Here is a 52,602-nt window from a genome sequence, read left to right on the forward strand (position 1 = left end):
TTTTCAACAACTTCTTCTTTTCCTTGAAGAGTTTTTCCTATTTTAACAAGTTCATCCATAAGTTCATCTTCTGATTTATCTTTATAGCCATCTGCTATTTCTTCGATTTTGCCTTTATCAATATTTTTTTCCTTTGCGAATTTTTCCATTGCTTCTTTATCTATTTTTTTCATAAAAGCACCTCTTTCAATAATATATATTTGATTAAGTTCATATTATTTATATATAGAAGTATCTAATGAATTATGATTAATAATATGAAAAAATAAAAAATACCTATAAATAATATATATGCGAATTTATAAAAAAAGTAACAATAATAGTAAATAAAACATAGTTTATATATTAGGAGTAGTATATAGTAAGGGGTGACAAAGGTGAACAGTTTACTATTTATATTAGGGATGATAGCTTTAAGTAATGGAAATATATCATTGTCAGACAATAAAACTGGTAGTTTAGATATAAATCAAGAAATGGGAAGTATGAGGTCAAAATTAAATAAGAAAAATAATAAAATTAAGTTAAAAAACAAATTTAGACCAAAAAATATTGAAGACGAAGAAATAGATTTAGAAGAAGATGAAGACGAGTTTGTTGAGGAATCTGATTATATCGATCCAGTATCTAGTTTTAACATAAATGATCTTGATAAAGGAATGAAAATGTTAGAATTAAGTGATGATGATTTAGATAGAGGTTTAGAAATAATAACCAGAACTAAAAAGTATATGGATAAAGATGAACGAAAAGTATTAATAAAAATAGAGAGCGTTTTAGATTTAGTAAGAGGTATAAAAAAACTTAGTAGTGTTGATTTGGTCGATAACGAAGATGAATCAGATTTCTTTAGAAGTATGGAAGAAGAAGATAAAAAAAATATGATGATTAAAGAGATAATAGAGGTTTTTCCAGAAAGCAAAAAAGAATCTGTTGAGAGAGCGATAGACATGAAAAAGAAAATTGAACTATTTGCAGAATTGTTCTTGCCTGATGATATAGGAGAAGAAAATAGTTCTGGATTTAGTTTAAGTTCATTGGCTAGTATAAATAACATAGGAAGTTTAAATAATTTGAAACTTTTAGGGAATCTTTTAAGAAGTGATAATAAACAGAGCAATTATACAAAAAATAATAAATATGATTATGTAAATAAAGAAGAAAATGAGGAAGAAGAGGAAGAAAATGAGTTTGAAGATATGTTAGATGAAGATGAAAACTATGAAACAGATGACTATATAGACTATGATTATGTAAGGATAGATAAATAAAAGTAGAAAAAGAACGAAAAATTTATAAATTTGCTAATTAAAAATGCTTTCAAAAATTTGAATTTTATTATATAATAAAAATATGAAATCCTGGAGCATGCGACAGTGCCTATTTAAATTCAACCGACAAAGTTTGAACGGGAGTATGAGTTTAGTGGTGGATAAAATGCCCCTTCATAATTATGGGGGACTTTAAAAACTGCTAGTAGTACACCCACCTGGGAGATTCTCGGGTATGAATTTAAAGGGCCATCGGTGTTTTGGGGTAAAAAAAGTATTGTGATTTTCACAATACTTTTTTTATTATTATCAATTGTAGAAGTTACCTAATATTCCAAAAGGGTCTTTGCTTACAAAAACATTGGTAGATACATAATCTTTATCAGATAAATAATTAGATTTGAAACAAGCCCTTATAAACTTATCATTTATGCTAAACTCATCCGCATATGACTCACTCCAACTACAACCTAAATCATCAGAATAACAAGTATATAAAATGTTTTTATACACATAAGATATGAATATTGAAGAATTATATTTTAATATAGATGGATATAAATATAAGGACCCATCTGTTATAAATTTATTGACGCTTTCATCAAATGAATTATTATTTAGATATCCATTTAAATATTTAATACTGTACTTAAAGTCATTGCTTTCACAATATGCTATGTGATAAAAGTTAAGTTTATCTTTTAGAACAGATAGATATATTTTATTTTCTAAAGAATTAGTTATACATATCGGATCATTCCAACTTAGGTTACTTAAATTAAAATTGGTGCAATAAACTTGTGGAAACTCGTTATTTTCTTTAAAGTAAAAAATTGTTGGAACTTTTTCATTAAAATAAATTATAAAGTTATCCAAAACAGGTAAATTTATAAAATCAACTTTATTTTCAAACCATTGGTTACCATTATTATAATGATGGAATAAGATAGTAGTGGCACAATCTTTATTAGTTAGATAATAAAATATATGTATTGTATTATTTATAAATTTTATGTATGGAAATGTTATAGTGTAGTTTTCAGAGTCATAATCTATTGTATGGAGAGTTAAAAATTTATTGCTATCATTATTTAGTTTTAAAATGTTTATTTTAGAATCTGAAAAAATTCCATATACATTGTCATTTGAATCTATATCAAAATAATAACTAGAAAAATCAATAGGAACAAGTGTTATACTTTCAGAATGAACCATTGAATTGCTATTTTTAAAATATTTATAGCTCAGTCCATTTTCACTTTTTATAAGTATCATATCTTTATTAGATTTTCTTATAACATATGAACATTCATTAAAAAATCCCATAACTACCTCCTAAAATATATATTCTATAAATATATATTAACTCAGCAGTAAATTATTCTAATAAGAATTAATTAATAAAAGACTAATTAAGTAACAATTAGCAAAATACATGCATATTATTAATTAGGCATAAACAAGAGCCTACATTTTAATAAGACAATAAAAGGGGAGGCCAAAACTGAATGAAGGATTTAATGAGAGCCAAAAAAGTAGTTAACAAAAGAGTAATACAGCCTAATCAAAATATAGATTCAGGAAGAAGCTATATAGAAACGAATGAAATAGAAGAGGAACTAAGAGGATGTAAACCACAATGCCATCCATATATACAATGTGATTGTAATAATGATTGCAATAATGATTGCAACCATCATAATCATAATTGTGGATGTAATCCAGGATGCTGTGATTGCAAAGACGAAGATTGTACAGACAATTGCTTCCCAAACCCTTGTCCAGAAGAGTGTAGTAATCCTTTAGTACCACCTAAATTTTCAACATCACAAGCAGTATTGTATCCAATAGAAACTAATAGAATATACGATACTATAATGTTTAGAGTATTTACAGATGGTAAAATGACGAATGGAGAAGATTTAAACTTTGACTATGAATTAGGTAGTTTACGTGGACCATTACCAAACTCTACTCAAACTAATGCTACAATAGAAAAAGTTTGTATAAATTATACAAGTATAAAAATTAATCCAGGAACAACATCTTTAGAAAATTTAAGCATTGATGAAGTTGATAAACATGGCAAAAAATGCAAATCAGTTTTTGAATACAATGTTTGTGGTCAATTAAATAGATGCTGCAACGATAAGTGTTTGGGACAAAATGTAATGTATAAACAAAAAGGGTTAAATGTACTAGTTAAAGATTTAGAAATAGAATTAATAGGTAGATTTGGATGTTCTGAGTTTACTGCTATAGCTACACCAGTTGGTAAATGCCATAAAGGCGATGAATCAAATGATGTAGTATTCTATTTTAATACTTTATCAAGTGACTTAGTAGTTCCAGCAGATGGAAGAGGATTTACGCTAAGACAAGATTTCCAAACTCAATTAACAGTTGACTGTATAGGAAAAGCAACAATAACTCAACACATAGTAAACAACAAACCTTGTTATGAGTTACAAATTCCTAATGGCATAGACTTAGTATTATGCTTACAAAATATAGTTAGTGTATTAATAGAAGAACAAATAGTAGTTTTAGGTGGACCTACAAGAATAAAACCTAGATTAGTAGACACATTTGGTAATGTTTGTGATTTCTCTCAATTCAATGGAAATTGTGAAGAAAAACATGACCACTGCCATAATGATAATAAGTGCTAATTAAAAAATATATACACTAATATTGAAAATAAAAAGAGCATTGATAAAATCAATGCTCTTTTTATTTTCAATATTTTATAGTATCACAGTACTTAAATAAAATATTACTAGTTTTTATATTTGAAAAGTGTGACCAGTTTTTTTCATTATCATTATAAACCATGGATTCTAAATCTATTTTATTTTTTGACTTAACATAGTAGGAGCATATAATATGGTTATTTGATACGTTAATAGTATAAAGGGGTAGCTTGCTTTTAAAAGCGTTTTTAATATCGAACTCTACAAGTTCATTATTATAAAAATTATAGTTTAAATGATATATATTGTGATAATGTTTGTTTAGAGACTTAGAAAAAAATATATTTATAGAATCATTCAATGAGTACATAGAAAGCTTATAAATTTTTTTTGAACTAACATTCAACTTAAATGATGATATCAAATTCAAAGAGCTGTTATTATAAGTGTAGTAATAAAAGTAATTTTTAAAGTCGATAAAACAAATGTGAATGTTGTCATATTTATCGATTATTGCTGAGTATAAATAAACACTATTTGAAATATTTTCAAGCTTATTTGTATAATTTTTTATGTATAAACAATTATTTTTATTAAAAATAGATAAAGACAAATTCGCATCTTTATTTAGAATAATCATAAAAGTAACCACCTTAGTATAATGATTTTAAAGATTTAAATAAAACATGAGAATTAAATGCAAAAGTTATGATAGGAACTATCGTAAGAATCAATATATAGCCCCATAAGCCTACATCTGGCATTGGAAGTATAAAGTATAGGCAAAGCGTTTGTATAATCATAGAGGAGATTCCTATGACGCTAGAGATAAACTCCTTTCCAATAGAATGAAGAATACCAGAAATTACATGATTTAAACTTAAGAATAAAGGAACTAAGCACATGTATTTTAAATAAAATCCTGCAACCTTGTTTTTAAATGTATATAAGCAAATCTTTTCTCCAAATAAATAAAATATTAAAGAACATAAAAATCCCATAACAAGAGTTAGAACCAAAGCAAATAATATCTTGCTTTTTATAGATTTAATATTTTTTCTGCTTACATCCAATGATATGCTAGGTATTATATTTACAACTAACGCAGAAACTAGCATAAATGGGAGGTAGACAAAAGGAAATACCATACCTGCAATAGTTCCATAAATTCCTAAAGCGGTTGTATATGTAATTCCGGAAAGGGCTAGCCTAGATGGAATAATCATAGAACTAATAGAATTTAGAACTATATTAGACATACGGTTACAGGTAATAGGTATTGACATTTTAACTGTATCATATGAGGATTTCATAAACTCTTTTATATCTATAGTGTACCTATTGTCTATATATGGCTTTCGAGCTAAGCCTAGTGTCATAAATGATAAACTTATACATTCTCCTATTGATATACCTATTATTGCAGATAGACAGATTAAAGTTGGATCATTAAAGTTTTTTACTATCAAATAAACAAAAATAATTTTTGAAATTTGTTCTAAAACCTGAGAGATAGCAGGTATATCAACTTGCTTTATTCCATAATAGTATCCTCTGACAATATTTGAAAGTGTTATAGCTATTATTGATGGACAAAGAGCAAGTATAAAGATAGAACTATTATTGCTATGTAATAATTTAAGCGACAAAGATTCAGAACTAATTGACACAAAAAAAGCAATAAGTGATGCTATAAAAAATGATATATATATTGCCGATATAAAAAGAGCATTTGTACTATGCTTATCATTAAATGCTTTTTTTCTTGCAACTAAGCAACTAAGAGCAGTTGGTATTCCTGTTGTGGTAAGCGCTATACAAATCATTAAAAAGTTAAACACCATGTGATATATTCCTAAGTGAACCTCTGATAAATTATTTGATAAAAATATCTTATATATAAAACCTATTATTCTGACTATAAAATTAGATAAAAAAAGCACTAAAGTTGAATATACAAGATTAGGAATCTTCAAATATATCACCTCCTATCTTAAGTTATATTCAATAATTAATATAAAAATGAAAAAAATAACTCGTATCTAAAAAGATAGAGTTATTTTTTATGTTTGATAGTTAAAGTAAATTTTTTATTTGTTTAAAATGCTTTTTATGCTTGTAAATTGAGGTTTCATTTTATCAAAAGTTGTTACGTATTTAAATCCAAGTTCATCAAGTCTATTATATATATAGTCAAACTTATAAGCTACTTGAGATGGTATATGAGAATCGGAACCAGTAGTTATTATCTCACCACCGAGTTCTTTATACATTTTTAGTATATAGTTTGAAGGTGTTAAGTCTTTTAGACCGTATCTAAAACATGACGTATTTATTTCTATACCTTTTCCACTATGAACAACTTCTTTTAAAATTGATTCTAATATATCAGAAAAAAGTTTATCATCAAGTTCTTCATTGTAATCTCCATATCTCTTAATTAAATCAAGATGTCCTAAAACAGAATAATCTTTATAATTTTTGACTATATAATATAAAATTTCATAGTATTTTTCATAAGCTTCGTGTTGAGACTTATCATTAAAGAAAGTTCCGTTGTATAAATCAATTTTATCTATTGCGTGCATTGAACAAATAACAAAATCGAATGGATAGCTTTTTATATCATTTGAACACTTTTCTATTATATGAGGTTGGACTCCCATCTCAATTCCTTTTTTTATAGTAATTTGATTTTTAAATTTATCTTTAAGATTATCAATACTTTTTAAGTAAGATATGTAGTCTGTTTCAAATGGAACATCACTTATTATGTCGTAGTCAACATGATCAGTAAAACAGATTTCCTTTAAGCCTAAATCAATAGATTTTTTGACCATATCTTCCATAGGTGTTTGACTATCTCCAGAAAAGTTTGAATGCATATGATAATCGTAGTACATAATTAGTATCCCCTTTTTTTATAAATTTTGGTATTATATATACATAATAATATCAAATATAGTTATAGGCATCAATAAACACATGTACAACAATATCATTTGAAGTGGTGATTAAATGGATAAATACAAGTTAGTAATAGAAGACAATGGTCCAAAGTATTTACAAATTTATAATCATATAAAAACAATGATTATAAATAATGAAATAGAATCAAATAAAAAGCTTCCACCTATAAGATCTATAGCAAAGTTATTAAATGTTAATAACACTACAATAGTAAAGGCATATGAATTATTAGAAAAAGAAGGATATGTATATAAAATTATTGGTAGTGGGACATTTGTGTCAGATACTAGAGTAAAAGCTAATAGTGATGAAAATACACCTATGGAAGGAATAATTAGATTTGACAATGGGAATCCTTCAATAGATATGTTTCCAGTAGAAGAGTTTAAAAAATCCATAAATATAGCTCTTGAAAAAGAAGGAAATTCAATGTTTGAATATGATGATGGATTAGGGTTTATAAAGTTAAGATCTAAACTAGTAGAATACTTAAAAACTCTAAATATAAATACTAATAAAGATAATATACAAATTATATCAGGCGCTCAACAAGGTATAGATATAGTTTGTAAAGGTTTAATAAATTATTCGGATTTAGTATTTGTTGAAGAACCAACTTACAGAGGAGCTCTTGAAGTATTTAAAAATAGAGGGTCAAAAATTATAAGTATACCGATGTTAGAAGATGGAATAGATATAGGTATACTTAAGTTAAAACTTGAAAAAATAAGACCGAAGATACTGTATACAATGCCTAATTACCAAAATCCAACTGGAATATCTTACTCAGAATATAAAAAGAAAAAGTTAATTGAACTAGCTGAAAAATATGATTTTTATATATTAGAGGACGATTTTATGAGTGATTTGAAATTTGAATCAACAGAACATTACCCTCTTAGAAGTTATGATGATAAGGGGAGGGTAATTTATATAAAAAGTTTCTCTAAATTACTTATGCCAGGGATTAGAATAGGATTAGTTGAAATGCCTAATGAAATTTTAAATAAAATACTATGGGCAAAATACTCTTCAGATATATCAACATCAGGTATAATTCAAAGGTCTATGTATTATTATATGGAAAACTTCAACTGGAACAACTACATAAAAAATGTAGAAGATGCTTATTATGAAAAATTTAAATTAGCACTAGAACTTATACAAAGTAAATTAGCTAATAAGCTTAAAATAAAAGTACCTACAGGAGGGATAAATTTCTTTCTAGAATTACCAAGAGGATACTCATCAAAAGAATTCAGTAAGTACTTAAGAAAAAAAGGAGTAGCTATTTTATCAGGTGGGCACTTTTTTGACACATCTATAGACGATAGATTTTTTAGAATAAATATTGCACAAACAAGCTTAGATGAAATACAAAAGGGAATAGATATAATATCGGATAATATAGATGAATTTTTAAAATGCTACAAAAACATAGAAGAATTTAAAGAAAATAAATTATTTTTTTAGGAGTGAATGATATGAATAATGAATTTGATAAAAAGAAATTAAACAGAATAAATGAATTAGCAAAAAAGCATAAAGGTGAAGGTTTAACTGAAGATGAACATAAAGAAAGAGAAGGATTAAGAAAAGAATATTTAGAACATTTTAGAGGTCACTTTAGATCAAGATTAGAAAATATAAAAGTAGTTTCACCAGAGGAATATGAAGAGGCAATGAAAAACAAGAAGAACTAGAAAAATTTAACATTTGACAAATGTAAGTGTGCTATAATTATCCCGAGGGTATTTTAATAAAGAAAGGGAGTATTAAGTATGAATTTAAGACATGAATTTAAGAATGCATGGGAACAAATTAAAGAAAACAAAGAACTTGATGCTGTGATGAATTACTCAAATGAATACATGAAGTTCCTAGATGCTGGTAAAACAGAAAGAACTTCAGCAAGAGAGATAATAAGACAAGCTAAAGAACATGGTTTTATATCAATAAACGATGCGATGTCATCAGGTTGTTTAACTGCAGGGACTAAAGTATATGCAGAAAACAAAGATAAAGGCGTTGCTTTATTTGTAATTGGACAAGAAGAATTACAAAAAGGAATGAGAATTGTTGGGGGACATATAGATTCTCCGAGATTAGATTTAAAACCAAATCCATTATATGAAGATGGAAATTTAGCTCTTTTCAAAACTCACTATTATGGTGGAATAAAAAAATATCAATGGACAGCATTACCACTTGCAATACATGGTGTAGTTATACTACAAGATGGAACTAAAGTTGATATATGTATAGGTGAAGATGATAATGATCCAGTATTTTGCATAACAGATTTATTAATACATTTAGCAGGAGATCAAATGCAAAAAAAATTAGCTGATGGAGTAACTGGTGAAGGATTAAACCTTTTAGTAGGGCATATGCCATTAGAAGATGAAGAGAAAGATGCAGTTGAAGCTAATGTACTAAAACTATTAAATGAAAAATATAACATGACTCAAACAGATTTCTTAACAGCTGAGATAGAAATTGTTCCAGCTGGTAAAGCTAGACACTTAGGATTTGATAAAGGAATGGTTATAGCTTATGGTCATGATGATAGAGTTTGTTCATATGCAGCTGTAAAATCTATATTTGATATTGAAAATCCAAAATATACTGCAGTAGCATTATGTGTAGATAAAGAAGAAGTTGGGTCTCAAGGAAATACAGGAATGCAATCTAAATTCTTTGAAAATGCAGTAGCTGAACTTATAAACTTACAAGGAGATTATTGTGATCTTAAAGTAAGAAGAGCTATGGCAAATTCAAAAGTTTTATCAGCTGATGTTTCAGCTGGATTTGATCCAACATATCCAGATGTTTTAGATAAGAGAAATGCATGTTTTATGGGACATGGTTTAGCTTTAACTAAATACACAGGAGCAAGAGGTAAAGGTGGATGCAATGATGCTAACGCTGAATTTGCTTCAGAAGTAAGAAGAATATTTGATAAAGCTAATGTTGTTTGGCAAATATCAGAACTTGGTAAAGTTGACCAAGGTGGCGGTGGAACGATCGCTTACATATTAGCTGAATATGGTGCAGAGGTAATAGACTGTGGAGTTGGTGTATTAAATATGCATGCTCCATATGAAATAGTATCTAAAGCAGATATATATGAAATGTATAAAGGATATAAAGCTTTCTATGAAATAGAAGCTTAATATAAAATAAAAAAGATAAGTGATTAATCACTTATCTTTTTTTATATGTTCCAAATTAAAATAGTCACATACTCCATCTAAGAACTTATACTCAAGAGGAGTGAAAGCTTTTTTCTTAGAGTATATGAAATAAAATTTTCTATCAAAACTCATATTTTTAATTTTATAGAAGTTTAACTTATTTGAGTTTATATCTTCAATAATTGAAGTATAAGATACAAACGAAACTCCAAGTCCTAACTTAACCATTTCTTTTATAGATTCATTGGATTCAACGTAAGCAATTGTGTCTAAGCTATTAAGAGGTATTTTGTTTGATTTTAACTTATTAATCACTATACTTTGAGTTCCAGAACCATCTTTTCTCATTATAAATTTTAAATTATAAAGTTTTTCTATATCAATAAAACCATTTTCATTTTCTATAATCAAATTTTTAGGAGCAATTAAAACTAGTTCATCATCTATTAAATCTATATATTCAATTTGTTTATTGTTTACCTTAGAACCTACAAATCCAAAACTTATACGTTCATTTAAAATTTCTGATATAGCATCTTGAGAATCATAACGACTTATACTAAATTTAACATTTGGATAATTAGTATAAAAACTTTTTAAAAAGTCAGGAAGTATATATGTTTCAGGTATAGAACTACATGCAAGATCTATAACACCTTCTATTTTTCCGCTATATTCCTTTATATCATAAACAGCTTTTTTGCAATTATTTAAAATATAAATAGCGTGTTCATATAATATTTCTCCTGCCTTTGTAAGCGTAATTACTTTATTATTTCTATTAACTAGTACTGTATCAAGGCTTTTTTCAAGATTTTGAATATGGGCACTAACTGTAGGTTGTGTAAGAAAAAGCTCTTTAGCAGCTTTAGAAAAGCTATTATATTTAGCTACAGCTACAAAAACTTCAAGTTGTTTTAAGTCCATAAAAATATCCTCCCCCTAAATATGTCCTTACATATTATAACATACAAAAAAGTATCTAGGATAAAATAAAAATTAAATGTCAATATACGGAATAAGTTTTACAAAAATATTACAATATAACTTTTTAGGTTATTTAATGTAAATAAATAATATATAATTAGATATAAGTAAATTTAGGAGGATTGGTGTATGAAAAAAAGTTTGCTAATTAGCATCATGCTAATAGTCATACTAATGTTCTCAGGATGCAGTATGAAAAGTGAAAAAAAAGTAGATAAAGCTACGCAACAAAAAAACATGACTAAAATTCAAAACGATGTTAGTGAAGTTATGGGGAAAAATTATGAATATGTTATGGATAATATAGGGGATCCATACATGACAACATATTATATAAATACAGAAAAATACGGCGAATACGAACATTTAGATAAGGAAGGAATTTTAAAAAATCTAAATATTGAGATGGTATATCCTAAAGAAGGGTATGAAAGTAGCGCTTTATACGTGGATATAAGTAAAGATAAAGTTGTTAATGTAGAAAGTGATGAGTTTGTGGGATTATCTTCTGGATTTGAAGATTTACCTAAAGAAGCAAAATCAGCTAATGTAATAATTGATTTTTTCAATGATCAATCATTTATTGATTCTAGTAAAGTTGATTTAAAATCGATAAAATCTTATATAGGTAAAAATATTGATGATTTAGTTAGGGACACTAGCTTAGATATGCCAAATGCAGTTGCATATAGTAAGAACAAAGAAAAAATTATAAATTATTATATTTTAAAAAGTGAAAAAAATAATACGACTTTCGTTGTATCAGTAACTGAAGATAAGGGGAAAATATTAGATATAATGGAAGTTTCAGATGCTTCATTAATAAAAGAATTAATAAATATGTCAAATTAAAAAATACTCTCTATATTTTAAATATAGAGAGTATTTTGTTTGCTTACTTATAGTATATATAACAAAATAATGTAAATAATAAATTAGTGAGTATAAAACTAAATTACATAATGTAAGTATATATAGGAGGCTTAATTTATGAGTAAACAAATAATTACTATAGATGGAAATACTGCAGCGGCACATGTTGCGTATGCATTTACAGATGTTGCAGCTATATTCCCTATAACTCCGTCGTCAACAATGGCTGAGGTTGTAGATGAGTGGGCTGCACAAGGAAGAAAAAATATATTTGGACAAAAAGTTAGTGTTGTAGAGATGCAGTCAGAAGCAGGAGCAGCAGGAGCATTTCACGGATCATTACAGTCTGGAGCTCTAACAACAACATTTACAGCATCTCAAGGATTACTACTTATGATTCCTAATATGTATAAGGTATCAGGAGAATTGTTACCGGGGGTATTTCATGTAAGTGCAAGAGCTATTGCATCTCAGGCTTTATCTATATTTGGAGACCATCAAGATGTTATGGCAGCAAGACAAACGGGATGTATATTATTGGCATCAAGTTCTGTTCAAGAAGTTGCAGATATAGCTCCAGTTGCTCATTTAGCTGCTATAAAAGGAAGACTTCCAGTTATACATTTCTTTGATGGATTTAGAACATCACATGAAATACAAAAAATAGAAGTTTTAGATTATGAAGACTATGCAAAACTAATAGATCAAAAATCACTACAAGAATTTAGAGAAAGAGCATTATCTCCAAATCATCCAGTGACAAGAGGTACGGCTCAAAATCCGGATATATATTTCCAAACTAGAGAAGCTTCTAACAAATATTATGAAAATATTGTACCTATAGTTGAAGAGTATATGAATGAAATGAATAAACTTACTGGAAGAAACCATGGTTTATTTGATTACTTTGGGCCAGAAGATGCAAAGCACATAATAGTTGCAATGGGTTCAGTGACTGAAACTATAGAAGAAACTATAACTTATTTAAATGGACAAGGTGAAAAATATGGATTAGTAAAAGTTCATTTATATAGACCGTTTTCTATAAAACATTTTATGGATGTAATACCATCAAGTGTAGAAAGAATTTGTGTTTTAGATAGAACTAAAGAACCAGGATCTATAGGAGAACCATTATACTTAGATGTGAAATCGGCATTTTATGAAAATGAAAAAACACCTATGATAATAGGAGGAATATATGGACTTGGATCTAAGGATACAACGCCAGCAGATATAAAATCTGTATATGACAATTTAAAATCTAGTAACCCTAAAAATCAATTTACAGTAGGTATAGTAGATGATGTAACTAATAAATCTATAGATGTAGATAGAAAATTTAAAATAAGACAAGAAGGAACTATAAGATGTAAGTTCTGGGGATTGGGATCAGATGGTACAGTTGGAGCTAATAAACAAGCTATAAAAATAATAGGTAATAATACTGACATGTTTGCTCAAGCATATTTTGCATATGATTCAAAAAAATCTGGTGGGATAACAATGTCTCACTTAAGATTTGGTAAAACCCCTATAAAATCAACTTATCTTATAGATGAAGCTGATTATATTGCTTGTCATAACCAATCTTATGTAACAGAATATGATTTATTAAAAGGGCTTAAAAAAGGTGGAGTATTTGTACTTAACTGTATATGGAATAAAGAGGAATTAGAAAATCATTTACCAGCTAGAATCAAAAATTATATAGCTGAAAATGATATAGAATTCTATACTGTTAATGCAACAAAAATTGCGCAAGAAATAGGTCTTGGAAATAGAATAAATATGATAATGCAATCTGCATTTTTCAAATTAGCAAAAATAATACCAGAACAAGATGCTATAGATCATTTAAAAGATTCTATAAAAAAAGCATATGGTAAAAAAGGTGAAAAGATAGTAAATATGAACTATGAAGCAGTTGAAAAAGGTATGAGTTCAATAGTGAAAATAGATATACCACAAGATTGGAAAACTGCTAAAGATAGTATTGAAGATAGAAATGAACCAGAATTTATAACAAACATATTAAGACCAATGAATGCACAAGAAGGTGACAATTTACCAGTAAGTGCATTTAACGGAATAGAAGATGGAACATTCCCTAATGGTACAGCAGCATATGAAAAACGTGGAGTTGGAATAAATGTACCTGAATGGATATTAGAAAATTGTATTCAGTGTAATCAATGTGCTTATGTTTGTCCACATGCAACTATAAGACCATTTTTATTAAACGAAGAAGAAAGTAACAAAGCGCCTAAGAGTTTTGGAACGAAAAAAGCTATAGGTAAAGGATTTGAAGGATTACAATATAGAATGCAAGTTGATACTATGGATTGTACTGGATGTGGAAACTGTGCAGATATATGTCCCGCTAAAGAAAAAGCATTAGTTATGAAACCTCTTGAGTCTCAAACTGAATCAGAAATACCAAATTGGGATTTTGCAGTATCACAAGTTTCAGATAAAGGAGACATAGTGAGTCCAAATAGCGTTAAGGGAAGTCAATTTAGACAACCACTTATAGAATTCTCTGGAGCATGTGCAGGTTGTGGAGAAACTCCATATATCAAGTTAGTAACTCAACTATTTGGAGATAGAATGATGATAGCCAATGCAACAGGATGTTCATCTATTTGGGGAGGATCAGCTCCATCGACTCCATATACTATAAACCATGAAGGTAAAGGACCTGCTTGGGCAAACTCTTTATTTGAAGACAATGCTGAATATGGATATGGTATGTATTTAGGCGTTAAACAAATAAGAAATAGAATCGAAAATTTAATGACAGAACTAGTTGGAATGAATATTGATGAAGAAAGTAAAAAAGCATTTAACTATTGGCTAGAAAGTAAAAATGATGGATCAGAATCAGCTTGTGCATCAGAAGGTGTTAAAAAATCTATATGTAACATTAAAGGATCAGAGGAGAAAGTTTCTTGCTTAATAAGTCAAATAAAAGAATTAGAAGATTACCTTGTAAAAAGATCTCAATGGATACTTGGAGGAGATGGATGGGCATATGATATCGGATATGGTGGATTAGATCATGTTCTAGCATCAGGTGAAGATGTTAATGTTTTAGTATTTGATACCGAAATTTATTCAAATACTGGAGGACAAGCCTCAAAATCAACTCCAGTTGCAGCAATGGCTAAATTTGCAGCAGCAGGTAAGAGAACAAAGAAAAAAGATTTAGGTAGAATGGCAATGACATATGGTAATGTTTATGTAGCACAAGTTTCATTAGGTGCAGATAAAAATCAATTAGTAAAAGCTGTAATAGAAGCTGAAAATTATAATGGACCATCACTTATAATATGCTATGCGCCATGTATATCTCATGGATTAAAAGAAGGTATGGGTAGAACTATTGCAAATGAAGAACAAGCTGTTAAATGTGGATACTGGCACTTATATAGATTTAATCCACAATTAAAGGATGAAGGTAAAAATCCATTTACATTAGATTCTAAAGAACCAACAGAAAGTTTTAAAGATTTCTTAATGGGACAAGTTAGATATTCAGCTATAGCTAAACAATTCCCAGATATAGCTCAAGAGTTATTTGATATGACAGAAGAAAATGCAAAAGAAAGATATGAAATATATAAGTTATTATCACAACAAATGTAATTAAAAAAGAGAGAATTTTATTCTCTCTTTTTTCTTATTGAGTTTTTATAGAATAATAATATATTAATTTGCAAATTATATACTAGAAGACACTTTAAGGAGGACATCAAAATGGCGAATAAACCATTAGTGAGTAATGCAAAGCAAGCTTTAAATGAAATGAAATTAGAAATAGCTAATGAATTAGGTCCATTGAATCTTAATGTAGAACAAAGTAATATTTCATTTAATAAAAATGAAGATATACCTGGGAGTTTAGGAGCAGTTATGTCTAAAAAATTAGTTCAAATGGGAGAAGAGATTTTATTAAGAGAATACAATAATAAAAAATAATATTAAATTTTATAGAATTTATTTAAGGTTATTTTAAGTTTTAGGGTTTATAATAATCTTATAATAAAATAAAAAACTATCAAAATACTTTCCCTTAAAAATCACTTACATTGTGTAAGTGATTTTTTATTTTTTTAAAATAAAAAAATAAAAGAGCTTCAACAAAATAGTTGAAGCTCTTCTAAAAGATTATTGGTGCCGGTTGTGGGACTTGAACCCACACGGTATCACTACCAACGGATTTTGAGTCCGCCCCGTCTGCCGATTCCAGCAAACCGGCTCGTTATAAATCTATTATAACAGTAATAAAAACGTTTTGCAATATATTTAGCCTTAATATACATTCAATAATATGGTAATATTAAATATAATACGAATTGGTAATAATAGAGAGTATAAATAATTAGGAGTGATAAATTTGGAAAAAACGTTAATTATAATAGATGGAAATTCAATTGTTAATAGGGCTTTTTATGCATTGCCTGACTTAACTAATAAAAAAGGGCTACATACGAATGCAATATTTGGTTTTACAAATATGCTATTTAAGTTGATAGATACATACAAACCTACACATATTAGTGTTGCATTTGATAAAAAAGCTCCGACTTTTAGACATTTAGAGTATAAGGAATACAAAGCTGGAAGAAAAAAAATGCCAGATGAATTAAAGCAACAGTTGGAGCCATTAAAAGATTTATTAGATGCATTTAATATAAATCGTTTAGAGATTGAAGGATATGAAGCTGATGACATAATAGGTACTGTATCTTTAAAAGCAGAGCAAGAGGGATATAAAGTTTATATAGTCACAGGAGACAAAGATGCAATTCAATTAGCTTCAAAGACTACAACTACGCTTATAACTAAAAAAGGAGTAGGAGAAGTTGAAGAATATGATTTCAATGAAGTTGAGAAAAAATATGGAATGACACCTACTCAATTTATAGATTTAAAAGGCCTTATGGGAGATAAGTCAGATAATATACCTGGAGTCCCTGGAATTGGAGAGGTTACAGGTATTAAACTTATAAAAGAATTCGGAAGTATTGAAAATATAATAGAAAATATTGACTCAGTAAAAGGAAGTCCTAGGAAAAAAATCGAAGAAAATAAAGAGCTTGCTATAATGAGTAAAAAATTAGCTACGATAATTAGAGATGTTCCAATTGATTTTAATTTAGAAAAGTTAGAGTTTGGAAATTATGATAAGTCAAAATTAATAGAAGTTTTTAACGAACTTAATTTCAATAGCTTAATATCTAGACTGGATTCAAATGCAGAAGAATTAGAAGTAATAGTAAATAACCTTGAAGATGTCAAGGGCTTTATAAATAAAGCAAGAAGTAGCAAAAATCTAATAATGAAAACTATATCTAGAAGTGGAAATATTCTTGAAAAAAATATAATGAAAATTTATTTAAGTGTTGATGGAGAAGAATTACTATATGCTGAGGAAAGTCAAATAGATGAACTAAGAGAACTGTTATTAGATGAAGATCTAAGAATTTATGGATACAACTTAAAAGAAGATTATATAGCGCTAAGACCTTATGGAATATCTTTAAGCAATATTTACTTTGATATAGCTATAGCAGAGTACTTAATAGATTCTAGTAGCTCTAACTATACATATGATTTAATTGCCATGAACTATTTTGGACAAAAAATAAAATCATCTGAAGAATTGTTAGGTAAGGGTGTTAAAGCTAAAAAATATGAAGATCTAGAAAAAGAAGAATTAGATAATACAATTGGAAGTATAATTCAATTAGTTGAAAAAGTAAGTCCTAAAATGGAAGAAAAATTAGTTGATATGGATATGGATGGTCTGTTTTATCATGTAGAGATGCCTTTAGTAGAAGTGTTAGGATACATGGAATATGAAGGTGTAATGGTAGATAAAGATAAATTAATAGAATTGGGCGAAGAATTTAAAATATCTATAGATAAACTAGAAAAAGACATATATAATCTTGCAGGAGAAGAATTTAATATTAATTCTACGAAACAGTTAGGTGTTATTCTATTTGAAAAATTAGAACTTCCTGTTATTAAAAAGACTAAAACAGGATATTCAACTAATGCTGAAGTATTAGAACACTTAAGTGATAAGCATGAAATTATAGACAAGATAACTGAATATAGACAAATTGTAAAGTTAAAATCTACTTATGTAGATGGGCTTATAAACATAATAAATCCTATAAGTCACAGAATCCATTCATCATTTAATCAAACAATAACAACAACCGGAAGGATTTCATCTACAGATCCTAACTTACAAAACATACCAGTAAGGTTGGAATTAGGTAGAAATATAAGAAAAGTATTTATAGCAGATAAAGGCTTTAAATTAGTAGATGCAGACTACTCACAAATCGAATTAAGGGTTCTAGCACATATGAGTCAAGATGAGCATATGATAGATGCATTTAACCATAACGTAGATATTCATACTAAAACTGCATCACAAGTATTTGGTATTGATATAAATGATATAACAAGTGAGCAAAGAAGTGCCGCAAAAGCAGTAAACTTTGGTATAGTATATGGTATAAGCGATTTTGGACTAGCTAAAAATTTACATATACCAGTTAAGGAAGCAAAAAACTATATTGATAGTTATTTAAACACTTATGAAGATATAAAATCGTATATGGATAGTACAATCGAAGAAGCAAAAGAAGATGGATACGTAAAAACTATTTTAAATAGAAGAAGATATATACCGGAAATAAAATCTTCTAATACAATACTTAAAAATTTAGGGAAAAGATTGGCTATGAATGCGCCAATACAAGGGAGTGCCGCTGACATAATAAAAATAGCTATGGTTAATGTATATAAAAAATTAGAAGAAAGAGATTTGAAATCTAGATTAGTTCTTCAAGTTCACGATGAACTTATAATTGAATGTATTGAAGGTGAATTAGAAGAAGTATCTAAGATTGTAAAAGATGAAATGGAACATGCTGTATCTATGGATGTTAATTTAGATGTAGATTTAAATACCGGAGATTCTTGGTATGAAACAAAGTAGGTGATAAGATGTTGGTAATTGGACTAACAGGAAATATAGGCTGTGGGAAAAGCAGTTTGTCAAAAATTCTAGAAGCAAACTATTTTGATATAATTGATGCGGACTTAATATCTAGAGAAATTATGAATAACAGTGACTTACTAAAAAAGGTATTTGATAATTTTGGTGATAATATAAAAAGAAATGATGGAACTCTGGATAGAAAAAAACTTGGTGAAATAGTTTTTAATGATGATAAAAAGTTAATTGAACTAAATTCATTGACTCATCCAGCTATAAAAAAAGAGATAATAAAAAAAATAAATAATATAAAATTAAATAATAAAGATATTGCGATAGTTGATGCAGCTTTACTAATAGAAGGAAACTTTTTAGATTTGGTAGATAAGTTAGTTGTTATTACATGTAATGAAAATGTTCAACTAGAAAGAATAATTAACCGAGATAATATTACAAAGAATGAAGCCATGAGTCGTATAAATTCACAAATGAGTCAATCTGAAAAAATTAAATTTGGAGATTATATAATTGATAATTCAGGGGATAGAGAGAAGCTAATCTATGATGCAAGTAAACTAATAACACATATAAAGGAGAAATGGTGTGAATAAAAAAAGATATATAACTATATTTATAATCTTTATGTTGTTAGTTTTAGGAGTAATATCAATAAGACAAAAATTGGTGTTAAAATTATTACATCCAAGATTATACGAGGAATATGTAGAGATATATTCTAAAGAGTTTTCAATAGATGAAAACTTAGTATATAGTATAATGAAAGTAGAAAGCAAATTTAACAAAAATGCTATATCCAATAAAAAGGCTAAAGGATTGATGCAAATAAGTGATATAACTCAAAAATGGGCACAAGATGAATTGAAATTAGGAAAAGTTGATATATTTGATCCTGAAACTAATATAAAAATAGGTTGTTGGTATTTGAGTAAGTTATATAAAGAATTTAATGATTTAGATTTAGTTGTAGCTGCTTATAACGGAGGATCAGGAAATGTAAATAAATGGTTAAATGATGAAGCTTATAGTAAAGATGGTAATAAATTACATGAAATACCATTTAATGAAACTAAAAATTACTTAGGCAAGGTTAAAGAGAACTATATTATTTACAAGTCATTGTATGGAGAGGAAGAAGCTAATGAAAAGAATTAAAGTAGTGACGGTTATTATGACTATTATGCTTGCTGTTTCTGGGTGTGGCAAAGGTGATAGTAACAAAGACAAAAATGAAAAGCAAAATGTAAGTGAAAATAATAATTTAGAATATATACATTTATCTATGGTAAATCCTGAAACAATAAATCCTATAAATAATAACAATCAATCTGTTGGATATATTTTAGATTTAGTTTATGATAGCTTATTTACAATAGATAGTAACTATAATGCCGTTCCACAATTAGTAGAGGAGTACTCTATGGCATCCGACGGTAGAAGTATAAATATAAAATTAAAAGATGTTAACTGGCATAATGGTAAGCCTGTTACATCTGATGATGTAGAGTTCACAATAGACTCAATAAAGAGGTCAGAAAATAGTTCGTATAAACCTTTAGTTGAAAATATATCATCAGTAACTTCTACAGATAATAAAAATTTAACTATACATTTTAATCAACCGTATGCATTTTCTATAGATAATTTAATATTTCCTATAGTTAGTAAATCAGAATTAAGTGGATTAAATGCAGCAGACGTAAAAGATTATAAAAATAATATGGTTGGAAGTGGAGCATATAAAATATCTAAATTTAATAAAAAATCTAATATGGTATTAACACTTAATGAAGATTACTATGATAAAGAGAAAATAAAAGATGCAAAAAAAGAGATTAATGTAATGATTGTACCAGACGAGGCAGCTCAAGTTTCTATGACTTTAGCTTTATCAAGTGATATAACTAAGGTTGGAATTAGTGATTTAAGTGAATTCCAAGAAGATGAATTTAAAATTACTAATTATGAAGGAAGAGGATATGAATATATGATATTTAATTATAGTAATCCTATAATGAATGATATCAATTTTAGAAAAGCAATTTCATATGGTATAGATAAAAAGAAAATTCTATCAGAGGCTTATTTAGGGAATGTATCAGATGTTAATTTCCCATTACATTCTAAGTCTAAATATTATGATGCAAGTATAAAAGCAATAGGCTATAATGTTGAGAAGGCTAAAGAAAGTTTAAGTAAAATAGACATAGATAAAGTTAATTCTAATGCTGCAAGTAAAGATGATGCTTCTAAAAAAGAAGAAAATAACAAAAAAGAAGAAACAGCTAAAAAAGAAGAAACTAATAAAAAAGAAGATGAAGCAAATAAAGAATCAAAAGAAGCTAAGAAAGCAAGAGAAGAAAAAGAAAAAAGTGAGAAACTAAAAGAAGCTATTAAGAATTTGAATTTAAAAATAGTTGTAAATAAAGAAAATAGTGAAAGAGTTAAAGCTGCCCACTTAATAAGAGAAAATCTAAATGAGATGGGAATAAAATCTACTGTAGAAGAACTTGAAGGTGATGCATTAGCTCAAGCATTAGATAAAAAAGAATATGATTTAGCATTAGTTGGATGGGAATTATCATCAGTGCCAGACGCTACAGATATAATAAACTATAGTGGATATACTAATGAAAAATTAACAAATTATCTAAATTCATTAAAAAATTCTAAGAGTGTAGATAATACGAAGAGTATATATAAATCTATTCAAAAACACGTTAATGACAATGTAGCATTTGTAAGTTTAGGTATAACAGATGATTATTTAGTAACAAATAAAAGGATAGAAGGAAATTTAAAACCTAATGACTTTGATATATATGAAGGTATATATAACCTAGGTTTTAAAGAATAATATATAGGGGTATATAAGAATTAAAGATTTTAAAAAATACAGAGGTGATAACATATGAGAAAAAAATTATTAGTAGATGGAATGAGTTGTATGAATTGTGTGAGACATCTTAAAGAAGCTCTACAAGAAGATATAAAAGGTTTAGAAGTAATAGATATAAGTTTAGAAAATAAATGTGCTGTAGTCGAAGTAAATGATAATGTATCTGATGACATGATAAAAGCAGTAATAGATGACTTAGGATATGAGTTAAAAGGAATAGAATAAATAAGAATACCAGTAGGGAACTACTGGTATTTTTTTACGCTTAAGAAGAATATATTTATTTTAAGTTTTTAAAAACTGTGTCTACTATATCGATGGCTATATCAGCGGTAATATCATCGTCATCTAATGATGGATTAAGTTCAACTAAATCCATTGACTTAACTAAACCTGATTCTAAGAGTTTAGTAAGAAGATACTTAGATTCATCAACGGTAAAACCATTTTCAACTCTAGTTCCAGTACCAGGTACATATTGGGAATCTATAAAATCTAAATCAAAGCTAATATGTACTGCTTGTATATTTTTACTATGTAAATTAGATAAAATACCATTTATTACAGAATCTAACCCTTTATTAGCTAAATCCTCAGGATAGTACATATTCATATTTGTATTTTGAATAAATTCTTTTTCTCCAGAATCTAGATCTCTACCACCTATATGATAAACGTTATCTTCTAATATCTTAATATTTTCAGTATATAAGTTTTTTAATTCACTATGACCATATCCCATTAAAGAAGCCAATGGCATACCGTGTACATTTTTAGATTCGGATGTTTCAAATGTATTTATATCTCCATGAGCATCAAACCATACCAATGCAAATTTTTTATCAAAATATTTGCTAACGCCAGAAATACTTCCAAGAGCTATAGAGTGGTCACCACCAACTATAAGTGGAAAATATCCAGTTTTTAAAGATGTATTTACAGCATGTGCAAGATTATTGTTTATATCTAATAATGGCTTAAAGTACTTCATATTAGAGTGAGAAGCAAATTTCTCGCTTTCATCAACACTTTCAACATATAAATTACCAAGATCATAAACTTGGTGGTTATACTTTTTTATTGTTTGTACAATCCCTTTTTCTCTTAATTTATCAGGACCTAATTGAGGACCTAATTTATCACAACCATAAAATGTAGGTACTCCTATAATATTTATATTCATGACTAACCCTCCTGTATATCTAATCTCTACCCGTGTTATATTTTACCATAATGCATTTGAGAAAATCAAAATTAATAAAAGATTAGTTTTATTTATGATATTAAGTTCAATTTCATTAAGCGTAAAAAAAAGACTTCTATGGGGGAAATAATAGAAGTCTAAATTGGGGAGATTGAGTATGTTTGATTTACATTAATATTATTTGACAAATAAGAAAAATATATACATAAATATTAAATAAAAAATTATATTATTAGATATATAATATTAGATTAATACATATATAAAACTATATAATGATTATAAAAAGAAACTTTTATTGATTTATTGAATATAATATAAGTATCAAAGGGGGGGATATCATGGAGCCTATAGAACATAATGAGGACCTAAAAAAAATTATACTTGATATGACCCAAAAAGAACTTCAAGGCTCAACCTCTAATAAAGGGGCTTTGAGGTATATTGAAGGTAAGGTAAATTCGGTTATAGATGAAAGTATAAGTGAGTTTCATGATGAAGATTTAAATGTACAAACATATATAAAAACTTTAAAAAGAGGAGCATATCAACAAAATATAAGTGAGATTGTAAAAATAATTAAAGGTGAAGAGATTTTTAAATCAAAAGCAGAGTTAATAAAATTTGCTAGATATTTAGGAATGAGTGTAAATGCAAAGCAATCATATAAGATACTATTAAAAAAAGTATCAACTAATATATATGAAAATAAAGAGTATTACAATAAAAAGTATATATACTATACAAAGAAAAATAGTACTTATATATTAGAGCCAGAAAAAATTAGAAATTATCTAATTGAAAATTATAAGTCAAGGGCAAGAAATGATATGAAGTCCATTGCAAAAATCCTAAATATAGATACTAAAGAAGAAGAAGGTGCAGAAGATATACGAAAAAAAGTTATAAACTGTATAATAAAGGATAAACTAAGTAAAATTAAAAACTAAGGCGCTATATATTAGCGTCTTAAGTTTTTTAACAACTAGAATCAATTAGATTTAGGGGATGATTACAAAATGATAAAAAAGCTATGGGCTATAGTTTTTATAATTATAATAGTTATTGGAAGTTGCTTTTTAGAAGTAAATAAATTTACGCCAAAAAAGGAAGTAAAAATAGTTAGCTATAATATACATAGTGGTTTAAATAAAGATATGTTTCCCAGTTTATTTGATATAATTGATTTTTTAAGAATAGAAAATGCAGACATTATATGTTTGCAAGAAGTAAATGAATCAGCAAAAGCAGGGTTTCAAGTAAGTAGCTTAAAAGAAGATTTAGATATGTATTCTCATTTTGGAGCAAATGTAGTTAAATTAGGGGCAAATTATGGACTTGCAACATACTCTAAATACAAAATAATAAGCCAAAATCATATATATTTAAGTAGCACAACGGAGCAAAGGGGAATGCTTCACACTGTGGTTAAATTAGGATTTGGAAGAAAATTAAATATTATAAATTTACACTTAGGACTAAATGATAAAGAGAGAGAGAAACAACTAAAAGAAGTCGAATCTTTTGTTAAAAACTTAGAGGATCCATACATAGTTGTGGGTGATTTTAATGATGGAAATATGAATATAAATGAAGATATTTTTAAAGATGCAGCAACAAAGGTGAATAAAGATAACACGCTAACATTTTCAACTGCATTAGATAGAATTGACTATATTTTAGTTTCACCAGATATCGAAGTTATAGATTACGATGTATTAATGAAAAACATGTCAGATCATTATCCTATAGTATCAAAGTTTAAAATTTAGGAATAAATTATTATTTTATTGAATATATATTAGTAAATATATTTAAACGGGGGGACAAACTAATGAATAAGAGAAGAAATATCTATAGAGGTATGAATAGAAGAAGAAACCATATATCAAAAGGCATAACTGTAGGACTAGTTGTAGTTGTATTAGCAGGAGGAGCATTTTTTATAAAAAAATCTGATTTTAGTTTTACAGAAAAGATAAGCAGTTTAAATATTTTCAATAAAAAAGAGTTAGGATTTAAAGAATTTTCATATAAAGATTTACTAGGAAAAGGTGATGATTCGAAAACAGAAGCAAAAACAGAAGATAAAAGTAAAGATAAAGAACAGAAAAAAGAACAAGAAGTATCAAATGTTAGTAATGAAAATGCAAAAGTAGCGACTGTTAAAGATTGGGGAATATATTCAATTCAAATAGCTGCAATAGATAATGAAGAAGAGTTAAAGCAAATACAAAATAAATTAAGTGAATTAAAAGTACCATTTTCTACTGTTGAAGTAGATAAAGTTCAAAAAGTTCAAACATATCCTTCATTTAAAGAAGAAGAAAGCAGAAAGAATTTAGAGACATTAAAAAAAGATTTTCCAGATGCTTTTGTAACTAAATTAGAAATACCTATGCTTAGCTTGCAGTATACAGAAAAGTATTCTTATGTAGAAAGCATCTGTGGGGAGTTAAATAATTTAATAACTAACTTTGAAGAAGAATCTAAAGTATGGGATAAAAATGAAAGTAATATAGATAAAGAAAACTATAAAAATATAATTAATAATAGACTATCTATTTTAGATAAAGTTGAAAAAAATGCAAAGGATATTGACTATGAGGGAATGAAAGGATTTAAGGAAAATCTACTAAAGTATGCAGAGTCTGTAAAAGATAAATCAAAAAATAGCATGGAAATGGTAGAAAAAGACCAATTTAATATAAGTGAAAGTTTACTAATGTCATCTATGCAAGGATATTATAGCTTTATAAATTCTATTAAATCTATTTAAAAGTTGTTTAAAAAACAACTTTTTTTATTTTGAAAAGATTCTAGAAAAAAGTAATTGTTTAGATTAAAAGTAAGATAATATTTTAACGATTGTTAAAATATTACTATGGATATAGTATACTTATAATAGAAAAAAGTTTAAATTAAGCCATAAGGGGGTAGAAGTATGAAGCTCTTAACTTTCAAAGGAGGGATACATCCTCCATACAGAAAAGAGTATACCAACAGCAAACCGCTAGAAAAAGCTAAAGATCCTAAAGTTGTATATATTTCAATGCAACAACATATAGGAGCACCAGCAAAACCTATAGCAAAATTAGGTGATGTGGTTTGTGTAGGTCAAAAGATTGGTGAAATGCAAGGTTTTGTATCTGCAAACATTCATTCATCAGTGTCAGGAACAGTAATAGGAATAAAAGAAATTGACGTTCCTGGGGGAGTAAGCACATGTGTAATAATAGAAAACGATTTCAAAAATACTGTGCACGAAAGTGTTAAGCCTAAAGGGAGTTTAGAAAGTTTAACAAAAGAAGAAATAATAGAAAGTATCAAAGAAGCAGGCATTGTTGGAATGGGAGGAGCTACATTCCCAACACATGTAAAAATTTCTCCACCTCCAGATAAAAAGATAGATTTTGTCATATTAAATGGAGCAGAATGTGAACCATATTTAACAGCAGATCATAGATTAATGATTGAAAATCCAGAAGATGTTGTATTTGGATTACAAGTTCTTATGAAGGCATTGAATGTAGATAAGGGTTACATAGGAATAGAAGTAAATAAGCCAGATGCAATAGAGGCTATTACAAAAGTGGCAAGTAAAATAAATAATATAGAAGTTGTAGGTCTTGAAGTTAAATATCCTCAAGGGGCAGAAAAACAACTTATATATGCTTGTACAAATAGAGAAGTACCATCAGGTGGACTTCCAATGGATGCAGGAGCTGTTGTAAACAATGTAGGTACAGCTGCACAAATAGCAAAAACTATAAAAACAGGTATGCCTCTTGTAGAAAGGATAACAACTATAACTGGAAATTGTATACAAGAACCAAAAAATCTTGTAACTAAAGTAGGAACACTTTTCTCTGAAATTATAGAAGAGTGTGGGGGACTTAAAAGTGATAAAAAAGTTGGAAAAATAATAATGGGTGGACCTATGATGGGTATAGCTCAATATACTACAAACATACCTACTAATAAGGGGACATCAGGAATATTATGTTTAGATGAAGCTGAAGCCACTATTCCTAAACCTAATAATTGTTTAAGATGTGGTAAATGTCTAGATGTCTGTCCAGCATTTTTACAACCGTTATACATAAGTGCATATAGCTTAAAAGGAGATTTTGAATCATCTGAAAAATTTAGAGCGCTAGATTGTATAGAGTGTGGATCATGTTCATTTATATGTCCAGCAAGAAGACCTCTACTTCAATCAATTAGAGTAGCTAAAAAAGAAATAATTGCATTAAAAAGAAAGCAATCAAATAAGTAAAAGTTAGGGGGAAATATGATGGATAATAAACTAATAGTGTCATCTTCTCCACATGTGAGAAGTAATGAAGATACATCATATATAATGAAGCAAGTTATAATAGCTCTTTTACCTGCAGCATTAGCTGGTATATATTTCTTTAGATTGAGTGCTATTAACGTAATGTTTTGGTGCATATTAGGAGCTGTAGGCTTTGAATGGATATGCCAAAAAATAAGCAAAAAAGAATCTACTATTGGGGACTACTCAGCAGTCGTAACAGGGTTATTGTTGGCATTCAATGTTCCTGCATCTCTTCCATGGTGGATGTGTTTAGCAGGTTCAGCATTTGCAATAATAATTGTAAAAATGGTATTTGGTGGAATAGGGAATAACTTTATAAACCCTGCGTTAGGGGCGAGAGCATTCTTACTAGCATCATTTCCAGTAGCTATGACTACATGGACAAAAACTGGAGTAAACTGGGTTAGTTCAGGAAATTTAGATGCAGTTACAACAGCAACACCATTAGCAGCATTAAAAGCAGGAGCTGAAGGTATAAATGTACTGAATAATGGTGGAGTAAGCCTTTTTGATATGTTTGTAGGTAATATAGGTGGATGTATAGGTGAAACATCTGCGATATTACTAATACTGGGGGGATTATACTTAATGTACAAAGGTATAATCAATTACGTAATCCCTGTATTTTATATAGCTACAGTAGCAATATTAATGTTTATATTAGGTGGATTTAATTTTGAGTTTGTAATGTATCAAATGGTAGCTGGAGGACTTATGTTAGGAGCATTCTTTATGCTTACTGACTATACAACTTCTCCTATGACTAAAAAAGGTCAAATTATATATGCAATAGTAGCAGGGGTTATAACTACAGTAATAAGACTTTATGGAGGTTATCCAGAAGGAGTATCTTACTCTATACTATTTGTAAACGTAATGACTCCTCTTATTGATAAATACACTAGACCAAGAGTATTTGGGGAGGTGGCTAAATAAATGAAGGATATATTTAGATTAGGGACTATATTATTTGTAATATGTGCTGTAGCATCGCTTATGTTAAGCTTAACAAATAATATAACTGCACCAGTTATACAACAAAGAAATATTCAAGCTAATAATGAATCTAGACAAGAAGTTCTTCAAGTAGCTGAAGAATTTAGTGAAGTAAAAGATGTAAAAGGTGATTTAATAGAAGAAGTTTACCAAGGTACAAAAGGTGGAGAAGTAGTTGGATACACTATAAAGACAACACCTAAAGGTTATGGAGGTAAAGTTGAAGTTATGGTTGGAATTTCTAATGATGGTAAAATCTCAGGAGTAAAAATAGGGAACCATTCAGAAACACCAGGACTTGGATCAAAGTCAGCAGATCCTTCATTTAAAGATCAATATAATGGTAAAGGCACTAAAACTCCATTAAACGTAGTAAAGGGAAATGCTAGTAATGAAAATGATATAGTGGCTATATCTGGAGCAACTATAACTTCTAAGGCTGTAACAGCTGGTGTAAATGCAGCTATGGATGTATATGAACAAAAACTTATATCAATTAATGGAACGGGGGAATAAAACATGGGTTTAGGAAAAATAATTAAAAATGGATTAATAGATGAAAACCCAACGCTTGTTCAAGTAATAGGTATGTGTCCTACATTGGCGGTTACAACCTCAGCTATAAATGGATTAGGGATGGGTCTTTCTACTACAGCAGTACTAATTTGTTCAAACGTGGCTATATCCATGATGAGAAAATTTGTGCCATCGAAGATAAGAATACCAGCTTTCGTAGTAGTAATCGCAACGTTTGTTACTATGGTTGGAATGTTGCTTAAAGCATATATTCCAGCACTTGATAAAGCACTAGGGCTATTTATACCATTAATAGTTGTTAACTGTATAATATTAGCTCGTGCAGAAAGTTTTGCATCTAAAAATAAACCAGTTGAGTCAGCAGCTGACGGATTAGGTATGGGTCTTGGATTTGCGTTATCATTAACAGTATTAGGATCTATAAGAGAAATACTTGGAAATGGTAGTTTATTTGGATTTGCATTATTTGGAGCATCTTTCCAACCAGCTTTATTATTTATATTACCGCCAGGAGCTTTCCTAACATTAGGATTTTTACTTGCAGGGTTTAATAAATTAAAAGATAAGAAAGCTAATTAGGAGGGATATATATGAATTTAATACTTTTATTTTTAAGTGTTGTATTAGTTAACAATGTTATAACATCTCAGTTTTTAGGTATTTGTCCATTTTTGGGAGTTTCTAAAAAAGTAGATACAGCAGTAGGGATGGGTGTTGCAGTTACATTTGTTTTAACTCTAGCATCTTTCATAACATATTTCGTACAAAAAATATTAGAAATAACTAATAATCAATTTTTACAAACAATAGCGTTTATATTAGTAATAGCATCTATAGTTCAATTTGTTGAAATGGTAATACAAAAAATGAGTCCATCTTTATACCAAGCACTAGGAGTATTTTTACCCCTTATAACTACAAACTGTGCAGTTTTAGGTATAGCTTTAGTTAATGTTCAAAATGGATATAACTTAGTTGAAACTATGGTAAATGGATTTGGAGCAGGTGTAGGATTTACTTTAGCTATAGTTTTATTTGCAGGGATAAGAGAAAGATTAGAATTAGCAGATATTCCTGAAAGCTTTAAAGGATTTCCAATAACACTAATATCAGCAAGTTTAATGTCTATAGCATTTTTAGGCTTTGCAGGGCTTATAAAGCTATAAGTTAGGGGTGAGATAATTGGCTATAATTAATTCAATTTTAGTTTTAGGTGTAATGGGGTTAATATTTGGAGCAATTTTAGCGTATGCTTCTAAGAAGTTTGCGGTTGAAGTTGATGAAAGAGTAGAAGCAATACTTGAAGTATTACCTGGAGCAAACTGTGGAGGATGTGGATTCCCAGGATGTGGAGGTTTAGCAAGTGCTGTAGTTGAAGGAAATGCACCTATAAATGGTTGTCCTGTTGGAGGTAGCGAATGTGCAGCTAAAATAGGAGAGATAATGGGTGTATCATCAGAAGCAGGGGAAAAGAAAGTAGCTAATGTTATATGTAGCGGAAATTGCTCTGTTTCAAAAGAAAAGTATTTATATGAAGGTATAAATGATTGTAGAGCAGCAAGTGCTTTAAATGGAGGTTCTAAAGATTGTAAATATGGATGCTTAGGACTTGGAACATGTGTAAGTGTTTGTCAGTTTGATGCAATTAAATTGATAGATGGAGTAGCTGTTATAGATGAAGAAAAATGTGTGCTTTGTGGTAAGTGTATGGATGTTTGTCCTAAAGGATTAATAACTGAAAAACCTGTTAAAAACAAAGTATTTGTATCTTGTAACAGTAAAGATTTTGGGAAAACAGTAAAAGATAAGTGTAGTGTAGGTTGTATAGGGTGTGGAATATGTGCAAAATCATGTCCATTTGATGCTATACATGTAGAAGATAAAATAGCTAAAATAGATTATAGTAAATGCGTACAATGTATGATTTGCGTTGAGAAATGTCCAACAAAAGTTATAAAGGGTAATTTAAATGATAGAAAAAAAGTTACAATTGAAGAAGATAAGTGTGTAGGTTGTACTATATGTAAAAAACAATGTAAGTTTGATGCAATTTCAGGAGAGTTAAAAGAAAAGCATAAGGTAGATACAGACAAATGTGTAGGATGTCACCTATGTGTTCAAAAATGTCCTAAAAAGGCTATTAAAATTTTATAATGTGGATATTATAGAGATATGGATATTTTCCATATCTCCTATTTTTTTAGAAAAAATAAAAATTGTAACTAGAGTGTAACAAAAACGTTCGACATTAACGTTGAATTTTTTACAATATAATGATAAACTAAATAAGTATCAAAAAAGAGGTGAATTAATGAATATAATATTGGCATCAGGATCGCCTAGAAGAAAAGAAATTTTAGAAAATGCAAATCTTAAATTTTCTATTATAACTAGCGATATAGATGAAAGAATATTTGAAAATGAGGAGCCTATACAACTAGTTTTAAGACTAGCATTTGAAAAATGTATGAGTGTTGCTCAAAAAAATCCAAGTGATTTAGTTATTGGAGCTGACACTATTGTTGTTTTAGACAATGAAATTTTAGGGAAACCTAAAAATGAAGAAGAAGCTTTTAATACGTTAAGCAAATTATCAAATAGAGAACATCAAGTAATAACAGGAATGAGCATAGTAAACTTAGAAAATGAAAAAAAGATAGTGGACTATGCTATAAGTAATGTTAAATTTAAAAAATTAACTGACCAAGATATAAAGGATTACATAAGTACTAAAGAGTGTTTAGATAAAGCTGGATCTTACGGGATACAGGGATATGGAGCTCTACTAGTTGAAGAAATAAAGGGAGATTATTTTAATATAGTTGGATTACCAATATCAAAGTTAAGTGATATCCTTAAAATAAATTTCAATATAAATCTTTTTAAATAATTCTAGGGAGGTAATTTTTTATGGGGTCATCAAGTTTATGTATTAGTGTAAAGGAGATGGCATTAGAAGAAAGACCTAGAGAAAAAATGCTTACGCAAGGAGAAAAAAGCTTATCTAATGCTGAATTATTAGCAATCATTTTGAGGACAGGAACTAAAAAACAAAGTGTTTTAGAATTAGCAAATTATATAATAAATAAAGATCGACAAGGAATAAGATGGCTAAAGGACATAACTATACAAGAGTTATGTGAAATTGATGGCATAGGACTATCTAAAGCAGCGCAAATAAAAGCGTCTTTAGAATTAGGTATAAGAATAGCGAGTGCAAAACCTACAAAATATAAAATCACAAACCCATGGGATATCTATAAATATTACATGGATAGTTTACGGTATTTAAATAAAGAGGTTTTTAAAACAATTCTGTTGAATACAAAAAACGAAATAATATGTGATATTGATGTTTCTATAGGGACTCTTAACATGTCAGTGGTTCATCCAAGAGAAGTGTTTAGAGAAGCTATAAAAAGAAGTAGTAACAAAATTATTCTTATGCATAACCATCCATCAGGAAGTATAGAACCATCTCGTGAAGATAAGAATGTAACGTCTAGATTAGTAAAATGTGGCGAATTAATAGGTATTGAAGTCATAGACCATATAATAATAGGTGATGGGCTTTATTACAGTTTTAAGGAAAATATGATAATTTGATGGATATATGTGAAAGGAGCTTGAAATTATGGCAAAGAAAGAAAAGAAAGAGAAAAAAGGATTCAAATCTTTATTTGGATTTAATAAAATGTCTAAGGACATGGGAATAGATTTAGGAACAGCAAATACATTAGTTTATATAAAAGGACAAGGTATCGTAGTTAGAGAACCATCTGTTGTAGCTATAAGAGATGACAGTAAGTCTGTTTTAGCAGTAGGAGAAGAAGCTAAGAAAATGATAGGTAGAACACCTGGAAATATAGTAGCTATAAGACCTATGAAAGACGGAGTTATAGCAGATTTTGATGTTACTCAAGCAATGCTAAGTTACTTTATTAAAAAAGCAGCATCTAACAAAGGTGTAGTTAGCCCAAGAATAGCAATCTGTGTACCTTTCGGTGTAACAGAAGTAGAAAAAAGAGCTATAGAAGAAGCTGCTAGACAAGCAGGAGCAAGAGATGCATATCTTATAGAAGAGCCTATGGCAGCTGCAATAGGGGCTGGACTTAGAGTTGAAGAACCAGAAGGAAACATGGTAGTAGATATAGGTGGAGGTACTACAGAAATAGCTGTAATATCTTTAGGTGGTATAGTTACTGCTAAATCTATAAGAATAGGTGGAGACGAGTTTGACGAGTCTATAGTTAACTATGTTAAAAAAGAGTACAACCTAATGATAGGTGAAAGAACTGCAGAAGATGTAAAAATACAAATCGGATCAACATTTAAAGATGACTCAGAAGAAACTATGCAAATAAGAGGTAGAGATTTAATATCTGGACTTCCTAAGACTGAGCACATATCATCATCTCAAGTTAGAGAAGCTTTAAAAGAGCCTATAACATCAATAGTAGATGCAATTAAATCAACTTTAGAAAAAACTCCACCAGAATTATCTTCAGATATAATGGAAAACGGAATAATGCTAACTGGAGGTGGAGCTTTACTTAGAGGGCTTGACAAGTTAGTAAAAGAGCAAACTGGAATGCCTGTCCATATAGCTGAAAATCCTTTAGACTGCGTTGCGTTAGGTACTGGAAAATCTGTAGAAGATCAAGAAATATTTGAAAAAGTATTAATGATGAACAACAGTAGAAGATAATTTAAAGTTGGTGATAGGGTGAAACTAAATAATAATAAGAAAAAAGATAATAGAAAATATAACGTTAAAGTGGTAGCAACTATAGGGGTTGCTATCACTTTAATTGGAATTGTAGGAATATCAATAGGCAGATACTCTAAAGGTGGAATTAAAGGAAGTGGCGTTGTATTAAGTTCGATATCATCAATTGAGAGCAACTTAAACAAAGGCTTTACTTTTATAAAAGACGGTACAAGTAATATATTTAAATTTAAAGAAAACGCAAATAAAGTTGATAAATTAGAAAAAGAAAATGAAAAATTAAAACAAGAAATAATTAATTTAAAAGAAGAATCATCAAGTGCTCAATCTCTACAAAGTTTAAAAAAATCACTAAACTTTATAGATGAAAAATACAAAAAAAATATGATAAGTGCACAAGTAGTAGGTAAAAATGACGGTAACTGGTATAAGTCATTTGTAATAGGTGCAGGAAAGAATGACGGAGTTAAAAAAGATAGTGTTGTAGTTGGAGGAAATGGATTGGTCGGTGTTGTTTACGAAGTTTCTGATAACTATAGTAAAGCTATTTCTTTATTAGATACAAAATCATCAGTAAGCTTTCAATTACTAAAAGATCCTAAAAGCAAAGGTGTAATAAGTCAGGAAGCAAATGAAAACAAAAATTATAAAGCAGAAGGTTTATTAGAAGGTTATATGTTCTCAACTTCATATGATGTACTTCCAGGAGATGTTGTTGTAACATCTGGATTAGGTCTATATCCACAATCAATACCTATTGGAACAGTGGAAAAAGTTATTGATGACAAGAACAAAGGTTTAAAAAATGTAATAGTAAAACCATATGTCGACTTCAAAAACATTGATGATGTTGTAGTTATCGAACCAAGAAATATAAATTAGAAGGAGAAACTACAAATGAAAAGAATATTACTTTTTCTTATTGGTGTTTTGATAGTTATAGTAGAAGGTAGTATCACTAATTATGTTGATATACTTGGAGTTAGTGTAAACTTTCTTCTGATATATATGACTATAATATCTTTGTACTTAGATGATATAGAAGCTGTTACAATAGCTGTTCTATTAGGGTTTGTAAAAGATATAGCTTTAGGTAGTATATTTGGGGTTAATGCTTTGATTTTAGCTATAATAGCATATGGAATAAGCAATTTAAACGACAAGATATATAAAAATAGCTATATAACTGTTTTTGCATTAGTTTTTATAACTAGTTTAATAGATTCTATTGTAAATATAGTTCTTTTAGGAACAGTATACCAAACTTATGATATTTTACATATCTTCATTAAGGGGATATGTACAGTGCCACTTGTAAATAGTATAGGAAGCTTAATTTTTTATTATATTTTCAAGGGGTCAATCCTTAAATTGAAAAAAGATTAGTGGTGATTAAATGGATGAAAATAAAAGATTTGATAGGCTTGATATAATAAAGTATATAATTATTGTAGTTCTTTGCATTATACTTGCAAAAATTATATACATGACGACATTTAAGCATGAGCATTATAATGAGCTAGCTAGTAATAAAACATATAAAGAAATTCCGATAAAAGCTCCGAGAGGAGAAATAAAAGATAGATATGGTCGTACTCTAGCTTCTAACAGAAACTCTTTCACTATTCACATATCAAATGATGGAGTTAACAAAAAAGATAAAAATGGAAAAACTAAAGCTAATGAAATTTCATTGGAACTAATCAATTTATTAGAAAAAAATAAAGAGGAATTTATAGATGAATTTCCTATATACGTAGAAAATGGAAAGTACTTCTATACATTTGATAAGAAAATAAGAGATTATAAATTGGAAAATGAGGTTCCGTTGGAATTAAATGCTAAAGAGACTTTTTACTATATAGTTGATAAAGCTATAAAGGAAAATAAAATAGAATCATCTGTAAGAAATTTAGAACCAGCTGAAATTCAAAAAAAGTTAAACTCTGTAGGAATATATCCTCCAGTTTTAGTTAAAGACTGGAAGTTTACGGAGCAAAGAAATAAAGAAGACTGGTTAAAAGCATACAAGATAGATAATATAAATATTAATGCGAAAAATGCATTCAAAGAAATTAGAAAATATTATGAAATACCTGGTAGCTTATCGAATACAGATGCTAGGAAAATTATGATTGTTAGAGATGCACTTAAATCTCAAGGGTTTGTTCAATATAAACCTGTAACAATAGCAAAAGATGTAAATGAAAAAACTATATCTGAGATAGAAGAAAGAGCTATAGAATTCCCAGGAGTATCAGTAGCAATAGAACCAGTTAGAGATTATCCTGAAAAGAACTTAGCATCTCATACGTTAGGTACTATGGGTAAAATTTCAGAAGATGAACTTGCTAAAAAGCAAGAATCTGGAGATGCAAGATATAGCAAAAGTGATATAGTTGGAAAAACAGGTATTGAAAGATATTATGAAGATAAATTAAAAGGTGAAGATGGATACAAAAAGGTTGAGGTTGACTCTGTTGGTAGAGTAAGTAAAGAGTTAGACGTAAAAGAACCAAAATCTGGAGACACTGTATACCTTAGTATAGATAAAGATCTACAAAAGGTATCTGATGATTCATTAGAAAAAATAATAAAAGCAGCAAGAGCGGGTGGAACATTTACAAGTGTATTTGGAAATTATAGTACAGCAGGAAAAACAGCTCCATACTTAGACTCTGGGGCTATGCTAGTGATTGATGTTAAAACTGGAGACATTTTAGCTTCATCTAGTTATCCTAATTACGATCCAAATTTATTTGCAACAGGAATATCATCTGAGGAATATGAAAAATTACAACCTAAAAATCCTAATGATGTTTTATCAGCAAATCCTTTAAATAACTTGGTTACAAATGGAGCATTCCAACCTGGATCTACGTTTAAGCTTGTAACAGGTATGGCGGCATTAGAAGGTGGTTTAAGTCCAACATATGGAATAATGGACCCTGGGGTAATTTATCTTGGAAATAGACCATTTGCCGATTATGTATGGCATCACGGTAGGTCAAATCATGGGTACACGGATTTATATAAAGCTATACAAGAGTCTTGTAATATTTATTTCTATACTGTAGGTACTGGATATAACTGGCAATCTAAAGAAAAACTTGGAATAGATACAGGCCCTGAGAAAATATTAGAATATGCAAAATTATTTGGATTAGATGATAATACTGGTCTTCAATCTGAGATAGGAGAAAGTAAAGGTAAAGTTCCAAATAAAGAAGATAAACTTAGAAACACAGAAAACTCTCTAAGAATAGAATTAGACAAGAAAATGAGAGATGCTTTTACAGATATAACAAAAGCTAAAAATCCAGATGAATACAATGAGAGAATTAATGAAATTGTAAGCTGGACTAAAGATAATCCTTCAAGAAATGAAATTATGAAGAGACTTGAAAAGCTTCATGTTAAAGAAGATAAAATAACAGAAATTACTGACTTTGCTAAATTTAACTATTTTAACTTTGGAAATTGGTCAGATGCAGATACATTCAACTTAGCTATAGGACAAGGGGAAAATGCATATACTCCAGCGCAAATTGCTAGATATGTTGCAGCAATAGCTAATGGAGGTAACTTAGTAGAAGCTTCAGTAGTTGATAAAACTGTTTCTAGTGATTTTAAAGATGTAAAGGTAGATACAAATAAAGTTGAAAAAATACCATTTAAAGATCCTAATAATTTAAAGGATTTAACTCAAGGTATGAAACAAGTTGCTAAAATAGGTGGAGGAAAAAGTGTATTTGCTAATTTCCCTATTGAAACAGCTGTAAAAACTGGGACAGCTGAAAGAAGTGGTAAGATACCTACAGAAAATGAATATGATTATTTAATTAGTCATATGGGATCATATGGGGTATCTAAAGATGAAGCTGTTAAAGAAGCAAACAAACTTTTAAAAGAAGCAAATGAAAAAGCTAAAGTAGAGTTTGAGAAAGAACAAAAAGCTGAAAAACAAAAAGAAGAAAAAGAAAGTAAGTCTTTATTTGGCAAAAAAGAAGAAAAGACAGATACAAAGACAGAAGCTGAATTTGTTCCAGACAATAGTGAAGCTACAAAAGCTAGATACTTAAGAAAAGCAATAAAAGAATTAAATCCTAAATTAACAGATGATCAGATAGATGCATATAAACAAGATTATCCATCATTTGCTTGGTCAGTAGGTTTTGCTCCAGCTAATGATCCTGAGATAGCGGTTGTAACTGTTTTACCTAAAGGTAATTCAAGTAGTCTTGCGCTACCTCCTATGAGAGAAGTTATGGGACAGTATTTCGGATTAATAGATGAAAAGAAAAATAAAGAAGAAAAAGCAAATAAAGAAGCGGAAGCTGCAAAAGAACAAGATGGTAATGCAATGAATTTTGCATCTCAGTTAAAAAAATAGAAGGATTTGAAAAAAAATTGGAGAATATATAAAGTGAGATATAGCTTTGGAGGTATAAAATGTCTTTTAAAGCAACAAATGAGGAGTTAGTGGAATTTAAAGGAAATAAAAGAGGCATAGTTATCAACGTAAAAAGGAAGGCATCGTTTGAAGAAATTAGACAATGCATAATAGATAAAATAGAAACATCTATAGGTTTTTTCAATGGAGCTAAAATTTATTCTATAAATTATAATCATTTGAGTGATGTAGAATTACTTCGATTAAAGGAAGATATAACTTCAAGATTTGATATTGAGTTTATAGAAGATGAAATTAAAATACCATATGCTTATCATGATACTAAGTATGTAAATAATATGCGCTCTGGAGAAAATGTAGAGTTCGAAGGCGATGTAGTTGTAATGGGTGATATGAAACCAGGTTGTCAAGTTATAGCTACTGGAAGTGCTGTTGTAATGGGTAATATAAGTCCAGGAGCTAAAGTCATTGCATATGGAAATGTAGTTGTAATGGGTAAAGTTGAAGGATTTATACATGCAGGGTCAAAGGGTAATAAAAATGCTTATATAGTAGCTAATAATTTAAATCCTATGGTTTTAAAGATAGCAAATTATATAGCTGAAGCGCCTGAAGAAGAATATTCGCCACGTAATGATATAAATCCTGAAATAGCATTTACAAATAATGAAACAATAGTTATAGAAAATTATTTACCCAAAAAAATAAATAGATAGTTAATGTAGGAGGGGGTAGTATTATGAGTGAAGTTATAGTTATAACATCAGGAAAAGGTGGAGTTGGAAAAACTACAACAACTGCAAACTTAGGAACTGCTTTAAGTTTAGAAAATAAAAAGACGGTTGTAGTTGATGCTGATATAGGCCTTAGAAATTTAGATGTTGTAATGGGTCTTGAAAACAGAATAGTGTACGATATTGTTGATGTTGTTGAGGGAACTTGTAGATTAAAGCAAGCTCTTATAAAAGATAAGAGATTTGATAATTTATACTTACTTCCAGCAGCTCAAACTAGAGATAAAAATGCTCTATCTATAGAACAAATGAAAGATTTATGTGATAAGTTAAGAGAGTCATTTGATTTTATAATCATAGATTGTCCAGCAGGAATAGAACAAGGATTTAAAAATGCTATAGCTGGAGCAGATAGAGCTATAGTTGTAACTAACCCTGAAATATCTGCAGTTAGAGATGCAGATAGAATAATAGGACTTTTAGAAGCAAATGAAGTAAAAGACATACGCTTAGTTATAAATAGAATTAGAAATGAAATGGTTAAGCGTGGAGATATGATGGATAAACAAGATATAGTTGAAATTCTTGCTATAGACTTAATTGGATTAGTTCCTGATGATGAAACTATAATAGTTTCTACCAACAAAGGTGAGCCTGCAATATTAGATTCAAGATCTAATGCAGGACAAGCATATAAAAATGTTGCAAAGAGAATCTTGGGAGAAGATATACCTCTTATGCAAGTAGAAGAAGAAACTAATATACTAACTAAAATTAAGAAGATGTTTGGAATGGCTAAGTAGTGAAGGGGGATAAATTCATGTTAGATTTATTTAAGATGTTTTCTAATGAATCTAAAACTAGTAAGAATGTAGCAAAAGAAAGGCTTAAACTAGTTTTAGTGCATGATAGAATAGACTGTTCTCCACAGCTTCTAGACCTTATTAAGTCAGATATACTTAAAGTTATTGCAAATTATGCTGAGATAGAAGAAGACGGATTAGAAATAAAGATGGCTAAATCTAGAAGTGATGAAGAAGATGGTCCTATATCAGCATTAGTTGCTAACATACCATTAAAGAATATAAAAGAACGAAGTAGATAGAAAAATGGGGGGAGCGTATTAGCAAACCCCTTTTTGCATTAACATAAATGATACTGCGTAGGTATTGTCACAAATAAGAAAGATGGTGATAACATGTTTGATTTTAGATCAATGTTTAAATTAATGAAAGAGCTTGATTGGAAGCTAATTGCGGTAGTTATTTGTATATTTGGTTTTGGGCTTGTTATATTAAGTAGTGCAACTCATGCAACTACTACAGGGAACTATAAACAAATAACTAAACAAGGACTAGCATTCTTACTTGGTATGGGGCTTGTATTTGTAATACTTCTATTTGACTATAATCTTTTAGGAAAGTATTACAAAGCATTATATATAGTAAGTTTAATACTATTAGTATTAGTATGGATACCAGGAATAGGAAAGGCTAATGCAGGAGCTAGATCATGGTTACATTTAGGGCCTTTAGACTTTCAAACGTCAGAGTTAGTTAAATTAACTTTTATACTAAGTTATGCGAAAATTGTTGAAGAAAAGAAAGGTAAATTAAAAACAATAAAAGATATTGTGCCTCTTGCATTATATGCTGCACCTATAATATTACTTTTACTTGTACAGCCAGACTTAGGAACGGCTATAGTATTTTGTTGTATAATAGGAGGTATGTTGTTTACTGCAGGACTTAATGATAAAATAATTAAAAGAGGTCTTATAGCAATAGTTGTAGTTATGCCTCTTATGTATATGGTAATGGCACCACATCAAAGAATAAGAATAGATGCTTTCTTACACCCAGAGGATGTTACTTTACCTGGTAACTACCAAGTTATGCAGTCAATGATAGCTATAGGTTCAGGTGGAACTACAGGTAAAGGGCTATATGAAGGAACTCAAAATCAAAATGATTTCTTGCCAGTTCAAGATAGTGACTTTATATTTGCTGTTATAGGTGAAGAATTAGGGCTTATTGGTATGTTTGTAATAATTTTACTGTACGGGTTATTCTTAATAAGGATGATTGTTATTGCAAAAGAAGCCAAGGATTTTTATGGAACCTTAATAGTTATTGGGGTAGCGAGCATGTTTGCTTATCAAGTTATACAGAATATAGGAATGACAGTTGCTGTAATACCTGTTACAGGAGTAACATTGCCATTTGTTAGTTATGGAGGAAGTTCTCTTATGACGTCTTTAGCTAACTTAGGTCTTGTACTAAATGTAGGTATGAGAAGAAAGAAAATAAATTTCTAATATATTAGGGGTGACGTATGAATATAGCATTAATAGCACATGATGAAATGAAAAACACTATGGTTGGATTTTGTATAGGATATGAATCTATTTTATGCAATTATGGATTATATGCTACAGGAACTACAGGAAAAAGAATAGAAGATGAAACTAAGTTAAAGATAAAAAGATTAGCTTCAGGACCTCTTGGAGGAGATCAACAAATAGGGTCATTAATAGTTTCTCAAGATATTGATTTAGTAATATTTTTAAGAGATCCAATGACAGCTCAAGCTCATGAACCAGATATACAAGCTTTAATTAGACTTTGTGATGTGTATCATGTACCTATTGCTACTAATCTTGCTTCAGCTGAAATTTTTATAAAAGCATTAGATAGAGGGGAACTTTCTTGGAGAGAAGTTAGAAAGACAAATACTCAACGTATGTAAATATATAAATAAAAAAGCTAGCTCAATTGAGCTAGCTTTTTTATTTATATATTTATTTAATTGATTCAGCGAACTTAACACCAAAATCAAAACATTCTTGTAAAGTTTCATCACTTGGGAAGAATTTCTTCTTAAGTGTTTCAACAGGCATCTTGAATCCCATATTCTTAACAAGTAGTTCAGCCATAGTTATACCTTCACCACTCCATCCATAAGATCCGAATACTCCAGCAAATTTACCTTGGTTAGCCATAGGATCTATTAATGAGAATGCATCCCACATAGGTTTAACCATAGTTCTGTTTATAGTTGGAGAACCAAATAATATTCCTTTAGACATTACCATAACATCATGAAGTTCTGCTAAATCCATATTTTCTATATCATATAAAGTAGCATCTTCACCTGTTGATTTTATACCTTCGTATATTTTTTCAGCCATTACTTTTGTATTAGTATAAGCTGATAAGTATAATACAGCTACTTGGTCTTGGTTAGTTGTATTAACAGTTTCAGTAGACCATTCTACATATCTTTTAACTTGAGCCATAGGGTCTTTACTTAACATAGGACCGTGAGAAGTTAATATAGTATCAAAATCTAATCCTAATTCAACAACCTTATTTACAGCTTTTAAAACATGCTTAGAGAATGGTTTAACTATGCAATCAAAGTAATGTTTAGCTGATTTTAAATAATCTTCGCTATCTATTATATCTGGATCTACACTTGCAAAGTGGCATCCAAAAGCATCACAAGTAAGTAATGTTTTATCTTCTTCTATATAAGTAAACATTGTGTCTGCCCAGTGTAAGAATGGTGCAGATATGAATTTTAAAGTTCTTTTACCTATGTTTAAAGTTTCACCATCTTTTATAACATGACATTTAAATGGTCTGTTAACTTGTTCAGCTAAATACATTTTAGCTGCATTTGTACATATAACTTCTACATCTGGATTTATATCAAGTATATATTTTAAACTACCAGCATGATCTGGCTCAGTATGATGTATAACAATATAATCTAATTCTTCTATTTTTGTTAAAGATGATAATTTTTCGATAAACTCACCTTTAAAGTTTGGTTTTACAGTATCAAATAACACTTTTTTTTCATCGTCTATAAAATAAGCATTATAAGTTGTCCCAAATTCAGTTTCCATTATGATGTCAAAGATTTTTAAGTCTTTATCTATAACACCAGTCCAATAAATATCTTTTTTAATTTCAAAAGCTTCCTTCATAAAAAAATCCTCCTAAACCGTGATTAATAAAATACGTAATTATATTTAAAATATACCCATTAATAAAACTTTAAAACATATTGTATACAAAAAACTTGAAAAATTCTCAAAACTTTTGCACTCAATACTATATTAACAAAAAATAGTAAAGTTTTGTATATAATAAACTACAAATTGCAAATATATAAGTAATTATATTTTGATACATCTTATTATATCGTGTATAATAATATTTATGTTTATATACTGAAATAAACTTACGGAGGATTTTTATGAATAAAAAAGTAGACTTGAAGAGGATTCTTAAAAAGGTTGAAAAACCTGCTAGATATTTAGGAAATGAAGTAAATTCGATACATAAAGATACAACAAATGAAAATCTTATAAGATATGCTCATTGTTTCCCTGATCTTTATGAAGTAGGAATGAGCCATTTAGGTAGTCATATATTATATGACGTTATAAATAGAGATGAAGATGTATTTTGTGAAAGAGTATATGCTCCAAGTGTAGATATGGAAGAAAAAATGCGCGAAAATAATATTCCTTTATTTGCACTAGAGTCAAGAGAAGCTATAACTAATTTTGACTTTTTAGCTTTTACACTTCAATATGAATTATCATATACTAATATTTTAAATATGATGGATTTAGCAAAAGTTGAAATACTTGCTAAAGATAGAAAGCTAGATGATCCGTTTATATTAGTTGGAGGACCTTGTGCTTATAATCCAGAACCTATGGCAGACTTTGTTGATATAGTTGTTTTAGGAGAAGGGGAAGAAGTTAACTTAGAAATAGTTAATAGATATAAAGAATGGAAGAAAAATAAGACTACTAGAGATGAGTTCTTATTAGATATAGCTAACATAGAGGGTGTATATATACCGAAATTCTATGATGTATCTTACAATGAAGATAACACTATAAAAGAAGTTAAAGCTAATAGAGAGGGAATACATCAAAACCCTCATAAAAGAATAATTAAAGATATGGACTTAGTAGAGTATCCAGAAAAACTTATAGTACCATTTATAGATACTGTACATGATAGAATAGTTTTAGAATTATTTAGAGGATGTACAAGAGGATGTAGATTCTGTCAGGCTGGTATGATATATAGACCTATAAGAGAAAAGAGCTTAGATAGATTAAAAGAAATACTAGAAAAGTTAGTTAAAAATACTGGATATGATGAAATATCATTATCTTCATTAAGTACAAGTGATTATAGTAATTTATCAGAGCTTACAGATTACTTAGTAGAAGAATATGCGTCTAAAAATATAGGTATATCTTTACCTTCTCTTAGATTAGATAACTTCTCTATGGAAATAGCTGAGAAAATACAACAAGTAAGAAAATCAGGACTTACTTTTGCTCCAGAAGCTGGAACTCAAAGAATGAGAGACGTTATAAATAAAGGGGTAACAGAAGAAGACCTAGAAAATGCTACAAGAAAAGCATTTGAAATGGGATGGAATAGTGTAAAATTATACTTTATGATAGGACTTCCAACTGAAACATATGATGATTTAGATGGAATAGCAAATCTTGCTTATAAAGTTATAGATATATACAGAGACGTTAATGGTGGTAAATTAAGAAGAGTATTTGGAGTAACTGTTAGTACTTCAACATTTGTTCCTAAGCCTTTTACACCATTCCAATGGCATGGACAAGATACTACAGAACAAGTTAGAGAAAAGCAAAGACATTTAGTTAAAAAATTAAAAAATGGAAATATAAAATACAACTATCATGATTCAAAAACTAGTTTAATGGAAGCAGTTATTGCTAGAGGAGATAGAAAACTAGGTAAGGTTATATACGATGCGTATAAAGCTGGTGCTAAGTTTGATGGATGGGCTGAACACTTTAAGCTAGAAATATGGGAAGAAGCAATGAAAAATAATAATCTTGAAATAGCTTTCTATGCAAATAGAGAAAGAGATTATGAAGAAGTATTCCCTTGGGATCATTTAGATGTTGGAGTTAATAAAAAGTTCTTAATTAGAGAAAATGAGCAATCAAAGCAAGAAAAAGTAACAGTTGATTGTAGACATAAATGTAATGGATGTGGAATAAACACTCATACTATAGGAAAGGGGATGTGCTAATTATGAGTAAAATAATAAGATGTAAATTTAAAAAAGAAAATGACATGATATATATATCTCACCTTGATTTACAAAGATTATTACAAAGAGCTTTTAGAAGAGCTGAAATACAATTATCATATTCTCAAGGATTTAACCCACACCCTAAGATGAGTTATGGACATGCACTAGCACTTGGTACAGAAAGTCAAGGGGAGTACTTAGACGTTGAAATAGAAGAAGATTTAAGTGCTACTGAGTTTATGGAAAAAATAAACACTGCTATGCCAGATGGTATAAAATTTGTAAATGCAAAGGAAATAACTAAAGAAGTTCCATCATTAGCATCTGCTATAGAATATGGTGAATACATGTTTACGATAGAAGTAGATAAAGAACTATCTAAAGAATTTATAAAAACTAAAGTAGCAGAATTAATGAATAAAGAAGAAATTATAATAAGTAAGAAAAATAAAAAAGGAAAAACTGTAGAAGTTAACATCAGACCTATGATAAAGAATTTTGATGTTATAGATGTTGAAGATAGAGTTATAACTTTAGAATCAACTATGGCTACAGGTTCTAAGGCGAATTTAAATACTAATATATTTATACCTAAAATGCTAGAAGTATTTGAACTAGATATTGATCCATTAGATGTAGATATATTAAGAAGAGAATTATATATAGTTAAAGATGGAGAGTTAGTAACTCCAATGTAGAAAAGAGGTGGATATCCACCTCTTTTCTGATATCGAGAGTGGGTTGCTCGAGTGTGCTATATATGTCTCCTTCACACGACGTGCTTTGCACGTAAAGTGTTACGTCAACACATAGAGCACACTCTTCGCATTTTATTAAAATAGATATAAGAAAAGATTGTGGATATTCGATGAAGGTGAATTAAGGAAAGGATAGGAAGTGAGCTTTTGAAAAATATTATTATAGAGTCATTGGTTAATTCTCAAAAGGTAGCTGTGTTAGAAGATGGAAAGTTAAGTGAACTTTTTATAGAGAGTAATTCGAGTAAAAATGTTTCTAATATTTATAGAGGTGTTGTAAAAAAGGCATTAAAAGGTATAGAAGCTTATTTTGTTGATATTGGAAGTGACAAGCTTGCATATTTAAGCATGAAGAAAAATGAAGATGTCAAATGTGGACAAGATATTTTAGTTCAAGTAAATAAAGAAGCTATAGGGACAAAAGGTGCAAAACTTAATACTGAAATAAGTTTTGCAGGAAGATACTTAGTTTATATACCGTCAAATGATAGGCTTACTATATCAAATAAAATAAAATTAGAAAAAGAGAGATTTAGATTAAAAAAGATAGTTCAAGGCATTGATGAAGAGTTTACAGGGATTATAAGAACTGAAGCGGTTGGATGTTCAAAAGAGGAAATTGAACAAGATATATTTGATTTAAAAGAAAAATACAACAGAGTTTTAAAAGAATATAAGTTAGGTATAGGGCCTAAACTTTTATACAAGGACCTTGATTTTGCATCTAAGTATGTAAAAGATAATGTAAATGATAGTGTTTTAAAAATTATTGTGAATAATAATGATAAGTATGAAGAACTAAAAAATATATTAGGACGTATCGATAAGAATTATAAAGATAAATTATTATTAGAAAATAATAAGGATGTATTTGACCTACATTCAGTCCAATCCCAGATAGATAAATGCTTAAATAGAAAAGTATGGCTGAAAAGTGGTGGATATTTAATAATAGATAAGACTGAAGCTTTGACAGTAATAGATGTTAACACAGGAAAATTTACTGGGAATTCTAATTTAGAAGAAACAATATATCAAACTAATTTAGAAGCAGCTATAGAAATTTCTAAACTTCTAAGGATTAGAGATATAGCAGGAATAATTATTGTAGACTTTATAGATATGCAAAAAAATGAATATAAAAAAAATCTATTAGAAGTTTTAAGCAAAGAAACTGATAAAGATAGAAGAAAAACAAATGTTATGGGGATGACAAAACTTGGATTAGTTGAAATTGCTAGAAGAAGAGAAAAAGATTCCATAGACAATTACTATCTTAGCGAATGTTTCGTATGTAAAACTGGAGAAAGTATAAAGTCAATTAATAGAATTTTAGATGAAATAGAAAAGGAAGTAATGAGAATAAAAGAACATACTTCGTATAGACAAGTTAAAATAGAGTTAAATCATTATGTTTCGGATGAAATAAATAAAAATTATAAAGAAAAAATTGATAATATAAGCAAGAAATACAATGTGAAAATAAATATAGACAAAAAAGCTGAAATTCAACATGAAAATATGAATATTATTTTTAATAGTTAGTTGACAGTTTATATAAATTATAGTATTATTTATAAATGTAGTGCCGCTCAATAAAGGTTTGGAAATCTCTTATGAGTACCTTGTATTGGCGAGTTTGAGACCGAGGAGGTGTATTTATGTACGCTATAGTTAAAACTGGAGGAAAGCAATACAAAGTTGCTGAAGGTGATGTAATCTTCGTAGAGAAGTTAAACGTTAACGAAGGTGATGTAGTTACTTTAAACGAAGTATTAGCTTGTTCTAAAGATGGAAACTTAGTAGTTGGAGCTCCAACTGTTGATGGTGCATCTGTAACTGCTAAAGTTGTAGAGCAAGGTAAAGCTAAGAAAGTTATAGTTTTCAAATATAAAGCTAAAAAAGACTACAGAAGAAAGAACGGACATCGTCAAGCTTACACTAAGTTAGTAGTTGAAAAAATAAACGCTTAATTGTAATTGCCATGATAAAAGTTAAATATTATCAAAACGACGATTTCATGCTTAAAGGTTTTTGTCTTAATGGACATGCTGACTATGCAGAACTTGGTTCTGATATTGTATGTGCTGCGGTTACATCCAATGCATTATCAGTTATAAATTCTTTAAGTAAATTGCAGAAAATTGAATTTGATAAAGTTATAGGCCAAGAAGGTCACATTGAATGCATTGTTAAAGATGAATATCTAGACAAAGCTCAATTGTTACTACAACATTTTCAATTAGCTATTAGTGAAATTAAAAGGGAATACCCAAAAAATATAAAAATTCTAAAAAAGTAGGAGGTGACTCCAGAATGTTAAAAATGAACTTACAATTACTTGCATCTAAAAAAGGGGTAGGATCTTCTAAGAACGGTAGAGATTCTGTTTCTAAAAGATTAGGTGTTAAGAGATTCGATGGACAAGTTGTAACTGCTGGAAGTATAATAGTTAGACAAAGAGGAACTAAGATACATCCAGGAACTAACGTAGGTAAAGGTGGAGATGACACTTTATTCGCATTAGTTGACGGTGCTGTTAAATTCGAAAGAAAAGACAAGAAAAGAAAAAAAGTAAGTGTATACCCAGTTGCTGAGTAATACGCTAAAAAAAGGAGTGTTCATACACTCCTTTTTTAAATATAATGATTAATATAGCTCGGAGAGAATTTATATTATAGATTGTGGCAAATATAAATAAAAAAGCTTTAAAAAAGAAGGTGAATTAATATGTTTATAGATAAGGCTAGGATATTTGTAAAAGCTGGAAACGGTGGTAACGGATCAGTATCTTTTAGAAAAGAAAAATACGTTCCAGCAGGAGGACCAGACGGAGGAGACGGAGGTCGTGGAGCTAGTATAATATTTAAAGTTGATTCAGGATTAAGAACATTAATGGACTTTAAATATCAAACTAAGTACTCTGCACAAGCTGGTGGAGATGGAACTAAAAAAAGACAAGCTGGTAAAAATGGTGAAGATTTAGTTTTATTAGTTCCTCCAGGAACAATAATAAGAGACGAGGCAACAGGTCTTATAATCGCTGACTTAAAAGAAGAAGGCGATAAAGCAGTAGTTGCAAAAGGTGGAAGAGGTGGAAGAGGAAACCAACACTTTGCCAATGCAATAAGACAGGCTCCTGCATTTGCTAAATCAGGAACTGATGGAGAAGAAAAGTGGATAATATTAGAGTTGAAAATGATAGCTGATGTTGGTCTATTAGGATTCCCAAATGTAGGTAAATCAACATTTTTATCAGTAGTAACTAAAGCTAAACCAAAAATAGCTAACTATCATTTCACAACTTTAACACCAAATTTAGGAGTTGTACAAACTAAGTTTGGCGAAAGTTTTGTACTTGCTGATATACCAGGACTTATAGAAGGTGCTGCAGAAGGTATAGGATTAGGTCATGATTTCTTAAGACACGTTGAAAGAACTAAGGTATTAATCCATATAGTTGACATATCAGGAATAGAAGGCAGAGATGCTTTAGAAGATTTTGATAAAATAAATGATGAGTTAAAGTTATATAATGAAAAGTTATCTACTAGACCTCAAGTTGTTGTTGCTAACAAAATAGACATAATGGAAGATGAAAGTAACTTTGAAAACTTTAAGAATGAATTAGAGTCAAGAGGATATAAAGTATTCAAGATGTCTGCAGCAACAAGACAAGGAATTGATGATGTTATAGCTTACGTTGCACAATTACTAAACGAAGTTGAAGACGTTGAGTTAGTAACTGAAGAAGAAATGTATAGACCAGAATTAGTTCAAGAAACTGAAGATGGACTAGAAGTTGAAATAGAAGATGGAGTATATGTTGTTACAGGTAAAGCTTTAAGAAGAATAATGTACTCTGTTAACTTTGAAGATATGGAATCTGTACAGTTCTTCCAAAAATCTATGGAATCTCAAGGTGTATTTGATAAACTAAGAGAAATGGGCATAGAAGATGGAGATACTGTTAAGATATACGATATAGAATTCGAATTCTATAATTAAAATTAATTAAAGACGTAAAGAGGTGGACACATGTTAAAAGGTAAGCAAAGAGCATATTTAAGATCTGTTGCTAACACTTTAAAACCTATAACTCAAATAGGTAAAGAAGGAGTTACAGAAAGTTTCTTAGATCAATTAGAAGATATGTTAAAATCTAGAGAAATAGTTAAAGTTTCTATATTAGAAAATGCTGGATTAGATGCTAAAGAAACTGCAAATGCTATATGTGAAGCTATAAGAGCAGAATTTGTTCAAGCTATAGGATTTAAGTTTACTATATATAAAAAAAATGAAGAAGATCCAAAGATAATATTCCCAGGACACGAGCAAGCGAAAGCTAAAAAAGTTGATAATACAGTGTCTAAAAAAGGAAGACCGACTAAAAAATCTAGAAGATAATTTATGAGATACCCAATTTAACTGGGTATCTTTTTTTACGCTTAAGGAAATTATACTTAACAAATGTTTGTGGATAACTTATACAACGTAGCTATACAAATGTTTTGGCGAAAGTAAAAAATGATATTTTGAGCAACGGACGGAGTCGTTGGCGACATGAGCGAAGCGAATTTTTATAAAATTTTAAAATTCAAAAAAGTAGAAAAAATGATTGAAATGTGTTAATATATCATAAATAATGGGTAACTGCTATATTATAATTTAAAACTAGATATAAAAAATTAAGAAATTTATTTAAAATACATTATTTTTTAAGGAGAAAAGAGATGAGAGTTGTAATTATTGGTGGAGTAGCAGCTGGAATGAGTGCTGCTGCAAAATTAAAAAGAATGAAACCTGATTATGAAGTAGTTGTATATGAAAAAACAGATGTTGTATCATTTGGAGCATGTGGACTTCCATATTTTATTGGCGGCTTTTTCGATGATCCTCAAAATATGATAGCAAGAGCGCCTGAGAAGTTTGTTGAAAGTGGAATAGACTTAAAAATATTCCATGAAGTAACTTCAATTGATACTGATTCAAAAAAATTAAAAGTTCAAGATATAAAAAATGGAGAAATATTTGAAGATTCATATGATAAATTAATGATAGCAACAGGGGCTAGCAGCATAATACCTCCTATAAAAAATGTTAAACTTGAAAATGTGTCAACATTAAAGAGTTTAGATGATGGTATAAAAGTTAAAGAACTAATGAATAGAGATGAAATAAAAAAAGTTGCTATAATTGGTGCAGGATTTATAGGTCTTGAAGCAGTTGAAGCAGCTAAAAAATTAGGGAAAGAAGTAGTGGTATTTCAACTAGAAGATAGAATTTTACCTCAAGTATTTGATAAAGAGATTACTGATATATTAGAAGAAGAAATTAAAAATCATAATGTTGATTTAAGATTACAGGAAATAGTTAGCGAGTTAGTTGGAGAAGAAAAAGTTAAAAAGGTTATAACAAATAAAGGTGAATATGATGCAGATTTAGTTATAATAGCAACTGGAGTAAGACCAAATACAGCCTTTTTAAAAGATAGTAAAGTTAATATGTTGCCAAATGGCGCAATTATTGTTGACGAGTTTGGAAAAACTTCAGTGGAAGACATATATGCAGCAGGTGACTGTGCAACTATAAAAAATATAGTAACAGGACAAGATTCATATGTTCCACTTGCAACTGGTGCTAATAAATTAGGAAGAATAGTTGGAGAAAATTTAGCTGGAGCTAACAATAGTTTCCAAGGGTCTTTAGGATCTAGTTGCATAAAAATTATGGATATGGAAGCTGCATGTACAGGATTAACAGAAGTACAAGCTGAAAAACTAGGTATAAAGATTAAATCTAAGTTTATATCAGACTTTAACCAGACTAATTATTATCCAGGAAGAAATAAAATGTATGTAAAGCTTGTATATGATGCTGATACAAAAGTTATATTAGGAGGACAAGTTGCAGGATATAAAGATGCTGTTCAAAGATGTAATGTAATAGCTGCATCTATATTTGGAAAATTAACAACTAGCCAATTAGGTATGCTAGATTTATGTTATGCACCACCATTTGCAAGAACATGGGATATCCTTAATGTAGCCGGCAATGTATCTAAATAATTAAAATATAAAACTGGTAGTAATACTTATTAAAGCATTACTATCAGTTTTTTTACGTCTAAGGAAAATATATTTAATAGAAAGTTTCAAACAATCATTAAAAATATAAATAATAACCACTTATAATATTTATTTTACTTATGATAAAAGTAATAGTAAAATAATACTTGGAATTGATAAGATAAATTAATTTATATTATAGATGGAGGTTATATATATGGAAAATACAGTAGAAGCTATTGCTACCAATAATTTATTAATAATATTTTCAGCAATAGTTGTAATAGGAGTCATATTAGGTAAATTAAGTGAAAAGCTTAAATTACCAGATGTAATACTATATTTAATAGCAGGAATCATAATAGGGCCGGCAGTTTTAAACTTAATAAGTGTAGATTCATTTCCTATAGAAAATAATCTTATATTAACTTTTGGATCGGCATTTATTCTTTATGAAGGTGGTAGAGAAGTTAACTTAAAAGTTTTAAATAAAGTAAAGGTTAGTGTAGGGTTATTATCAACATTAGGAGTTGTAGTATCAACTATAGTAGTTGGATTTACTACTAATAAAATTTTTGGACTTCCAATAATGACATCTTTACTTGTAGGAGGAATAATAGCATCAACAGACCCTGCAGCACTTATACCAGTATTTAAACAAGTTACTATAAAAGATAAAATAAAGCAAACAGTTGTAAGTGAGTCTGCATTTAACGATGCAGTAGGAGCTATAATTGTAAGTACACTTCTTACAATAGTTACATCAGGAAG

49 protein-coding genes, 1 tRNA gene and 1 other RNA gene are annotated in these 52,602 nt (G+C 29.0%); 44 read left to right on the forward strand and 7 right to left on the reverse strand.

The window, feature by feature from the left end; all coding sequences use genetic code 11:
- The first annotated feature begins 377 nt into the window (after positions 1 to 377).
- Both ACRDDE_RS03200 and ssrS read left to right on the forward strand, forming a co-directional pair.
- Positions 378 to 1,271, forward strand: a complete 894-nt coding sequence (locus ACRDDE_RS03200) for a hypothetical protein (RefSeq protein WP_438625479.1) — start codon at positions 378 to 380, stop codon at positions 1,269 to 1,271.
- A gap of 84 nt (positions 1,272 to 1,355) precedes the next feature.
- Positions 1,356 to 1,542: non-coding RNA, 6S RNA (gene ssrS, locus ACRDDE_RS03205), on the forward strand.
- Positions 1,543 to 1,580: 38 nt separating this feature from the next.
- On the opposite strand, the gene ACRDDE_RS03210 is transcribed toward ssrS, so the two are convergent.
- Positions 1,581 to 2,597: a hypothetical protein gene (locus tag ACRDDE_RS03210; RefSeq protein ID WP_438625481.1), complete on the reverse strand. Its 1,017-nt coding sequence runs from the start codon at positions 2,595 to 2,597 to the stop codon at positions 1,581 to 1,583.
- A gap of 182 nt (positions 2,598 to 2,779) precedes the next feature.
- On the opposite strand from ACRDDE_RS03210, the gene ACRDDE_RS03215 reads away from it, so the two are divergent.
- Complete coding sequence (locus tag ACRDDE_RS03215) at positions 2,780 to 3,943, forward strand: exosporium morphogenetic protein CdeC (RefSeq protein WP_438625483.1); 1,164 nt, start codon at positions 2,780 to 2,782, stop codon at positions 3,941 to 3,943.
- Between the two features lie 674 nt (positions 3,944 to 4,617).
- Here ACRDDE_RS03215 and ACRDDE_RS03220 read toward each other — a convergent pair.
- Together ACRDDE_RS03220 and ACRDDE_RS03225 are read right to left on the reverse strand one after the other, a co-directional pair.
- Complete coding sequence (locus ACRDDE_RS03220; RefSeq protein ID WP_438625485.1) at positions 4,618 to 5,949, reverse strand: oligosaccharide flippase family protein; 1,332 nt, start codon at positions 5,947 to 5,949, stop codon at positions 4,618 to 4,620.
- Between the two features lie 105 nt (positions 5,950 to 6,054).
- A complete protein-coding gene (locus tag ACRDDE_RS03225; RefSeq protein ID WP_438625487.1) occupies positions 6,055 to 6,867 on the reverse strand; it encodes a histidinol-phosphatase HisJ family protein in 813 nt (270 codons plus the stop codon).
- A 115-nt stretch (positions 6,868 to 6,982) separates the two neighbouring features.
- On the opposite strand from ACRDDE_RS03225, the gene ACRDDE_RS03230 reads away from it, so the two are divergent.
- The 3 genes from ACRDDE_RS03230 (at position 6,983) to ACRDDE_RS03240 (ending at position 10,110) form a co-directional block, all read left to right on the forward strand.
- Entirely contained in the window at positions 6,983 to 8,407 is a 1,425-nt protein-coding gene (locus ACRDDE_RS03230) for a PLP-dependent aminotransferase family protein (protein WP_438625489.1), read from the forward strand.
- Between the two features lie 11 nt (positions 8,408 to 8,418).
- The gene (locus tag ACRDDE_RS03235) at positions 8,419 to 8,637 is read left to right on the forward strand and encodes a DUF896 domain-containing protein (protein ID WP_021428585.1); all 219 of its coding nucleotides are present in this window, start codon (positions 8,419 to 8,421) and stop codon (positions 8,635 to 8,637) included.
- Between the two features lie 78 nt (positions 8,638 to 8,715).
- On the forward strand, positions 8,716 to 10,110 hold the full coding sequence (locus ACRDDE_RS03240) for an aminopeptidase (RefSeq protein ID WP_438625490.1): 1,395 nt from the start codon (positions 8,716 to 8,718) through the stop codon (positions 10,108 to 10,110).
- Positions 10,111 to 10,137: 27 nt separating this feature from the next.
- Here ACRDDE_RS03240 and ACRDDE_RS03245 read toward each other — a convergent pair whose 3' ends face one another.
- Positions 10,138 to 11,058: a selenium metabolism-associated LysR family transcriptional regulator gene (locus ACRDDE_RS03245; protein ID WP_021428582.1), complete on the reverse strand. Its 921-nt coding sequence runs from the start codon at positions 11,056 to 11,058 to the stop codon at positions 10,138 to 10,140.
- A gap of 189 nt (positions 11,059 to 11,247) precedes the next feature.
- Here ACRDDE_RS03245 and ACRDDE_RS03250 point away from each other — a divergent pair, with 189 nt between their 5' ends.
- The 3 genes from ACRDDE_RS03250 (at position 11,248) to ACRDDE_RS03260 (ending at position 15,972) form a co-directional block, all read left to right on the forward strand.
- Complete coding sequence (locus tag ACRDDE_RS03250) at positions 11,248 to 11,970, forward strand: hypothetical protein (protein WP_438625492.1); 723 nt, start codon at positions 11,248 to 11,250, stop codon at positions 11,968 to 11,970.
- Positions 11,971 to 12,108: 138 nt separating this feature from the next.
- Positions 12,109 to 15,639: a pyruvate:ferredoxin (flavodoxin) oxidoreductase gene (gene nifJ / locus ACRDDE_RS03255; protein WP_438625493.1), complete on the forward strand. Its 3,531-nt coding sequence runs from the start codon at positions 12,109 to 12,111 to the stop codon at positions 15,637 to 15,639.
- Positions 15,640 to 15,750: 111 nt separating this feature from the next.
- Positions 15,751 to 15,972 (forward strand): small, acid-soluble spore protein, alpha/beta type, encoded by a 222-nt coding sequence (locus tag ACRDDE_RS03260; protein WP_046821462.1) that lies wholly within the window; start codon positions 15,751 to 15,753, stop codon positions 15,970 to 15,972.
- 193 nt (positions 15,973 to 16,165) lie between these two features.
- On the opposite strand, the gene ACRDDE_RS03265 is transcribed toward ACRDDE_RS03260, so the two are convergent.
- A tRNA-Leu gene (locus tag ACRDDE_RS03265) sits at positions 16,166 to 16,252 on the reverse strand.
- A 138-nt stretch (positions 16,253 to 16,390) separates the two neighbouring features.
- Here ACRDDE_RS03265 and polA point away from each other — a divergent pair.
- The 5 genes from polA to ACRDDE_RS03290 are packed head-to-tail and all read left to right on the forward strand — an operon-like array spanning position 16,391 to position 22,157.
- Positions 16,391 to 19,015 carry a DNA polymerase I gene (gene polA / locus ACRDDE_RS03270; RefSeq protein ID WP_438625495.1) on the forward strand — a complete coding sequence of 875 codons (2,625 nt, stop codon included), beginning with the start codon at positions 16,391 to 16,393 and terminating at the stop codon, positions 19,013 to 19,015.
- Between the two features lie 8 nt (positions 19,016 to 19,023).
- Entirely contained in the window at positions 19,024 to 19,626 is a 603-nt protein-coding gene (gene coaE / locus ACRDDE_RS03275) for a dephospho-CoA kinase (RefSeq protein ID WP_438625497.1), read from the forward strand.
- Entirely contained in the window at positions 19,619 to 20,188 is a 570-nt protein-coding gene (locus ACRDDE_RS03280; RefSeq protein ID WP_438625499.1) for a lytic transglycosylase domain-containing protein, read from the forward strand. The genes coaE and ACRDDE_RS03280 overlap by 8 nt, the downstream gene beginning before the upstream one ends.
- Entirely contained in the window at positions 20,175 to 21,890 is a 1,716-nt protein-coding gene (locus tag ACRDDE_RS03285) for an ABC transporter substrate-binding protein (protein WP_438625501.1), read from the forward strand. The genes ACRDDE_RS03280 and ACRDDE_RS03285 overlap by 14 nt, the downstream gene beginning before the upstream one ends.
- 54 nt (positions 21,891 to 21,944) lie before the next feature.
- Positions 21,945 to 22,157 (forward strand): heavy-metal-associated domain-containing protein, encoded by a 213-nt coding sequence (locus ACRDDE_RS03290; protein ID WP_438625503.1) that lies wholly within the window; start codon positions 21,945 to 21,947, stop codon positions 22,155 to 22,157.
- 55 nt (positions 22,158 to 22,212) lie between these two features.
- On the opposite strand, the gene rocF is transcribed toward ACRDDE_RS03290, so the two are convergent.
- Positions 22,213 to 23,115, reverse strand: a complete 903-nt coding sequence (gene rocF, locus ACRDDE_RS03295; RefSeq protein WP_438625505.1) for an arginase — start codon at positions 23,113 to 23,115, stop codon at positions 22,213 to 22,215.
- Between the two features lie 362 nt (positions 23,116 to 23,477).
- Between rocF and ACRDDE_RS03300 the strand changes: the two genes are divergently transcribed.
- The 20 genes from ACRDDE_RS03300 (at position 23,478) to mgsA (ending at position 41,636) form a co-directional block, all read left to right on the forward strand.
- Positions 23,478 to 24,086: a hypothetical protein gene (locus ACRDDE_RS03300; protein ID WP_438625507.1), complete on the forward strand. Its 609-nt coding sequence runs from the start codon at positions 23,478 to 23,480 to the stop codon at positions 24,084 to 24,086.
- Between the two features lie 69 nt (positions 24,087 to 24,155).
- Entirely contained in the window at positions 24,156 to 24,908 is a 753-nt protein-coding gene (locus tag ACRDDE_RS03305) for an endonuclease/exonuclease/phosphatase family protein (protein ID WP_438625508.1), read from the forward strand.
- A gap of 62 nt (positions 24,909 to 24,970) precedes the next feature.
- On the forward strand, positions 24,971 to 25,915 hold the full coding sequence (locus tag ACRDDE_RS03310; RefSeq protein ID WP_438625510.1) for an SPOR domain-containing protein: 945 nt from the start codon (positions 24,971 to 24,973) through the stop codon (positions 25,913 to 25,915).
- 165 nt (positions 25,916 to 26,080) lie between these two features.
- A complete protein-coding gene (rsxC, locus tag ACRDDE_RS03315) occupies positions 26,081 to 27,415 on the forward strand; it encodes an electron transport complex subunit RsxC (protein WP_438625511.1) in 1,335 nt (444 codons plus the stop codon).
- An 18-nt stretch (positions 27,416 to 27,433) separates the two neighbouring features.
- On the forward strand, positions 27,434 to 28,414 hold the full coding sequence (locus tag ACRDDE_RS03320; protein ID WP_438625513.1) for an RnfABCDGE type electron transport complex subunit D: 981 nt from the start codon (positions 27,434 to 27,436) through the stop codon (positions 28,412 to 28,414).
- Complete coding sequence (locus ACRDDE_RS03325) at positions 28,415 to 28,990, forward strand: RnfABCDGE type electron transport complex subunit G (RefSeq protein ID WP_438625514.1); 576 nt, start codon at positions 28,415 to 28,417, stop codon at positions 28,988 to 28,990. It abuts the gene before it with no gap.
- Between the two features lie 3 nt (positions 28,991 to 28,993).
- Positions 28,994 to 29,590 carry an electron transport complex subunit RsxE gene (gene rsxE, locus ACRDDE_RS03330; RefSeq protein WP_438625516.1) on the forward strand — a complete coding sequence of 199 codons (597 nt, stop codon included), beginning with the start codon at positions 28,994 to 28,996 and terminating at the stop codon, positions 29,588 to 29,590.
- Positions 29,591 to 29,601: 11 nt separating this feature from the next.
- The gene (gene rsxA / locus ACRDDE_RS03335) at positions 29,602 to 30,177 is read left to right on the forward strand and encodes an electron transport complex subunit RsxA (RefSeq protein ID WP_021428592.1); all 576 of its coding nucleotides are present in this window, start codon (positions 29,602 to 29,604) and stop codon (positions 30,175 to 30,177) included.
- A 16-nt stretch (positions 30,178 to 30,193) separates the two neighbouring features.
- Entirely contained in the window at positions 30,194 to 31,165 is a 972-nt protein-coding gene (gene rnfB / locus ACRDDE_RS03340; protein WP_438625518.1) for an RnfABCDGE type electron transport complex subunit B, read from the forward strand.
- A 157-nt stretch (positions 31,166 to 31,322) separates the two neighbouring features.
- The gene (locus ACRDDE_RS03345) at positions 31,323 to 31,901 is read left to right on the forward strand and encodes a Maf family protein (RefSeq protein ID WP_438625520.1); all 579 of its coding nucleotides are present in this window, start codon (positions 31,323 to 31,325) and stop codon (positions 31,899 to 31,901) included.
- A 56-nt stretch (positions 31,902 to 31,957) separates the two neighbouring features.
- Positions 31,958 to 32,617, forward strand: coding sequence for a RadC family protein (gene radC, locus ACRDDE_RS03350; RefSeq protein WP_025161248.1), 660 nt, complete (start codon positions 31,958 to 31,960; stop codon positions 32,615 to 32,617).
- 28 nt (positions 32,618 to 32,645) lie between these two features.
- Positions 32,646 to 33,719, forward strand: a complete 1,074-nt coding sequence (locus ACRDDE_RS03355) for a rod shape-determining protein (RefSeq protein ID WP_025161249.1) — start codon at positions 32,646 to 32,648, stop codon at positions 33,717 to 33,719.
- An 18-nt stretch (positions 33,720 to 33,737) separates the two neighbouring features.
- Positions 33,738 to 34,622 (forward strand): rod shape-determining protein MreC, encoded by an 885-nt coding sequence (gene mreC / locus ACRDDE_RS03360; protein ID WP_438625522.1) that lies wholly within the window; start codon positions 33,738 to 33,740, stop codon positions 34,620 to 34,622.
- A gap of 15 nt (positions 34,623 to 34,637) precedes the next feature.
- Complete coding sequence (gene mreD, locus ACRDDE_RS03365; protein WP_220797151.1) at positions 34,638 to 35,126, forward strand: rod shape-determining protein MreD; 489 nt, start codon at positions 34,638 to 34,640, stop codon at positions 35,124 to 35,126.
- 10 nt (positions 35,127 to 35,136) lie between these two features.
- Entirely contained in the window at positions 35,137 to 38,133 is a 2,997-nt protein-coding gene (locus tag ACRDDE_RS03370; RefSeq protein WP_438625525.1) for a penicillin-binding transpeptidase domain-containing protein, read from the forward strand.
- 59 nt (positions 38,134 to 38,192) lie between these two features.
- Positions 38,193 to 38,870: a septum site-determining protein MinC gene (locus ACRDDE_RS03375; protein WP_438625527.1), complete on the forward strand. Its 678-nt coding sequence runs from the start codon at positions 38,193 to 38,195 to the stop codon at positions 38,868 to 38,870.
- Between the two features lie 23 nt (positions 38,871 to 38,893).
- Positions 38,894 to 39,691 (forward strand): septum site-determining protein MinD, encoded by a 798-nt coding sequence (minD, locus tag ACRDDE_RS03380; RefSeq protein ID WP_021432046.1) that lies wholly within the window; start codon positions 38,894 to 38,896, stop codon positions 39,689 to 39,691.
- A gap of 17 nt (positions 39,692 to 39,708) precedes the next feature.
- Positions 39,709 to 39,993, forward strand: coding sequence for a cell division topological specificity factor MinE (gene minE, locus ACRDDE_RS03385; RefSeq protein WP_021428631.1), 285 nt, complete (start codon positions 39,709 to 39,711; stop codon positions 39,991 to 39,993).
- Positions 39,994 to 40,086: 93 nt separating this feature from the next.
- A complete protein-coding gene (gene rodA / locus ACRDDE_RS03390; protein WP_438625529.1) occupies positions 40,087 to 41,205 on the forward strand; it encodes a rod shape-determining protein RodA in 1,119 nt (372 codons plus the stop codon).
- 17 nt (positions 41,206 to 41,222) lie between these two features.
- Positions 41,223 to 41,636 (forward strand): methylglyoxal synthase, encoded by a 414-nt coding sequence (mgsA, locus tag ACRDDE_RS03395; RefSeq protein WP_046823771.1) that lies wholly within the window; start codon positions 41,223 to 41,225, stop codon positions 41,634 to 41,636.
- A gap of 52 nt (positions 41,637 to 41,688) precedes the next feature.
- Here the strand turns inward: mgsA and ACRDDE_RS03400 are convergent, their stop codons facing one another.
- Entirely contained in the window at positions 41,689 to 42,882 is a 1,194-nt protein-coding gene (locus ACRDDE_RS03400; protein WP_438625531.1) for an FprA family A-type flavoprotein, read from the reverse strand.
- A gap of 272 nt (positions 42,883 to 43,154) precedes the next feature.
- On the opposite strand from ACRDDE_RS03400, the gene ACRDDE_RS03405 reads away from it, so the two are divergent.
- The 10 genes from ACRDDE_RS03405 to ACRDDE_RS03450 all read left to right on the forward strand — a co-directional run.
- Complete coding sequence (locus ACRDDE_RS03405) at positions 43,155 to 45,002, forward strand: TIGR03960 family B12-binding radical SAM protein (RefSeq protein WP_438625533.1); 1,848 nt, start codon at positions 43,155 to 43,157, stop codon at positions 45,000 to 45,002.
- Between the two features lie 2 nt (positions 45,003 to 45,004).
- Positions 45,005 to 45,703 carry a TIGR03936 family radical SAM-associated protein gene (locus ACRDDE_RS03410; protein WP_438625534.1) on the forward strand — a complete coding sequence of 233 codons (699 nt, stop codon included), beginning with the start codon at positions 45,005 to 45,007 and terminating at the stop codon, positions 45,701 to 45,703.
- A gap of 207 nt (positions 45,704 to 45,910) precedes the next feature.
- Complete coding sequence (locus tag ACRDDE_RS03415; RefSeq protein WP_438625536.1) at positions 45,911 to 47,308, forward strand: Rne/Rng family ribonuclease; 1,398 nt, start codon at positions 45,911 to 45,913, stop codon at positions 47,306 to 47,308.
- A gap of 116 nt (positions 47,309 to 47,424) precedes the next feature.
- Positions 47,425 to 47,736, forward strand: a complete 312-nt coding sequence (gene rplU / locus ACRDDE_RS03420) for a 50S ribosomal protein L21 (protein WP_438625538.1) — start codon at positions 47,425 to 47,427, stop codon at positions 47,734 to 47,736.
- An 11-nt stretch (positions 47,737 to 47,747) separates the two neighbouring features.
- Entirely contained in the window at positions 47,748 to 48,065 is a 318-nt protein-coding gene (locus ACRDDE_RS03425) for a ribosomal-processing cysteine protease Prp (RefSeq protein ID WP_025162085.1), read from the forward strand.
- Positions 48,066 to 48,079: 14 nt separating this feature from the next.
- Positions 48,080 to 48,364: a 50S ribosomal protein L27 gene (gene rpmA, locus ACRDDE_RS03430; RefSeq protein ID WP_021428632.1), complete on the forward strand. Its 285-nt coding sequence runs from the start codon at positions 48,080 to 48,082 to the stop codon at positions 48,362 to 48,364.
- 129 nt (positions 48,365 to 48,493) lie between these two features.
- Entirely contained in the window at positions 48,494 to 49,771 is a 1,278-nt protein-coding gene (gene obgE / locus ACRDDE_RS03435) for a GTPase ObgE (protein ID WP_438625540.1), read from the forward strand.
- A 30-nt stretch (positions 49,772 to 49,801) separates the two neighbouring features.
- Entirely contained in the window at positions 49,802 to 50,170 is a 369-nt protein-coding gene (locus ACRDDE_RS03440) for a YhbY family RNA-binding protein (RefSeq protein WP_438625541.1), read from the forward strand.
- 326 nt (positions 50,171 to 50,496) lie between these two features.
- Positions 50,497 to 51,831 (forward strand): CoA-disulfide reductase, encoded by a 1,335-nt coding sequence (locus ACRDDE_RS03445; protein WP_438625543.1) that lies wholly within the window; start codon positions 50,497 to 50,499, stop codon positions 51,829 to 51,831.
- A 217-nt stretch (positions 51,832 to 52,048) separates the two neighbouring features.
- A partial coding sequence (locus tag ACRDDE_RS03450; RefSeq protein WP_438625544.1) for a cation:proton antiporter domain-containing protein occupies positions 52,049 to 52,602 on the forward strand: 554 nt, incomplete at its 3' end.

This window comes from Paraclostridium sp., from assembly GCF_051656405.1.
Classification (GTDB): Bacteria; Bacillota; Clostridia; order Peptostreptococcales; family Peptostreptococcaceae; genus Paraclostridium.

Coding starts and splice junctions, on each gene's coding strand:
- ACRDDE_RS03210 (WP_438625481.1), bottom strand. CDS start 2,597: ATGGGATTTTTTAATGAATGTTCATATGTTATAAGAAAATCTAATAAA.
- ACRDDE_RS03215 (WP_438625483.1), top strand. CDS start 2,780: ATGAAGGATTTAATGAGAGCCAAAAAAGTAGTTAACAAAAGAGTAATA.
- ACRDDE_RS03225 (WP_438625487.1), bottom strand. CDS start 6,867: ATGTACTACGATTATCATATGCATTCAAACTTTTCTGGAGATAGTCAA.
- ACRDDE_RS03230 (WP_438625489.1), top strand. CDS start 6,983: ATGGATAAATACAAGTTAGTAATAGAAGACAATGGTCCAAAGTATTTA.
- ACRDDE_RS03235 (WP_021428585.1), top strand. CDS start 8,419: ATGAATAATGAATTTGATAAAAAGAAATTAAACAGAATAAATGAATTA.
- ACRDDE_RS03240 (WP_438625490.1), top strand. CDS start 8,716: ATGAATTTAAGACATGAATTTAAGAATGCATGGGAACAAATTAAAGAA.
- ACRDDE_RS03245 (WP_021428582.1), bottom strand. CDS start 11,058: ATGGACTTAAAACAACTTGAAGTTTTTGTAGCTGTAGCTAAATATAAT.
- ACRDDE_RS03250 (WP_438625492.1), top strand. CDS start 11,248: ATGAAAAAAAGTTTGCTAATTAGCATCATGCTAATAGTCATACTAATG.
- nifJ (WP_438625493.1), top strand. CDS start 12,109: ATGAGTAAACAAATAATTACTATAGATGGAAATACTGCAGCGGCACAT.
- ACRDDE_RS03260 (WP_046821462.1), top strand. CDS start 15,751: ATGGCGAATAAACCATTAGTGAGTAATGCAAAGCAAGCTTTAAATGAA.
- coaE (WP_438625497.1), top strand. CDS start 19,024: ATGTTGGTAATTGGACTAACAGGAAATATAGGCTGTGGGAAAAGCAGT.
- ACRDDE_RS03285 (WP_438625501.1), top strand. CDS start 20,175: ATGAAAAGAATTAAAGTAGTGACGGTTATTATGACTATTATGCTTGCT.
- ACRDDE_RS03290 (WP_438625503.1), top strand. CDS start 21,945: ATGAGAAAAAAATTATTAGTAGATGGAATGAGTTGTATGAATTGTGTG.
- rocF (WP_438625505.1), bottom strand. CDS start 23,115: ATGAATATAAATATTATAGGAGTACCTACATTTTATGGTTGTGATAAA.
- ACRDDE_RS03300 (WP_438625507.1), top strand. CDS start 23,478: ATGGAGCCTATAGAACATAATGAGGACCTAAAAAAAATTATACTTGAT.
- ACRDDE_RS03305 (WP_438625508.1), top strand. CDS start 24,156: ATGATAAAAAAGCTATGGGCTATAGTTTTTATAATTATAATAGTTATT.
- ACRDDE_RS03310 (WP_438625510.1), top strand. CDS start 24,971: ATGAATAAGAGAAGAAATATCTATAGAGGTATGAATAGAAGAAGAAAC.
- rsxC (WP_438625511.1), top strand. CDS start 26,081: ATGAAGCTCTTAACTTTCAAAGGAGGGATACATCCTCCATACAGAAAA.
- ACRDDE_RS03320 (WP_438625513.1), top strand. CDS start 27,434: ATGGATAATAAACTAATAGTGTCATCTTCTCCACATGTGAGAAGTAAT.
- ACRDDE_RS03325 (WP_438625514.1), top strand. CDS start 28,415: ATGAAGGATATATTTAGATTAGGGACTATATTATTTGTAATATGTGCT.
- rsxE (WP_438625516.1), top strand. CDS start 28,994: ATGGGTTTAGGAAAAATAATTAAAAATGGATTAATAGATGAAAACCCA.
- rsxA (WP_021428592.1), top strand. CDS start 29,602: ATGAATTTAATACTTTTATTTTTAAGTGTTGTATTAGTTAACAATGTT.
- ACRDDE_RS03345 (WP_438625520.1), top strand. CDS start 31,323: ATGAATATAATATTGGCATCAGGATCGCCTAGAAGAAAAGAAATTTTA.
- radC (WP_025161248.1), top strand. CDS start 31,958: ATGGCATTAGAAGAAAGACCTAGAGAAAAAATGCTTACGCAAGGAGAA.
- ACRDDE_RS03355 (WP_025161249.1), top strand. CDS start 32,646: ATGGCAAAGAAAGAAAAGAAAGAGAAAAAAGGATTCAAATCTTTATTT.
- mreD (WP_220797151.1), top strand. CDS start 34,638: ATGAAAAGAATATTACTTTTTCTTATTGGTGTTTTGATAGTTATAGTA.
- ACRDDE_RS03370 (WP_438625525.1), top strand. CDS start 35,137: ATGGATGAAAATAAAAGATTTGATAGGCTTGATATAATAAAGTATATA.
- ACRDDE_RS03375 (WP_438625527.1), top strand. CDS start 38,193: ATGTCTTTTAAAGCAACAAATGAGGAGTTAGTGGAATTTAAAGGAAAT.
- minD (WP_021432046.1), top strand. CDS start 38,894: ATGAGTGAAGTTATAGTTATAACATCAGGAAAAGGTGGAGTTGGAAAA.
- minE (WP_021428631.1), top strand. CDS start 39,709: ATGTTAGATTTATTTAAGATGTTTTCTAATGAATCTAAAACTAGTAAG.
- rodA (WP_438625529.1), top strand. CDS start 40,087: ATGTTTGATTTTAGATCAATGTTTAAATTAATGAAAGAGCTTGATTGG.
- mgsA (WP_046823771.1), top strand. CDS start 41,223: ATGAATATAGCATTAATAGCACATGATGAAATGAAAAACACTATGGTT.
- ACRDDE_RS03400 (WP_438625531.1), bottom strand. CDS start 42,882: ATGAAGGAAGCTTTTGAAATTAAAAAAGATATTTATTGGACTGGTGTT.
- ACRDDE_RS03405 (WP_438625533.1), top strand. CDS start 43,155: ATGAATAAAAAAGTAGACTTGAAGAGGATTCTTAAAAAGGTTGAAAAA.
- ACRDDE_RS03410 (WP_438625534.1), top strand. CDS start 45,005: ATGAGTAAAATAATAAGATGTAAATTTAAAAAAGAAAATGACATGATA.
- rplU (WP_438625538.1), top strand. CDS start 47,425: ATGTACGCTATAGTTAAAACTGGAGGAAAGCAATACAAAGTTGCTGAA.
- ACRDDE_RS03425 (WP_025162085.1), top strand. CDS start 47,748: ATGATAAAAGTTAAATATTATCAAAACGACGATTTCATGCTTAAAGGT.
- rpmA (WP_021428632.1), top strand. CDS start 48,080: ATGTTAAAAATGAACTTACAATTACTTGCATCTAAAAAAGGGGTAGGA.
- obgE (WP_438625540.1), top strand. CDS start 48,494: ATGTTTATAGATAAGGCTAGGATATTTGTAAAAGCTGGAAACGGTGGT.
- ACRDDE_RS03440 (WP_438625541.1), top strand. CDS start 49,802: ATGTTAAAAGGTAAGCAAAGAGCATATTTAAGATCTGTTGCTAACACT.
- ACRDDE_RS03445 (WP_438625543.1), top strand. CDS start 50,497: ATGAGAGTTGTAATTATTGGTGGAGTAGCAGCTGGAATGAGTGCTGCT.